Origin of the sequence: Granulicella sp. S190 (assembly GCF_009766095.1) — a bacterium.
GTDB lineage: Bacteria > Acidobacteriota > Terriglobia > Terriglobales > Acidobacteriaceae > Edaphobacter.
Window position 1 is genome coordinate 173,854 of the sequence record NZ_LMUD01000007.1, and the last position, 57,671, is coordinate 231,524.

A 57,671-nucleotide genomic window follows, 5' to 3' on the forward strand; every position below is an offset into this window, starting at 1 on the left:
TTCACGCGCCCTTTGGTGGTCGTATCAATAAAGCATGGGGCCTCGCGCTGCGCAAACGCTTCTGTCGCGGTTTCAACTTCGAACTACAAGCCGCAGCTACCGACAACGGCATCAACATCTCTCTGGCCGAGCAACACAGCTTCCCCCTTGCCGATGTTTTTCAATTCCTTACCGAGGACACCGCAAGAGAGCTACTGGAACAAGCTTCCATTGCCTCTCCAATCTTCAAAAATCGTTGGCGCTGGGCTGCTGGTCGTAGTCTGCAGCTTCTTCGGTTCTCCAAAGGAAAACGCATCGCCCCTCAGATTCAGCGAACTCGTTCGGAAGATCTGATGGCCAGCGTCTTTCCTCAAGCCGCTGCCTGTTTTGAGACCATAGTTGGAGACATTCAGATCCCTAATCATCCTCTCGTCAATGAGGTCATGCAGGATGTCCTGCACGAGGCGATGGATCTGGAAGGCCTCATGGCGCTACTTCGTGGAATAAAAGACGGCACCATTCGCTGCCTCGCTGTCGATACTCCCACGCCTTCTCAGTTCGCCCACGAACTTCTCAATGCAAATCCTTACGCATATTTAGATGAGGCCGGTCTCGAAGAGCGTCGTGCTCGCGCCACCTCTCTGAGTCGCAATCTTCCAGACGAACCCGGCAAACTCGATCCTGCCGCGATCGCCGCAGTCCGTAAAGAGATCTGGCCCGACCTGCGCGACGAGCACGAACTCCATGATCTGCTGCACTCTCTCCTAGCCTTCCCACTAACAGCCCTCGATACTCTGGAGACACGCCACTGGACTCCCTTCTACGACCGACTTATTCAAACAGGTAGAGCGCGGACAATTGCCTGCGGCGGATTCTCATGTTGGGTTACAACCGAACGTCTTCCCCAAATAGAAGCCTTATGGGAGCTCGCAGCCGATGGCACGACCTTAACTACAAAAGAAGAATCTTTGCAAAAATTAGTTCAGGGATGGTTACAAATAACCGGGCCCACAACTGCGGACAGCCTTGCCCGCACTTTGAATCTTGATCCAGCTCTCATTTTTCAAGCTCTTCTTGCTATGGAGATGCAGGGTCTCCTCGTGCGCGGTGTCTTTGAGAAGTCTGACGCAAGAGGCTTATCGGGAGAAAGAAACTCTGACTATTGCATCGAATGGTGTGAGCGCCGCATTCTCCAACGTATTCACCGCCTCACCGTCTCTACACTTCGTAAACAAATTGAGTCTGTTACACCTGCTGTGTATATGCGCTGGCTACTCCGGTGGCAGCACCTCGCTCCCCAAACCCAGCTCTCCGGTGAAGAGGGCGTCTTCGAAGTTCTACGCCAGCTTGAAGGTTTCGAAGCACCGGCAATCGAGTGGGAGCGCTCTCTCCTCCCTTCACGCGTTGCTGACTATGATCCGCGATGGCTCGATGCCCTCTGCCTCTCTGGAGCCGTAGGCTGGGGTCGCATCTCACCCCACCCAGCATGGTCAGCGGGAGATGGAGCCTCTCCTCGCCGCGTCATTCCAACGAATGCTGCGCCAGTTACGTTCTACATTCGTGAGACCGCCGAATGGCTTCCTCATGCTCTTGCCCGGCAATGTGTTGAGGAGTGTAAATTAGCGATCGCCCTCAGCGCGGAGGCTCTTCAACTGCGAACTTTGCTCCAGCAGCGCGGCGCTTGCTTTGCTAACGATATCCAGCGCATCGCGAACCTTACTCGTCAGCAGATACAGCATGCCCTTTGGGAACTCGCTACTGCTGGTCTGGCTTCTGCGGATGGGTTCGACCAACTTCGAGCCTGCATGGATCCCCGACGTAAATCCACCGTTACTGAAGCTCCCGGCAAGCGCGCCGCCCGCAGCTCTGCAGGTCGCTGGTCTCTCCTGAGCGAAGAACTCCACGCCGCGCCATCAACAATTGAACAGGCTCACCGCACCGAAGCCGCTTTGGAGAGTTTCGCTCGCCAACTTCTCAACCGCTACGGCGTCCTCTTCCGAGATATTCTTCTTCGCGAATCCAACGCTCCCCGATGGCGTGATCTTCTAAACATCCTTCGCCGCCTCGAATCCCGGGGTGAGATCCGTGGTGGGCGTTTCATCTCCGGCTTCGCTGGCGAACAATACGCGCTTCCCGAGGCGGTCCAATCCCTGCGTGCCGCACGCAATAACGAGTCGGACTCGATCGTCAGTGTTGCTGCTGCCGATCCCATGAACCTCATTGGCATCGTAGTCGCTGGTGAACGTAGTCCCAGCGTTCCCGGAAGGCAGATTCTTTATCGAAATGGCAATCTCCATGCAGAGAGAGATGTACCTGGACCGGTCGATCTATCCACTACAGTTTCATCCTCAATGCTCCCCTCTGCTCCCCTCACCGCAGACCTTGGGCTCTTCTAGGATGGTTCCGCCAATGCAAAATCCCACTCCACCCACGAAGATCAAGCCAGAAGAACAAACCCAGGAGCTTCTTCCCGAAGACTTCTATTACGAGGGTCCATATCTAGTCTTCACGGCCGCGTACCATCGCAAGCGCGGTTATTGCTGCAACTCAGATTGTCGTCACTGCCCCTATAAATCACTAGATTAGTTGTGGACCTCTGGGGGCATTGAGGGCACGCCGCCTTGTACATCGGCGATCACGATCTTCCCACTTCTCATCGCCCGTGCGTTCCGTACTAAGCTGATTACGCGTGGATCTTTGCGGTATTTTGCGAGTACCTCATCTGAACCCATTGCACTTGTTACATCAAATCCCCCTTCACTGGAGAGGGTCAGGTAGCGGAGCATATTTTCCTCATCACCGCGATGTGCGTAAAGTCGAGCGATCTCGAAGCAATAGTGGGCATGATCCGAGGGAGAGAGCATGTGAGCCGCAATGCCGCTCGATCCGTGATGTTCCATCATCTCCGGATCCAACGTTAAAGCGATGTCGAACTGCTGTCGCGCCTTCTCGAAGTTCTTTTCTTCGAAGTATGCCGTTCCCAGGTTGGAGTGATAGATAGCGGACTTCTTGTCCAGTTTGATCGCCTTGCCATAGTCAGCGATCGCAGTTCCATAGCGTCCGTCTACATATTCCGCTGCGCCAAGATTGTTCCATCCTTGCGCATTTTTCTTCTGAAGCCGGACAACTTGCTGAAAATAAACTTTTGCAACGCCTATATGCCTGAGATCGAGTTCAGTCACGCCCATTCGGATGAGTAAATCTTGTTGCGGTCCGCCGCGACGAAGAGCATAACCGTAATAGACCAGCGCGTCTTCCGGGAAACGTCGGGCGCGCAGCACGTCACCCGTAAGCTCAAGTCTTTGCGGGCTAGCAGTCGCAGGGTCGGGTAGATGCGGTTCGATTGCGAGCCAATCTGCGCTTTGGTGGCGCAAATCACGGGCAGCATCGGGCGCAGTCGCTGTTTCGAGCGTTTGCGAGGTCAAGGGAGAGTTGGCAAGCGTCAGGCCTACGATGGGAAGGATAAGAGAGAAGCGAAGATGCGGTCGCATATAAAGGACCTCACGAATTCGCCATCATCATCATCCTACGTTTAACTGCTGTCAATAGCCACTTTGCTAAGGTTTCATAGGGCCACCACCCGGCAGCTGGCCAGAAGCGGCTGCAGGAGTCACTACCGGAGCTATTTCTGGCTGTATCTTCATCGCCATCCGCGGAAAGCTAAAGCTCCCTCCGGCATCATCGATCACATTGATCTGGCACACATATGTTCCCGGTTTGAGTTGGGTCAAGGGTACATCAAACTGAAATGCCACCGCTCCACGCTCAGGAATATTGATCGCCTTTGCTTCCACTAAAGGTGTTTCATAAACTTTAGTGCCGCCACTCAGAAACTCTATGCTGGTCAGGACTCTGACCGGCCCACCCTCCCGACGTGTCAAACCGGGAGAACTTGCCGGTTCGGGAGCGCTCTTCTCCTTCGCCGGGTCATACACCTCGTACAGAAAATACAGGTGTTGGTCCTGCCGAAACACGTGTGGAACATTCGGAATCCACTCCACTCCATCCCGTACGAGCGGATTCTGACTCTTCTTCGCCGCGTTTGGTACCCGTTGACTCGACAGAACGATTGAGCTCAGCTTAAGCGGGCTTTTCTTGAGATCCGGCACTTGTAGGTCCGTCTCAAAACTTCCCATCGCTCCAGTTTGGTTCTCACGCACCACGAACTTTAGATGGTACCTTCCCGGGGCCAGCACAAACCCAGTCGAATACTGGATATTCTTTCGCTGAACTTGCTGCGCAGCATCCAGCGCCAGTTTCACCGTATCGCGTACATTCCCTACGACAAGACCCTCCGCATTCTTTACCTGCCCAATCACATCGATGTTCGCTTTATCCCGATCGCCGTTCTTTACGCTGTGAATCTGTGATCCGGGCACAATCAGAGATACTGGAACGAAGAACTTGTTATCACCCATTCTGAAGTACAGCGCCTGAAGATAGACCGCAACATCAGTTACTGGAAGATCGCTCCTTAGCTGCTCCGTCAAAGCCTGTTCTCGGTCTTCCGTCTTCTGATGCTGGAAGTCAGCAGGCGCGTAGTAGCCGGGACGATAGTCAATCTTTACATCATTACGATTCAGCTTCACCGTCAGGTGACGGTAGCTCCCATCTCTCGCCAGATTCGTCGAGTGAAATCCAACGATGTAATAAGCTTCCGTGTCATGCTGCACCTGTTGAAACGCGGGCGCAAAGTCATTTGAGTCAAAGAATGCTTTCCCTCCCGTATCGGACGAGAGAGTTGCCAGGGTCTCCTGTGAGCCAAAGTTAGCATCCAGTTGGCTCTGCATTGCCCCGCCGCTGTAAGCCGCTGTCCCGCGTAGACTTCCCGTTGAGGCATTGCCTACGGGAGGCAGAGCCTCTAGCCCGCGTGAGTCCACGCTGTAGATCGCCATATTGGCCTTTACCGCTTCGTTTGTCGCAGCGCGCATGCTGGCCTGATTTTCGATCCCCTGCCGGGTCAATCCGCCGCTAAAGTACAGCAGGCTCTTCCGCTGATCGACCCTCTCCAGACTTTTAGCAATCGTTCGGATTGCATAGAGCTCACGATCGGTATTTAGCGCGTTGTATTCACTGTCGTCGGAGGTAAAGCTTGAGGCGTCGTCCGCTGTACCGCCTGAGTTTCCGCCCTCATTCCCATTCGCAAACCCTGTACCCTCCGTCCCGTTGTACTTGCCCAAGCCCTTTAGCAGCGCTGTCTTATCCGAGGTAAAGTCCTGATCCATGCTTAGCCCTGTGGCCATACTTACCAGTGCTACCAGATCCGCAGGCTGCATCTTCTTCTTTACGTAGTCCTGCGCGGACTCCACTGCTCGATCGATATCCTCCGGTTGCATACTACTGAGATCGAAGAACATTACGATGAGCCGATGATCGCGCAGCGAGGCTGGATTGGTGGCGAACTCACCGTTTACGAGATCTGCAATCGTCGCCCTTCCGATCACTGTCGACTTCTCACGAAGCACAGCAGCTTCATCGACATTCTGATAGTCAAAGCTGGCAATCTTCTGCGGCTTTCCGTTCTCCAGGATAGTAAAGTCGTTCGCCTTAAGTCCCTTCACAACCTCGCCCGTCTTCTTGTCCCGGACCACAACGTTTGTCAAAACAATATCGGTTTGCACCTTCATCGTGAAGGTCCCGGAGGAGTCTGCCTGTTGTGCATGCCCAGCCGGAGACAAGGCAGCTATCGTACTCAAGAGCGTCGCGGCTATCATTCGTTGCAAGCCCATTGCCGAACCTCTCAAAATCGATACCGTGCCAAAACTGTTAATCGCCGCATAGCAGCTGCCGACGTCACCTGCCCAAAGGTCTGTGAGTTCAAGGTGGTATCAATCCCTGAGTACTGCACCGTGTTGAAGACGTTAGTTGCGGTCACCCTCGCTTCAAAAGATCGCGAGTCACCCATCGCCACTGTTCGCGAGAGAGAAGCGTCCGCGACCACAATTCCAGGCCCTTCGATTGATCCGCGCGAAGCGGTTCCAAATCCACTCACTGGAGCCGCGAATGCTGCTGGATTGAACCAGTTCAAGACACTTCCTTGCCCCGAAATAGGCTGCGAAAATATGCGATCCGGCCGCAAAGTGTTATTCGTACCCGTAGCTGTCTCCGCTACCGTCGAAACATAGTGAGGCGTAAAGTAAGTTCCGGTTGCAAAGGTAAAATCTCCCGAAAGCGAAAAGCCATCCAGCGCCTTCGACCAGAACCCTCCCTTAGTAAAGAAAGCTCGATTTGGACCGAACGGAAGCTCCAGCACCCAATTGCCCGTAACCTGATGTCTCACATCGAACGAACTGTTGCCCTCCTCAGCATTTAGATCTTTATCGTTCTGGGCCGGCACCACCGTCGTTCCACCGATTGAGGAAGCATTATCGATCGAATGTCCATAGTGATACGTCGCTTGCAGCGAGACGCCCTTTTGAAGCCTCTTCCGTACATTTACGCTTAGTTGTTCAAAACGTGAATACCCCAACGAGTCCTCAAAGTTGAATGGCTGAGCCCCTGAATTCAGAATGCCGGTAGCAGTTCGGTTTGGCGCGCGCACAATATCAAGGTCTCCGCCCTTCGCCCCGTTGTACCCGATGTTGGCAACGATTCCCAGGGGAAACGTTCGTTGAATGTCAACATTCCATACCTGAACGTGTCCCAGTCTGTAGTTCACATTTGCGGCATAGTTGTTCTGCACTGGAGTCGTCGAGCAGCCAAAACCACTCGCCAGAGTCAACGTTGCCGGCGTGCATCCCGTCTGCCCCACCACATTTGTTTGCGTCAACGCAAACGGCACCTGCGCCGATAAATTTCTTGCCAGCGTCGCATATTGTCCTGTGTTGAAGTTAATCCCGTACCCTCCGCGCACCACCGTCTCTTTGAACATCTTCAGCTTTGGACGATACGCAAATCCCAATCGCGGGGAGTACATATTTCTGTCTGGATTCACCAGCGATCGCGCCGTTCCTGCTCCACATGAACCTGCAATGGCCATTGGACACACCGGCGACACCACGGTGAAGTCAGCGTTGTGATCCAAGTTGACCAGCCGGTCATCCTTCTCGACATAAGGTGAAAAGTACTCATACCGCAAGCCATAGTTCAAGGTCAGATTCGACAGCACCCGCCAATCGTCCTGCCCATACCAGTCAAATACGTTTGCGCGCAGATAGGTCTTCTGTGTTGCCGCCTGAATCGCTGACTGCTGCGGCAGTCCTAATAAAAAATCTGCGAACCCATAACCGCTTGGCGAGAGCACCGGGCAGGTCACTGTCGATGATGGCGTACACGAGTTTGCTGGATTCTGCGTTGCATACCCTGTAAATGTGAACGATCCAACCACATTCGTCCCACCCACTGTATCCGCGTGCACTCGGCGAATATCGAATCCATATCGCATGTTGTGTTTTTTGTATCGATAGCTCACAAAATCAGAGAATGAGATTGTCTGATTCACCGCATCGCTTGGTAGGGATTGCGAGAGGCCGGTGAAGTTCGAGATGCTCACGCTTGGCAGGCCGTTGTAGATTCCCGGATCTCCTCCGATCAGTGGCTTCGGAATATCGATTCCTGTGCCGTCCAGCGGATCGTTTCCATTCGTAAAGTAGTTCCGCAACATGCTGTGTGATCGATTCCAGTTGATTGAGGCGTTATTGGTCAGCTTTCCGTATCCGATCGTGTACCCAGCCGTTATGCCATATCCATCGGTTTCGCTTGCCCCCCCCAGCGGCAGAAAGATATTCCTGTTGTCCATGGCCGTGTGAGAGTAGCTCCCATTGAAATTAATATTCTGCCGCAGCGTAGCGGGTCCGCTGCTTTGCTGCCTGCGTCCACCGCCGAAACCGCTGCTTTGTCCAAAGTTCCTCACATACCGCAGCGCCGCTGTGGCAGCATTATTGCCTGCGGTTGTGATCGTCTGATAGTTGTATCCTTGTCTTCCAGTAGCCGAGATGTTTGGTGCTGGATAGAAGTTCAGTAGAGCAGCAGCCTGTGGCGCCACTGGCACCTGATTATTCGCAAACGCCAGTCCCGTCGTAGGGTCATACAGTGTCACAGGTGTTGTCACTCCACCTACTGTTTGCGTCAGACCGGAAAAGTCGCCAGTTCGTTCCGCTACAGTGGGCACCGTACCGTACAGGTTCGAGGGCGTAATATTCCGCTGCCCGGTGACGTTGAGGAAGATGAACTGCTTGGTGCTTGCCTTCATCACTCCTGGGATGAAGGGAGACCCGGTGAAGCTCACCCCAAAGCGATTCGAGCTGTAAGCGGGCCTTACCACCGGTGCGCCTGTCAGGGAGAAGTTTGCCGCATCCAGCGCGCCATTGCCCCCCTGATAGAACACCGCACCATGTGGCTGTGTTGGGTTGAAACCTCGGAAGCCTCCAAAGCCGCCCCCACCACCTCCGCCTCGTCCTCCTCTCCCGCCACCACCCGCACCTCCTCCCCCCGGTCCACCAAATCCTCCTCCTGCCAATCCACCCAACAGCCCAGCTACCGAATTAGCAATGTCTCCCACAGCTCCGCCCTGCCGCTGTGCCTGCGCTATCGCATCCTGCACCCGCTCTCGAATGTCGTCTTCGCTATAGCCCGCAAGCCCATTCGTCTGCCCCACAGCACCATTTACTGCCACCGAATCGTTTGCTGCTGCGTCGCCTGCTGCCAGTCCCGAGAGAGAGGGCAATTGCGCCCCCGAACTCCCGCCACTTGTTGTGGCATCAGCGGATCCAGAAGCGTCACCCGTTACGTTCAGCGCCTGCAATCCGCGTGCAACGCCGGCACTCGCCGCCTGCCGCTCCTCTTGCTGTTGCACCCGCGAAGCTAGTTGTAGCCCAAACTCCGCAACCTGCGCAGGCTTCCCGCCATTTTCGCCCGCGGCATTAACTAAAACCTCCTTCGTCTCACTCGCAAACGCAGCCAGCTCAACCCGTACTACATATCGTCCGTTGCGCGGAATTGTCATCGCAAACGAGCCATTCACATCAGTCGTGGTGGCATACTTCTTGCCTGTCAGGGTATTGCTCGCCGTCACAGCTACTCCAGGCAGCGGAACCGCACCAGCTTTAACCGTCCCGGTGATAGTCCCGCCGCTAGCCTCGGTCACAGCCGCAGGCTGCGCAGGTGTCACTGTCGCCCCGGAAGGCGAAGTCTGTCCCCTGGCATTCCCCACCAGTGCAACGCACATAACGATCCATCGAATCGATCCCTGCACCTTACCTCGCTTCACTCCATCAACCCACAGATCGCAGCTAAACGACGACTGCCAACAAGAACTAAATCCTTACTGCTGAGGTGTCGCTGCAGGCTTTTCTGAAGTTGCTGATCCTGCTGGAGACGTCACGGCGCTGCCACCGTCCAACTCTCTCCTCCTCCGACGCCCTGTCGATGCAGCATCCGAAACGCCCAATTCTGTAGGCACGAACGCCCCATTCTTCAACGCACCTCGTCCTGCTATCGCATCTCCTACCTTGATATCTGCGAGTGTTATGCTCTCCCCGCCCGAGCCACCCCCCGAACCGGCTCCAGCGCCGGCCGCTCTTCCGATGACTGGCCCAATCTCAGTCACTGCTGCACCACTCGCAAGCACGCCCATGTTCCGGCCACCGCGCTTGAATGACGTCTGCTCGTCGACGCTAATCACTTGACTCACCCCATCAGGCCGGAGCACGGTTAGCTTCAGCGCATCCATATCGATTGCCGTCACCCTGCCGGTGATGTAAACCTTACCCATCCCTTCCCGGGCCTTCTTCACCTGCTCGGCGTCCATCACGCCAACAAATACTGCATGTATTGTCTTGGTCGCTGGATCAAGAACCCCCATTGCGCCCACGCCATCTCCAGCCTTAATGTCCACCACCTTCACTGGTTGTCTGTCCCTGCTCAACCGCGTGTTCGCTGAAACGTTGACCTGGTACACCTCGCCTGATTCTGTCTTTACCGTAAGGTGGTCTGCAGTCGAGGTCGTTACGATTCCGCGTACCACGTGACCTCCTGCAAATACTGCTCCCTCCCCATCGTCTCCTTGCTGAGCGCGCAAGGGCAGTGTCATCAAAGCCATCAGCGCTAGTGTTGGTCCCCACCGGTCTATCCAGTGCCGTCTCATGCTCCTCTATCCGCCTTACTTTTTCTAGGAATCACGTGCTCATACAGACGGTTTCCCCACGCGAAAGACTCTCGAAGGCACGCAAAAAACCTCTGTTGAACGTCCTCCCGAACTGTCGTATTTTCTGTCGGAAGGAAAAGCTACACTACACTACCGAAATGCATGAGGTAGCCCACGCGCCCCACACCCACGGCCCCCACATCGAAGGCCATTTCGAGTCCTCAGCTGCCGTTCGTGACATAGTCATCGGCCTCTCAGACGGGCTAACCGTTCCTTTTGCCCTTGCCGCGGGCCTCTCCGGTGCCGTCGCCTCGTCCCATATCGTTGTGCTTGCTGGCCTCGCAGAGATAGCCGCTGGCTCTATCGCCATGGGCCTCGGCGGCTACCTCGCCGCTCGCGGTGATGCCGAACACTACATCTCCGAGCGCTGTCGCGAAGAGCGCGAGGTTATCGAACGCACTCGCGATGAAGAAGAAGAGATTTACGAGATCTTCGAGCAGTATTCGGTGGACCGTATTAGCGCCGAGCCAGTTCTCAGCGCACTTAAAAAAAACCCTACCGCATGGGTTGATTTCATGATGCGTTTCGAGCTTGGCCTCGAAGAACCCGCGCCTAACCGCGCCCACCGCTCCGCTCTTACCATTGCGATCTCCTACATTGCCGGTGGGCTTATTCCATTGCTTCCCTACATGCTCATAGCAGACAACCTAACGGCTCTCAAGCTCTCAGTGATTATCACGCTTCTTGCACTTGCGATCTTCGGAGCGATGAAAGGAAAGCTTGTAGGCACAGGCTGGCTTCGTAGCGCTCTCCAGACCGTGATCATTGGAGGGGCCGCAGCAGCAGTCGCATACCTCCTCGCAAGGCTCCTCAACAGCCATCATGTTTAGGCATGGGATTGCCTAGCGAACCAGGAAACCCAAACACGCTACCACGACTCCCGCAGCCCCCAGCGAGAGCCCAAGAAGAAAGTAAGCGCGCTTCCGGGTAAACAGCGTAATGGAGCAGAGCACCACTGCGATCTGCAACAAAGCCTCTCCCAGATCGTAGTGGGAAGCCTTCGCCTCGGCCCGTGTCACCTCAGCTTCGAACTCTCGAGCTTTCTCCTGCTCTTCGGAGAGATCGTCCTTCCACTTTTCGATGTGGGCTTCATACTCTTTTCGCTTCGCTTCGGTAGCAGTTGCGTTGACAGTAGGCTCCATCGCAAGCAGATCCAGTGTTACTGAGAGGTTGTCCCTTCGAATCTTCTTTGCCTGGTATTCATTCCACTGATCGCCGGCGCGCGACTGCATCAGAACAGCCTCAGTGTGGGTACGGTGCCCAAGTACAGTGACCATGGCAACAAGGACGGCCAGTATCGAGATGCCGAGAGAGATGCTCTTCAGTGACTCTCCACCTGACTCCCCGGACTCTTTCATCTGATTGGCAAACTCTGAAACTTCATTGGCTTCCATAATGAAACAATTTTAGCCCCGTGCTGTGGACTCTTCCCAATCGAATAAGCAAGATCGAAGCGTAACTAGAGTAAAAGGGTAAATAATCAAACATTTATTTACCCTGTCTTCATTGGACGAAAGCGACTTTTCTACAGGAAGTACAGGTTATACACAGCCTGAGTCCTTGCAGAAGGAGGCAGTCATTGATAATCTCAGGAAGTCGCAAAGAGGCATACGGCAAGAAACGAAGTGAGAAGCGTAAAGCTTGCACGGAGACAAAAAGCTTGATACTCTAAGCAAGTCGCAAAGAGGCATACGGCGAGAAACGAAGTGAAAAGCATCAAAGCTTGCACGGACACGAAAAGCAAAGTACTCTAGGTGAGAAGTAAAGAAACACTGCTTCGCGCCTTGGCTCTAGTAGCATAAAGAGCGAGCAACAAGGTAAGTCGGAGCGCAGTCCAAGCGTTTGATATCGGTTTTTGAGCTTAAAGCCAAACCGTAAATCCAAACCCAAGCCACTGCAGTTGAATTAAGATTTTCAAGGAGCTAAGTGCTCCGCGCTCATTTTCGAGCGTCAAGATGTTTTGATATTTTGTGCTGAGTGAATGCTTGTTAGCTTGCTCATCTTTTTCGTGTAGCTTGAAAGTTCGAAAAATATGAAAATAAAAGTTGACAAACGGTCTGAAGATTGATAATCTCAGAAAGTTCGCTAAAACGTCCTACGTTACTGAAGTGCTTCTCGAAGAGCTGAAATTGAGCCGATAAAATAAGCGAGAGAGTCTCAGTAGGTAGTCAATATAGACGAAATACAGCGCATCAAGTTCGAGGACACGAATATGGCTTATGCCGATTCTGCCCTTGATCCAAAACTGCCCGCTTAGGTGGATGCAGTGTGGATCTTTGACAACATAGTTGAACGTGCCAGTCGTGAGATGATACGAAATTTGGTTTAGTCATTCTCACTAGTTATAAACCTCTGGGTGTTTTCGAGCACCGGGGGCGCTTGATCCGCACCGACCCCTGTCGTTGTGCGGCAAGCAAACCAAGATTAAACGAGAGTTTGATCCTGGCTCAGAATCAACGCTGGCGGCGTGCCTAACACATGCAAGTCGCACGAGAAAGGGTAGCAATACCTGAGTAAAGTGGCGCACGGGTGAGTAACACGTGACTAATCTACCCTCGAGTGGGGAATAACTGAGAGAAATCTCAGCTAATACCGCATAACACTTACGAGTCAAAGCAGCAATGCGCTTGGGGAGGAGGTCGCGGCCGATTAGCTAGTTGGCGGGGTAATGGCCCACCAAGGCGATGATCGGTATCCGGCCTGAGAGGGCGCACGGACACACTGGAACTGAAACACGGTCCAGACTCCTACGGGAGGCAGCAGTGGGGAATTTTGCGCAATGGGGGAAACCCTGACGCAGCAACGCCGCGTGGAGGATGAAATATCTTGGTATGTAAACTCCTTTCGATGGGGAAGATAATGACGGTACCCATAGAAGAAGCCCCGGCTAACTTCGTGCCAGCAGCCGCGGTAATACGAGGGGGGCAAGCGTTGTTCGGATTTATTGGGCGTAAAGGGTGCGTAGGCGGTCTGACAAGTCTGATGTGAAATCTATGGGCTCAACCCATAGTCTGCATTAGAAACTGTCGGGCTTGAGTATGGGAGAGGTGAGTGGAATTTCCGGTGTAGCGGTGAAATGCGTAGATATCGGAAGGAACACCTGTGGCGAAAGCGGCTCACTGGACCATAACTGACGCTGATGCACGAAAGCTAGGGGAGCAAACAGGATTAGATACCCTGGTAGTCCTAGCCCTAAACGATGATTGTTTGATGTGGCAGGTACCCAATCCTGCCGTGTCGAAGCTAACGCGATAAACAATCCGCCTGGGGAGTACGGTCGCAAGGCTGAAACTCAAAGGAATTGACGGGGGCCCGCACAAGCGGTGGAGCATGTGGTTTAATTCGACGCAACGCGAAGAACCTTACCTGGGCTCGAAATGTAGTGGAATCCGGCAGAAACGTCGGCGTCTAGCAATAGACCGCTATATAGGTGCTGCATGGCTGTCGTCAGCTCGTGTCGTGAGATGTTGGGTTAAGTCCCGCAACGAGCGCAACCCTTATCTTCAGTTGCTACCATTTAGTTGAGCACTCTGACGAAACCGCCTCGGATAACGGGGAGGAAGGTGGGGATGACGTCAAGTCCTCATGGCCTTTATGTCCAGGGCTACACACGTGCTACAATGGCCGGTACAAACCGCTGCAACCCCGCGAGGGTGAGCTAATCGGAAAAAGCCGGCCTCAGTTCGGATTGGAGTCTGCAACTCGACTCCATGAAGCTGGAATCGCTAGTAATCGTGGATCAGCATGCCACGGTGAATACGTTCCCGGGCCTTGTACACACCGCCCGTCACATCACGAAAGTGGGTTGCACTAGAAGTCGGTGCGCTAACCGCAAGGGAGCAGCCGCCCAAGGTGTAATTCATGATTGGGGTGAAGTCGTAACAAGGTAGCCGTAGGAGAACCTGCGGCTGGATCACCTCCTTTCTAAAAGAGAACGCCTCGGCGCACTTCAACATCCTGCGATTGCAGGCAATCTGGTTTTGCGATCAGATTGAGTTGGAAGTGACGTTGCCGAGAACCATCTTGATGAGCTTCGGCGAGTCTCGATGAGCCTGAACTAAACCTTCTTTTTTTCGTTATCTGTCAACACCGATGGTCAATAGCGGCGTAGCTGCTATGTACGTTCAACTGTGTCCTCGAAACCTTTCGAGAGAGCTCGATTCTTGATTCTTCGGAGTCAACAACAGAGCAGCCTGCGCGCCAAGTTTTAAGATTTGGTGCTGTAGAGTCGGGCCTGTAGCTCAGTTGGTTAGAGCGCACCCCTGATAAGGGTGAGGTCGGTAGTTCGAATCTACCCAGGCCCACCATCTTTATCAAGTTTCGGATACACTGAAACGTATGGGGCTGTAGCTCAGTTGGGAGAGCGCCTGCTTTGCAAGCAGGATGTCATCGGTTCGATCCCGGTCAGCTCCACCATACTTCTCGATTGGAATGTTCGATGTAATTCAAGCGATGTCTGCTTGAGGTTGAGTCTCTGCGAGTGCGGAGGTTGAACCTTGAGCAGGAATGCTCGAGCCGCCTAAGGGTGCGAAGTGATAACGCAGTAATGCGAATCGCTCCATGATTTTTGACAACTGAATAGATTGGGTAAATATAACTACAAGGCTGAGCAGCTAGCTTTCAGGTTGTTTCTGATTGCGACGCTGTCGTCAGTATTGAGTGTCTTTAGAATAATTTTCGTGTTACCGACCTGATTCTCGCAAATTGAGATGACGGTTGTACGACACAGGCGTGGACTATATCAAACGTAGATAGCTCTATGTTGCAGAGGTTGTCACTCTGCTGCGTGCGAGTAAATTCTATGGTCAAGCTACTAAGGGCGCACGGTGGATGCCTTGGCAGAAACAGGCGATGAAGGACGCGGCAAGCTGCGATAAGCTTCGGGGAGCGGCACACACGCGTTGATCCGGAGATTTCCGAATGGGGAAACCCACCCAGGTAAAACCTGGGTATGTCCAACTGAATTCATAGGTTGGAACAGGCGAACGGAGGGAAGTGAACCATCTCAGTACCTCCAGGAGGAGAAAGAAACCTCGATTCCGATAGTAGTGGCGAGCGAAATCGGAACAGCCCAAACCCGTACTATTTCGGTAGTTCGGGGGTTGTAGGGCCTGCAAAAGTAGAGTTACCAATCTGGTTGCTAGTCGAATCTTCTGGAAAGGAGATCCAAAGAGGGTGACAGACCCGTAGACGAAAGCGATCCAGACTCGAAGCAGGTACCTGAGTAAGGCGGGGCACGAGAAACCCTGCTTGAATCCACGGGGACCATCCCGTAAGGCTAAATACTCGTTTCTGACCGATAGTGAACCAGTACCGTGAGGGAAAGGCGAAAAGCACCCCATTGAGGGGAGTGAAAAGTACCTGAAACCGTGTGCCTACAAGCAGTGGGAGGACTATGCCCGTAAGGGAATGTCTGACCGCGTGCCTATTGCATAATGAGCCGGCTAGTTATTCTTGTCAGCAAGGTTAAGCGTGAGCGAGCCGCAGCGAAAGCGAGTCTGAATAGGGCGATAAGTTGGCAGGAATAGACGCGAAGCGGGATGATCTACCCTTGGCCAGGTTGAAGGTGAGGTAACACTCACTGGAGGACCGAACCGGTGTTTGTTGAAAAAAGCTCGGATGAGCTGAGGGTAGGGGTGAAAGGCTAATCAAATTCCGTTATAGCTCGTTCTCTCCGAAATAGCTTTAGGGCTAGCCTCGGGTGATTTGGATCGGTGGTAGAGACATGGATAGACTAGGGGGCTTTCCGGCTTACTGAATCTAATCAAACTTCGAATGCCGATCACAACCAGCCCGGGAGTCAGACTGTGGGGGCTAAGCTTCACAGTCGAGAGGAAAACAGTCCAGACCGCCTGCTAAGGTCCCAAAATTACAGTTAAGTGGGAAAGGAAGTCGGAACGCTCAGACAGCCAGGAGGTTGGCTTAGAAGCAGCCATCCTTTAAAGAAAGCGTAATAGCTCACTGGTCAAGCGGTCCGGTGCCGACAATACAACGGGGCTAAAACTGTATACCGAAGCAGCGGATGCACACCATAAGGTGTGCGTGGTAGGAGAGCATTCTGTCGTGGATGAAGCGTAACTGGGAAGATACGTGGACATTACAGAAGAGACCCTGCCGGCATAAGTAGCGATAATGAAGGTGAGAACCCTTCACGCCGAAAGTCTAAGGTTTCCTGAGGAAGGTTAATCCGCTCAGGGTTAGGCGGTCCCTAAGCTGAGGCCGAAAGGCGTAAGCGATGGAAATCCGGTTAATATTCCGGACCTCCCAATATCTCGTTATTACGATGGGGTGACGCAGAAGGATAAGCAGGACCTCCTATGGCTATGGGGTTCGATACGCGTAAGCTGGATTCTCTAGGCAAATCCGGAGAGTCTTAACAGTGAGGCGTAAAGCAGTAAGCCGTATGGCTGAAAGCTGCTGATTTCATGCTGCCAAGAAAAACCTCTAAGGAGAGGAATTGGGAACCGTACCACAAACCGACACAGGTAGACGAGGAGAATATCCAAAGGCGCTCGAGTGAAAGCTTGTTAAGGAACTCGGCAAATTAGACCCGTAACTTCGGGAGAAGGGTCGCCCTTCAGGGTGCAAGCCCAGAAGGGCCGCAGTGAAACGCGAACGGCGACTGTTTAACAAAAACACAGGTCTCTGCAAAGTCAAAAACGACGTATAGGGGCTGACTCCTGCCCGGTGCCGGAAGGTTAAAGGGAGAGGTTAGGGCGCAAGCTCGAAGCTTTGAACTGAAGCCCCGGTGAACGGCGGCCGTAACTATAACGGTCCTAAGGTAGCGAAATTCCTTGTCGGGTAAGTTCCGACCTGCACGAATGGAGTAACGATCGTTCGACTGTCTTAACGAGTTGCTCGGCGAACTTGTAGTACCGGTGAAGATGCCGGTTACCCGCAGCTAGACGAAAAGACCCCGTGCACCTTTACTATACTTTTACTATGAGTTACGGCCATTGCTGCGCAGGATAGGTGGGAGGCTTTGATACCGGACTTTTGGGTTCGGTGGAGCCAACGGTGAGATACCACCCTGCGATTGTTGTGATTCTAACCTGCTCCCATTATCTGGGAGAGGGACATAGTAAGACGGGTAGTTTGACTGGGGCGGTCGCCTCCTAAATTGTAACGGAGGCGCGCGAAGCTACACTCAGGTCGTTTGGAAATCGACCGTCGAGTGCAAAGGCATAAGTGTGGTTAACTGCGAGACCTACAAGTCGAGCAGATGCGAAAGCAGGCCTTAGTGATCCGGTGGTTCTGTATGGAAGGGCCATCGCTCAACGGATAAAAGGTACGCCGGGGATAACAGGCTGATCGAAGCCAAGAGTTCATATCGACGCTTCGGTTTGGCACCTCGATGTCGGCTCATCACATCCTGGAGCTGTAGAAGGTTCCAAGGGTTCGGCTGTTCGCCGATTAAAGTGGTACGTGAGCTGGGTTCAGAACGTCGCGAGACAGTTCGGTCTCTATCTGCTGTGGGCGTAGGAGATTTGAAGAGGGCTGTCCTTAGTACGAGAGGACCGGGATGGACGAACCTCTTGTGTTCCAGTTGTCCTGCCAAGGGCACGGCTGGGTAGCGAAGTTCGGTTGTGATAACCGCTGAATGCATATAAGCGGGAAGCACGCTCTAAGATGAGATCTCCCAACCCAAAAGGGAAATGAAGGGCCCTAGAAGACCACTAGGTTGATAGGCTGGAGGTTGAAGTGCAGTAATGCATGTAGCTTACCAGTACTAATCGCCCGTTCGGCTTGTCCATAGAATTTACTCTGCGCAGTGAAAAAGTCCACTGTTCTGGAGTCATTCAATACAAGCTTTGTAGTTATATCTTTTGGAAAATACGCAGTAAAAGCAACAAACGTCTAATCCCAATCTATTCAGTTGTGGAAGATCGCGAGAGCGAGATTTCAAAAGTTTGCCGGTGAGTTTACCGCGAGGGTCACACCCGTTCCCATCCCGAACACGGAAGTTAAGCCTCGTTGGGCCGATGGTACTGCACGCGTAAGTGTGTGGGAGATTAGGTGATCGCCGGCATAATACAGAGCCCCATCCTTTCGAGGATGGGGCTTTTTTATTCTTGAATTACTTCAATGTTGCCTATGTTTCTCTCAACCCCCTCTACTTTGGAGAGCATGAAGTCAATAGCTGAGGTCAGACCAATAGTCTGTGGATAAAACCAGTCTTAGGTGTTTGTGGTGAGTTGTGGTCGATTTCTGGTTTTATGGGTTTGCTTCAAGCCTTTAGGCATGATTCTCTTGGGTTTCCAGGATGAAGTGGACGATTTTTCTGCTGCAAAACGTGGTTGATAACGTGGTGCCTGGGTGGTGGTTGAGTGCATCTCGATGGTGATTGGCAGTTCTTTCGCCTAATTGCGGAAGGATTGCGGCGCCTTTTGGGATTCTTCGGAGGGGCCGTAGCTTCGGATAGCTCTTAGACATAGAAGCTTCGCCCTGGTTCCTTCGCCATATTGCGTCGTCGACTTGTTTCTTCGACATTGGGAAAGGGTAAGTCAGGTCGAGATGAGGATGAGGAGCAGGATCTCAGTTGCAGGGATGCTAGTCGACTGTCTCCCAGCTGCGGAGAGCGTGTTCGTAGACTTCCATGTTGACGCGCTTGCCTCGAAACTTCACGCCTTCCATGCCTAGACGAAAGCGTTGCTCGGCTGCAGCTTCGCCTTTCAGCTTGATCTCACCGCCGGCACCTACGATGCGCTGCCAGGGTAGTCCGGTAAGGGAGGCGGTGCGCAGCAGTTTGGCCACTGCCCGGTGGTAGAGGGGATAGCCGGCCGCCGCAGCGACTTTGCCGTAGGTCGAGACCTTTCCCTTGGGAATGGAACGGATGATGCGCCGAAAGGCGGCATCGCGGTCTTCATTTTTGCGAAGCGCGTCTTTCAGGATTCTTCGTTTGAGATTCTGTGGGGTGATTTGGTGTCGCATGAGCAGAACTTTACTAAAACGTGATTGTCATGACTCGCTCCGACGTCTTTATCGAGTCACGTCCTGTAGTTGAGCCCAATGGTGCTATCGGCACAGGTGCTCCGAGGGGTATTGAACTGGGGGAGTTCTGCTTGGGGTAAGGCGTAACAGTGATTGAAGCGATAAAAGCTGATAAAGACGATGACGGAAGTGGTGTCTTCTGGGAAAGATGGAGAGAAGGACGAAGCGATTCAATTCTATTTGATACTACTTTGCTCGGGAGCCAACGCCGTCGAGTGCTCTTACGGCGCAAGCAGCGGATGGCTGGATGGGTTATAGGCTCGACTTGAGTTTCGCGGGTTCATTTGATGTTTGTCAGTGGGACGGAGGCGTACTCGAGTTTTGGATACCAGTCGGTGCCGCGGCCTTCGGGACTGATGTCCAGGAAGGTCCAGAGCAGGTCGATCTCCGGGGCGCCGCGTGGATCCTGGCCGGGGTCAGCCATCTCGCCACTGATCTCGCCTCCCCAGAAGTGGCGGATGGCGCCATCGCGGCGGGTGAAGACGTTCAACCCTGGAACGTCTCCATCATCGGCACTGACGTAAGTGCGGGTGTAGTCGCCGCTCGTGTCGGAGTAGAGTTGCAGGTTCTCCCAGCCTCGATCTTTTTTGAAGTCGAGAAGCCGCTGGATGGGCGAGCGCGCGAAGACCGCGAGGGCGACGCGCTCGCGGAGGTTCCTTGCGGCTCCGTTCCACCCGGAGAGGAACGAGGTGCAGACCGGACATGGCAGATGGCGTTGTGGGCCGAACATCATGCTGTAGATGATGAGGGTCTGCTTGTCGCCAAACAGGTCGGAGAGATGGACTGACCCTTTTTCGCCCTCGAGGAGATAGTCCTCGGGCACGGTGCCGCCCAGGGGTAGTGCACGGCGCAGCTCTGCGACGCGCTCAATGTGTCGTCTGAGCTCGATCTCTTCGGCGAGGAGGGAGTTGCGCGCCTTCCGGTACTCCGGGCTCTCATTGGGGAGGTGTGACTTGTTCTTTGTAGCGAGTTCGGTGGCTGAGGTGAGAGTGGTGCTGGTGGCCATCCAGTTCTCCTTTGTACGGAGTCGAGATATCGTCCTGCGGGGCCTGAGTTGAGGTACTCGACCCCACAGTGTATCGAGGGTTTGGACGCAACTGCCGATGATTCGTTGGCTGGACGGGCGAGATGTTCTGAGTTTGAGTGAAGAAGCTTCGAGCATTGCTCGAATGTGCATGTTCGTTTCGCCGATTGGAAGAAGCTGCCTCAAAGCGGTTCGAGCTTCGCTCGAATGCCCACCTTATCGACGATAAAACCGTCGCGAAGATGGGCCCCGGTTTTATGTGGATGTGAGATTTTAGGTTAGTTGTGGTCCCATCCGCCATCGTCGGTACCCTCTGTGGAGACGTCCTGACTCTCGTCTACCAGGGTGTCGATGCTGTCGTTTTCAAGCTCGATCTTCTCTTCCCGTGCATCTGCTTCGCTGTAGGAGTCGGTCTCTTCGTCTTCAAGGGCGATCAGCTCGTCGATGGAGTCATCTTCCTCTATTGCTCCTTCGCCAGCTTCACGGGCGATGATCGCCTCGATCTCCTTATCCATTTGATCTCCTTTTGCCTGGTTACCTAATTGTGGACGCGTTACTGGGAGTGTCGCTTCCGCTCCGGCATAAGACGCCATGCTCTTCTATGATTTGCGCGCTGACCTTTTCTGCAGGCCGTGCTTCTGTATCTTCTGCTGTCGCCGATCTTTCATTTTGGCGATCGACCGCTCAGGAGAGAAGAGACGCGGAGCCGGGCTTGAGGGTTGCGCCGGTCCTATTATTGCTGATCTGGCTTGTTCGTGTCTTTTGCGTTGCGCTTGGCTTCGTCGGCTGCCTGTTTGGCTTCGCGTTTTGCCTCGTCGGCTGACTGCTTCGCTTCACGCTTGGCTTCATCGGCTTCCTGCCTGGCTTCGCGTTTGCTTTCTTCTGCTTCCTGCTTGCCCTCGCGAATGGCCTCACGCGCCTCCTGCTGAGCTTCGATCACGGCCTGGCGCGCTTCGGGCGGAATCGGAGGTATGGCGGTGATCTTGGGCATGGGGGGCAGAGGCGGAAGAGGCATGATGCTCGCCTTCTTGATGGAGATGTCGCCCTGGCTGGTGGAGATGTGAAGGAGCGGGCCGCCTTTGCCTGCGGTGCCGCTGATGGTCTTCTTCTCCAGGCCGCCGTCGGGGATTTTGATCTCGGAGAAATCGCTCTCGATGTCGCCATTGGTGGCGTCGAGCTGGTAGGCGAAGTTGGCCTGCTCGGGCAGGCTGAGATTGACGGAGCCGTTGCGGTTCTCGACCGTGACGTTGCCGAGGGGAGGAGCGCTGGTGAGGTCGACGGAGCCGTTGCGGTTGGTGACGGTGACGTCTCCGGCGACGCGGTCGAGGGTGACGTTGCGGTTGCCGGCGGTGAGGGTGAGAGGCCCGACGGCTTCGCTGGCGGTGATGTCGGAGTGGCTGATGTCGATCTCGCCGTCGAGGCGGGCGAACTGGAGGTCGGTGCGGCTGGTGTGGAACTTGATGTTGCTGCGGATGTGCTCGAAGTGGGTGGTGCCGAAGAAGTCGCCGCTCATGGCGACGGGGCCGGTGAGATCGGAGAGGGTGGTGTCGTGGCCGCGGCCCTGGATCTGGATCGGCCCGTTGACGCTGTGGGCGGAGATGTCCGAGTCGCTGTTGTTGATGTGCATATCGACGGGACCGGAGATCGCGCTGACCTCAATGTTGCCGTGGTTGGCGGTGACCTGAAGCGGGGCTTTGAGGCCGCTGACATGGACGTCGCCGTGGTTGGCGGAGACGGTAACGGGTGCGGATGCGGGGAGGGTGATGATGAGGTCGGCGCGGGTGCCGTCGATGGCGGGCACGGAGAGGACTAGGCTGTCGCCGTTTTTGTTGAGGGTTGGATTGAGGCGCTGGGCCTTGCTGTCGGCGTCGGAGTCGGAGCGGGTGTAGACCTCTTTGTGGACGGAGACGTGGATCTGGTTATCGTCGCTGGTGCCGGAGATAGAGATGTCGCCGCGCGGGTTGTCGACGGTAAAGCCGGTGCTGGCGGGGAAGGCCTGGGAGAGGGTCTGATCGCTCTCATGCTTGTCGCCGAGGAACTCGTCGATGTTGTCCTGGTTGAAGTTCCAGCCGTAGAACCATTTATCGCCGTTGCCGTGGAAGCGGGCTTCGCTGAAGACGATGCCACTGATGCCGAAGATCAGCAGGAGGGTGAAAACTCCACCACCGAGACGACGGCGGTAGCGTGGTTGGGTAGAGTCAGACTGCATGTACTGGTCGTAGGCCCACTCGAGGAGCATGATGACGCCCGCTCCGACGAAGAGAATGGGCCAGAAGCGACCGTAAAAATCCCAGAGGCGGTGGCTTGCGAGACGTCCGGTCTGCACGAGCAGGAAGAGGATGCCGACGGAGATGAGCAGCAGGGGGCCAAGGATGGAGCTGCGGCGGAGGCTGCGGACCTGGTAGCGGTAGGCGTCGCGCTGGGCACGGGCTACATCGCGCTGGGCACGGGCCTGCTCTTTGAGGACGCGGCGCTGATATTTCCAGTCCCCTCCGTAGGGAGGGCCGGGTGGTGGCGGATAAGGTGGCGGCGGATAGCTTCCCATGACCTAGCTCCCTTCCTGGTCGTGCTGGTTGGAGGGAACGATGCTGGCGGTGGTCACGGGCGGTTGAGGCGCGGCTGCGGGCGGAGCCGGGGGACCAGGGTAGGGATAGGCGACCGCTGCTGCGGAGTTGAAGGAGGTACGCTGAAAGACTGCCATGAGACCGGCGACGATGATGAAGAGCGGCCAACTGTGCGACCAGGAGAGGATGTCGAAGGAGTCGAGGAGGAACAGAACGCCGACGAGGATGACCCAGATGGAGCCGCGCAGGGCGCTGAAGAGCCGGTACTGGTAGGCGGGAGTGCCATCGTCAGCGAGACCGTTGCCGGCACCCGTCATCTTGTGGACGAAGAGCCAGACTCCCAGACCGATGAGGAAGAAGGGAACGATTCTGTGGATGGGGAAGTGGTGAAAGAAGCCGGCGTTTCCGACTAAGAAGATGCAGCCGAGGCCGATGAGCCAGAGGGCGCCTGCGGGGAAACGGTTTCGCGCGGCAGCGAGATCTTGTTCAGCGGGGTAGGTCGGTGCTCCGTAGGGTGGAATGGGTGGGGCGTAGTTTTGCCATGGGGCTCCCCAGCTTGCAGTTGGCTGCTGCTGTGGGGGGTAGCCGGAGGGCGGGGGGGGATAAGGGATCTCGCCCGTAGCGGTGTGAGCGGCGTCGGGCGCGGTGCCTTGCGGGACGAATGGGCTGGCGGGAACGAAAGGGCTCGCTGGGGCAGAGTGGCTGGTGCCGGGCCACGACTTGCCGAATCCCAGACGTTCGCCGAGATCGTTGAGGCCGAAGGGATTGGGCAGAGGGGTGCCGTCGCGTCGCGCCTTTGCGGTGTGGTGTGCTTCGATCACCTGATAACAGACCCAGCCAGCGATGAAGAGGCCGAAGATGCCATGCTCATCGGCGAGGCTGACGAGGATCGCGAAGACGATCAGGTGCACGACGCCCTTGGCGTACTGGCCGTTATACATGGCACCGACGCCGGGGATGAAGCCTAGCAGAGCTGCCAGGCCGGGGTTGGGAGCACCGGGCGGCGGAGGCGGAGGAATAGTGCCTGCGACGTTGTAGTTGATGACGCCATCGCTTCCGCTGTAGGTGTAGCCGCCTGCGGGGCCGGAGGTGTAGGTGCCCGAAGGCGGAGGAGAACCAGCGCCAGCTAGCCTGGCGGCGAGGCAGGGTTCACAGAAGACAGCAGAGCCGACGACGCGGGTGCACTCCTGGCAGAGAGGTTTGCCGCAGTTCTGGCAAAAGGCAACATGTTCACGATCAGGATGGTTTGCGCAAGTCATACCAATCCCCCTTCCAACTTATAGACACTAGGAGTAAGTACAGCAAAAGCTTTTGACGCGAAGGGGGGAGGGGCCTGGGTACGGACGGATGCCACCATCTGGATCTGGCCACCGCTAGGGGTCTCGCGGCGGCTGGAGCCGGGGTTGGGCTTCGGGCTATTCTGCTTCTGGTCGGGCTTCTGATTATTTTGCAGGCCGCCGGGCTTCTGATCCTTCGGAGTATTGGGATCGTCCGGCTGTGTGGCTGCAGGCTTACGGGTTGAGTTGTTCTGGCTTGCCGGGGTAGCTGCGCCGGAGGAGCCGTCCTCATCCGAAGAGCGCTGCAGGTCGCGGACACGGGATTCAAGCTCGTAGACCACGCGAAGGTTGTCGGAGTAGCGAACGACCTTCGCTTTGGTCTCGTAGCAGGTGCGCAGGATGCTGGAGGGCTTGAGGTCGCTGGCGTGAATCTGGCTGAGACGAATGCCGGTAAGGTTCATGGTGAGTGCGATGGAGAAGAAGGCCATGGCAGCCGTCATCGCGAGACGCGGCTGAAGCATGGTATGGCCGAAGGAACGGAGGCCTGAAGTGACGCGGGCGCGGAAGGGAAGAACCTTGGCAGAGGCGAAGGGGTTGGTTGCGAGGTTCGTTCCAACCGGGGCCGGATAGCTGAGCAGGGTGGTAGGAGTTGGTGTTCGGAGGTAGTCGGTTCTGCCGAGAACGATCGGGGCCTTGTTTTCCTTGGCGGCTCCGAGGGCTTCTTTGCCGCTGGTCTGGGCAAGGATGCGCTCAAACAGGGCGGCAGGAGGTTCGGGACGGGGAGACTTGAGCATCTCCATCCAGGCGGCTCCGCGCTGGGCATCGGCGAGCAGGGCCGAGCAGCCGGGGCAACCGATCATGTGGGTGTCGAAGGTGGCCTGGTCGGCGACAGAGAGGGTGCCGTCGAGCGCGTCTACCAGCATCGCTTCGCATTGCGCGCAGTGCTGCGGATCGCCGGGTGCGCCGGGTTTGACGCTTCCGAATTGGTTGAAGTCTGCCACTCTAAACCACCTCTCTCTCTAGCACTATGTCCACTAACTTTCTATACGTTGCAATAGCCTTGCAAGTTCCCCGCGACCGCGACTGATGCGGCTTTTTACGGTGCCTTCCGGGATGCGGAGAACCTGTGATATCTCTTTGTAATCCATATCCTCGAGATCGCGCAGGATAACGGCTTCGCGCAGCTCAGGAGAGAGCTGTTTGAGGGCGTTCTGGACGCGGGCTTTCAGCTCGAGGCCGGCGACATGATGCTCCTGCGAAGGCCGGGTATCGGCGAGACGGTCGCCCATGGTGGGGCCGTCTTCTTCGCCGTCAAAGGTGGCGTCGAGGGACTCGGAGGCGCGTTCCAGGCGGGTTCGGCGGAAGTGGTCTACCAGCAGGTTGCGGGCGAGCGTGGTGATCCAGGTCTGGAAGCTGCCCTTCTGGGTGTCGAAGCTGGCGAGATTCTTGTAGAGCTTGAGGAAGACCTCCTGGGTGAGATCTTCGGCGTCGGAGCCTGAGCCGGTGAAGCGGTAGCAGATGGCGTAGATGCGGCGATGCTGGGAGGCGACCAGCTGCTGCCAGGCCTGCGAGTCGCCTGCCATGCACTGGCGCACCAGCTTGGCAAGGGCCTCCTGCGCTGCTTCCTGTTCGGGGTTTCGCTCCAACTTCGCCTCAAGTGATTTTGTCGGTGGGAGAAGTGTACCCCGAGGAGCCGGCGTCGGATTGATTTGTTGGAGGAGAAGCGAGCTGGGAAAGGTTCGCGCGGGGGACTGGACGACGTGCGGCGCGGCCACCCTGGGCAGACGCCGCGCCGGAGGGTTATGGCCGGTGATCCGGCTCGTCGTTGGAATCGCCATGTGTAAAACGCCCATGCGTTGCTATACGCATGGGCGTTCCGGTTGGTTCAATGACGGTTCACGTGTCCTGCCGGACCGGCCGCCTGCGCGTCGGGCAGTCACTTCGTGACTTTTGTTCCCCTTCGGTGCGCGCTACCGTTGATTGCGGCTTAGGGCGTTGGGGCCGAGATGACGCCGCAGGCGATGCGGTTGCCAGAGTTGCCCGAAGGGTCGGTCTTCATGTCATCGGCCTTCTCGTGGAGGACGATGGAGGTCCCGCCGTTGGCGAGGATGCTGTTGGGGGCGGAGGGATCGAGCGAGAGGTAGTCGACCTTGAAGGTGGCCTGGCCGAGGTGGCCTTCGCCGATCACAACGTTGTTCGGCAGGTCACCCGCGTGATGGCCCATGGGGTTCTGGAAGCCATGTTGCTTGTTTTCGGGGTTGAAGTGGCCACCGGCGGTTTTGAAGTCGGGAGCGTCGCAGAGTGCTTTGGCATGGATGTGGACGCCATGCTCGCCTACGGGAAGGTTCTTGAGGTCGAGCTTGATGCGGACGCCCTTCTTTGCGCTGCTGAAGGTAGCGGTGCCGGCATCTTCGCCGGTGCTGGTCTTGATAGGAACGACGATCGCGTCTTTCGGTTTGGCGAATGCTGGAACGACGAGAAGGCTGAGAGTCATGGCGGCGAGGATGTTACGCATAAGCTGTTCTCCAAATCGAATCGTGTTACTTCCTTGAGAGTACCTAAGTATTTGTCCGGGTTGCGTTGAGTTCGCGGGTTGTATGTAAAATTTGGGTCATGATCTCAACGCAATCCCTTTCTCTCTCGAAGCTTGTGGCTTTGTTGTGTGTTCTGGCGGTGTCTTCTACGGCGATTTCTGGTTATGCGATGGCTCAGCCGCGAAAGAATTCCGATGCGCCGGAGGCACAAGCGGCGGCCCCGGATACCAAGGCAGCAGCGGATGCGAAGCCAGCAGCTACGCCGGGTCTTGCGGTGGCGCTGCCTCCTCTCCCGGCAGATGCCCATGTGGAGCAGAGCATCCAGCTTGAGGGCAAGACGCTGCACTATACCGTCACGGTGGGAACGCTGCCGGTGCGCGATAGCAAGGGCGCGTTGAGCGGCGAGGTGGTTTATACCGCCTATGTTGTGGAAGGAAAGGATCGGCCGGTAACGTTTGCGTTCAACGGCGGCCCGGGTGCGGCTTCGGTGTATCTGAACCTTGGGGCGATCGGGCCGAAGCGGGTGGCTTTTGGCGCGGAGGGGCAGAGCCCATCGGATCCGGCGACGCTGACTGATAATCCGGGAACGTGGCTGGACTTCACCGATCTTGTGTTTATCGATCCGATCGGGACGGGGTTTTCGCGGTCGCTGGTTCCGCTGGAGGAGGCGAAGAAGCAGTTCTATGGGCCTGACCAGGACATCGAGTATCTTTCGCGAAACGTCTACGACTGGCTGGTGAAGAATGGGCGGCTGCAGTCTCACAAGTACATTGTGGGCGAGAGCTATGGCGGCTACCGGGGGCCGAGGTTGACGGCTTTTCTTCAGTCGAAGATCGGGGTTGCGATGAATGGGCTGGTGCTGGTGTCGCCTGCGCTGGCTCCGGATACAGGCTCGCAGGATCTCTCTCCAATACCGTGGATGCTGACGCTGCCTTCGATCGTCGCGGCAAACTACGAGCGGCAGGGCAAGCTGACGAACGAGAACATGGCGGCGGTGATCGACTATACGCGCGGCGAGTATGCGGTGGATCTGATGAAGGGGAACAGCGATCCGGAGGCGACTCCGCGGCTGGTGAAGAAGGTGACGGAGTTGACGGGGCTTGATCCGACGTTTGTGAAGCAGTCGGGCGGGCGGCTGGAGACGCAGGCGTTTTTGCGGGAGGAGTTTCGCGAGACGGGCAAGCTGGGCAGCCGGTATGACCCGAATGTGACGGCCTACGATCCGTTTCCATATAACCCGACGCAGCAGACGAATGACCCGATTCTATTGAGCATTATTGCTCCGACGACTTCGGCGATGGTGGACTTTGTGACCCGCACTGTGGGCTGGAAGACGGACGCACGCTATAACGCCCTGTCGTTCGAGGTGAACAGCGCATGGGACCAGAGTGGGCAGAATGGCCCGTTTGCGGGATCGGCTTCGGCGACCGATCTGCGGATCGCGGTGGCTACGGATCCCAAGCTGCGCGTGGTGATTGCGCATGGATGGGCGGATCTCTCATGCCCGTTCATGGGATCGGTGCTGACGGTGAGCCAGATTCCGACAATGGGCGATCCAACGCGGGTGCAGGTGCATGAGTATCCCGGCGGCCACATGTACTACGCGCGCACGGCCAGCTCGCTGGCGCTGCGGAAGGATGTGATGGAGATGGTTTCGAAGCACTGATGCTGTCCTGCCGGACGGGCCTCCTGCGCGCCGGGCGGCCAGTTCGTGGCGGGTATGTCTTATCTCGGGTTGGGGCGAGGCAATGGGTCTCGCGTTGCTCGGGGAGGGCAGAAGGTAACGTTTGGGTGTGGTTTTTCGGTGGTGAGACCGTGGCGGACGTGGGGATAGGGCAGCGTATTTTTCTGCTTCGAAAGAGGGGGCAGATTTTGCAAAGTTTTTTTGTCCGACGCAAAAATGGTTTTGACTCTTGACCTGAGGGTTGGGACGACCGTACCATCCATCCACCGTCGAGCTTCCAGTAAAGATGAAATCTCGCAATACCACGTTTGTTGTAGCCCTACCTTCTCCCGCAACAGATTTCAGACAGGCAAACCAAATTTAACGAGGCTACTTTTATGAAGCTACGTACTCTTTGCGCCCGCACGGCGCAGTCTTTCTGTCTTACGGCAATAGGAATCTCCCTGTTGTCGACGGCTCAAGCACAGTCTGTTTCGGCCCGGTCGACGGTGACCACGCCGGTCGTCGAGAGCAAGATGATCACTCTGGTGGGCAATGTACGCCACGAGGCAAACGCGTTGAACGATCGCGGAGCCGTAAGCAGTGAACTGAAGCTGGACCACATGCTGATGCTGCTGAAGCGCCCTGCCGAGCGGGAGACGGCGCTGAACGCAAAGATCGAGTCGATGTACAAGCCAGGCAGCCCGGACTTTCATCAGTGGCTGACGGCAGAGAAGCTTGGCGAGGACTATGGGCCGAGCGCAAAGGATGTCGCAGCCGTTGAGGAGTGGCTCACGGGGCACGGGTTTCAGGTGAACGAAACCTCGAAGAGCGGCATGATGATCGATTTTTCGGGAACGGCGGCCCAGGTAAAGAGTGCGTTCCGAACCGAGATTCACACTCTGAACGTGCGTGGTGAATCTCACATTGCCAATATGCAGAATCCTCAGATTCCTGCTGCGTTGGGAGATGTGGTTGTGGGTGTCTCTTCGTTGACTGACTTCCGTCCGAAGCCGGCGAACAAGGGGATCAGCGGGGCGCGGATCGACGGGACCTCAAAGAGCGTTGTGGCGAGAGCCGCGAAGGCAGCTGGTGCGAGCCCCGACTTCACGGTGAACGCCGATACCCAACTGGTCGTGCCGGACGATCTGCACACGATCTATAACTTCAACCCGATCTACCAGAAAAACGTTACCGGTAGGGGCGAGACGATTGTGGTGATTGAAGATACCAACGTCTACTCGACCGCGGACTGGAACGTCTTCCGTAAGACATTTCTACTGACGGCGTACACGGAGGGCACGTTCACGCAGATTCATCCGGGCGACTGCAAGAATCCCGGCGATCTGGTTGGAAACGACGGCGAGGCGATTCTCGATGCTGAGTACGCGAGCGCCGCGGCTCCGAATGCAGCGATCGTTCTGGCTTCGTGTGCCGATACGGAGACGACGTTTGGCGGTCTGCTCGCGATCAATTCTCTGATCAATCAGACGCTGCCTCCGCCAGTGATCAGCATCAGCTATGGCGAGTGCGAGGCTGGGTTGGGAGCGGCCGGCAATGCGACGTACAACGCTGCTTATCAGCAGGCTGCTTCGGAGGGTGTTTCGGTGTTCGTGTCCTCGGGCGACGAAGGCGCGGCAAGCTGCGATGCGGACCAGCCAACGGCTCAGTTCGGCATTGCGGTAAGCGGATTTGCTTCGACGCCGTACAACGTTTCGGTAGGTGGAACGGACTTTGGAGACTCGTACGCGGGAACCAACTCGCAGTACTGGAAGCCGAGCAACTACAACACCGTGCGTTTTGGTTCGGCGAAGTCTTATATCCCAGAGATTCCGTGGAATGACTCCTGCGCGAGCACTCTGATTACGAACGTCGTTGGGTTCAACGTTCCGTATGGTGCGAATGGCTTCTGCAACTCGGCAGAGGGAGAACAGTTCTTCCTGACGACAGCGAGCGGCAGCGGCGGACCGAGCAACTGCGCCTACGGAAATACCTCTCCGCTGGACGGGACAGCGGCTAACAGCGGAACCTGCAAGGGCTACGCAAAACCGAACTATCAAAAGGGGTTGGTTGGAGTTCCAAGCGACGGCGTTCGGGATCTTCCGGATGTGTCGTTGTTCGCCGCCAACGGAGTATGGGGACACTACTATGTGTTCTGCTACAGCCAGCCGGCGAATCTTCCGGATGGGACACCGTCTGGCGGCGCGCCATGCATAGGCGATCCGGCAAACTGGTCGGGTGCAGGCGGCACTTCGTTCGCAGCGCCGATCGTGGCAGGTATCCAGGCGTTGGCAGATCAAGCGATTGGAGCGCCGCAGGGCAATCCTAACTACGTGTACTACGCACTGGCCAAGCAGGAGTATGGCGGGAAGGGAAATAACTCTTGCAACTCGACGCTGGGCAGCGCGGTCGATGGCTCTTGCACCTTCTACGACGTGACGCAGGGCGATATGGACGTCAACTGCCTGGGACCGTTCAATTGCTATACCCCTTCGGGAACGAACGGTGTTCTCTCCGTCTCAAGCAAAGCCTATGAGAAGGCTTATAACAGCAACACGGGATGGGATTTTGCTACAGGTATCGGAACCTTGAATGTAACCAATTTGATCACGAATTGGAACAAGGCCTTCCAGTAGACTCCATCCGTCTGATATAGCGAGGTGATAAAGGCCGGCACTCTGACGAGTGCCGGTCTTTGTTTTTTGTGTGAGGTAGGAACTGGTGAATTGGAAGTATCTGATAACCCGCTTTGCCGAAATTGGCTAGCCGTGACGGCGCTTGTAGGTAGTACCAATTAGCAAATCTCGGCAGCTTCGCCAGATTTCATGTGATTGTCTATCATTCCTCACATGAGCGCTTTCGATACTTCTCGCTGCTGGAGTCTGCTATTCGCTTTAGCGGCCTCATTCAGCTTCTTGCCCGGTGTACCAGCAAGATCGCAGACCGCAGGTGAAATACCAGCAATCGGGCAGATTAACTTCTTCGGCTATGGCGGCATCAATATCAAGCCAATCGAGGCGGCTTTACCGATTCAGATCGGTACGGTGCTTAGTGTCGAAACCTTGGAAAGTACCCAAGGTCTACTTGAGCAGCGGATTAGAACAGTGCTCGGTCACGAACCCACAAACATCGACTTCGTGTGTTGCGACGAGAACCATCACCTGCTTGTCTATATCGGGCTCGGTGGAACCACATCACAAAATCCGTCCTTCCACCCTATCCCAAAGGGGACCGATTCCTTACAACCAGCCGCGTTAAGGCTCTATAAGGACGAGATGGACGCACTCATGCTGGCGACGAAGCGAGGCTCATCCGCCGAGGATGACTCCAAAGGATATGCCCTCGCCACGGACCCTGCATTGCGTAAGATTCAGACTGCCATGAGAGCCTACGCCCGTGATAGAGCTCCAGAATTTGAACGCGTTCTTAAAAACGCAGCAGATTTCCAGCAGCGGCTGGTATCTGCCGCTTTGCTCGGTTACTCCCAACGCTCCTCCTCTCAAGTTCAGGGATTGACCGATGCTGTTCTCGATTCTGAACCCGAGGTTCGCAATAATGCCGTCCGGGCACTAATGGTTCTCGCTTCCGTCAAGCAGACTGACTTACACCAGCTGACTGTGGAGCCCGTAGAGGCACTTCTCCTCTCAGGTGTATGGTCTGATCGCAATAAGGCGAGTCTGCTGCTCAACCAGCTAACGGCGTCGCGCGATCCGGCTATGCTTCGGGAACTCCACACTACGGCACTCGATGCGATCATCGAAGGCGCTAGCTGGCACGGCGATCCAGGGCATGCAGGCGCTTTTGTCATCTTGCTCGGACGCATCGCCAAACTTCCAGAAGAACGCTTTTTCCCAACCCCGGATGCAGAGGCTATCGCAGACATAATCAAGCAGGCACGCGCTGCATATTGAGGTCTGATAACCGTCCTCGACTGTTTTCTAGAGTTTTAGAGGGCTCGCGAAACGATTGTCAGTGTGTTCTGAAGCTAGTCTGCGTCAGCGTAGAGGGATTCTTCCGGGGCAGTGGTGGGGCTTTCGAAGTCTAATTTGTAACCGTCGGGGTCCGTGAGGATGGTGACCCACATGGCGTTGCCGACGAAGGGGCGTTGGGGTTCAAGTCCACGCGAGAGGGCTGAGCGATAGATGGCAACGGCGTCGGCGCACTGGAAGCAGAGGGAGACGCCTTCGCCTAGTTTACCCGAGGGGTGCTGGCCGGGGCCGTACTCTTGGAGCATGAGGGCTGCGCCTTCGAGTTGGAGCCAGCACCAGCGAAGTTTGCCGCTGTCGATCCACTCCCTCGTCTTCTCGAAGCCGAGGCCTTCGAGGTAGAAGCGGAGGGAGGCTTCGAGGTTCGAGACCCAGAGGAAGGGGACTACCTGCTGAATGTTGGGCGCTAGTTTTTCTTCTTTGAGTTGAAGAGTCTGCATGCGATCTTCCTTTGCGGAGAGGAGCTAGTCGGCGAGTGGTTGCCAGAGTTCGACGCGGTTGCCTTCGGGGTCGGTGATCCAGGCGAAGTGGCCGAAGTCGGCGCTTTCGCGGTTGGGGTCGATGGGAACGTTGGCGGCAGCGAGCTGGGTGAGGAGCCCGTCGAGATCGTCGACGCGGTAGTTGACCATGGCCTGCTGCGGACCTTTTTCGTTGCCCTTGCCGAAGTGCTTGGTGTCCTCGGCGAAGAGAGACCAGGTGGTCATGCCGGTGGTGGCGGGGATCTCGTCGGACCAGAGGAAGGTGGCGCCGCCGTAGTCGGAGAGGGTGATGCCGAGGTGCTGGACGTACCAGGCGCTGAGGGCTTTGGGGTCGCGTGCGCGAAGGAAGATGCCGCCGATGCCGGTGACTCGGGCCATGTTTGCTCCTTGGTCATTCTTTTTGTTGATTAGACTTTATATCTGTTTTCGCGGTATCTCTTTGAAGATTATTGAAAGATTTTGTCTTGCCGGACGGACTCCCTGCGCGGGAGGCGGTCACTTCGTGACTTGTGTTTCCTTTCCGTCGACTTCAGGATTTTTCTACTACTACGGCGGTGCCGTAGGCGAGGACTTCGGTGACCCCCTTCATGAGCTCGTTGGCGTCGTAGCGGAAGGAGATGACGGCGTTGGCGCCGAGCTGGGCGGCGTGGAGGGTCATCATGGCGTAGGAGTCCTGGCGGGTCTTTTCGCAGAGCTCGGTGAAGATGGTGATGTCGCCGCCTACGATGGTTTGGAGGCCAGCGCCGATGGTGCCGAGGATGTTGCGCGAGCGAACGACGATGCCGCGGACGATGCCGACGTTCTGGACGATGCGGTAGCCGGGCAGCTCCAAGGCTGAGGTGACGAAGGCGGGATGGATGGAGTTCGCGGGGGGCGGGTAGGTCGACATGGCGGAGCAGGCTCCTGAGTTGCTGGAGAGGATACGGATCGAGCGGGGATTTGGTTCCGGCGAGTCGGGCTGGATCGTTAGTCGAGGTGGAAGACTTCGTCGATGGGGGACATGAGCTGGTCGGGATCTTTGCCGTTGGTTTCGACAAAGAAGTCCTTCATCTCGGCCTGCCAGAGGGCGTTGATAGGCTCGTCGCGCATCTTTCTTTGGGCGAGCTGGAAGTCTTCGGTTTCGAGGTAGCCGATGAGCTCGCCGCGCGGAGTGAGGAAGAGGGAGTAGTTGTGCCAACCGGTGCGTGCGAGGGCTGCGATCATGTCGGGCCAGACGGCGGCGTGGCGACGGCGGTACTCGTCGAGGCGGTCGGGCTTGACCTGGAGCATGAAACAGATGCGCTGTCTGCCGGGCATTGTGATCCTTGCGATTACGGTTTCAGGCCGAGGCTGGCGATGAGGGCGGTGACGGCTCCGGAGTCGATTGTTTTGGCGGCGAGTACGATGCCGGTAGGGAGGTCGAGGGCCAGGTCGGCGGCGACCAGGACGGCGGCGGCGTTGAGCAGGACGATCTCGCGGCGGGGGCCGGATTCGCCGGAGAAGATGGCGCTAAAGATGGCCGCGTTGGCCTGCGCGTTTCCGCCCTGAAGGGCTTCGATCGGGGAGCGCTGGAGGCCGAGGTCTTCGGGCGTAATGGTGGTGAGGGTGATGACGCCGTTGAGGACTTCGGCGAGCTGGCTGGGGCCGCTGATGGAGATCTCGTCAAGACCTTTTTCGCGGAAGGTGTTGCCGTGGACGACAAAGGCGTGGCGGGTGCCGAGGAGGCACATGGCTTCGGCGACGATGGGAACGAGGTGCGTGGCGTAGACGCCCATGACCTGCGCGGAGGCTCCGGCGGGGTTGGTGAGCGGGCCGAGGATGTTGAAGATGGTGCGGACTCCGAGGGCGCGGCGGACGGGCATGACGGCCTTCATCGCGGGATGGAGGCTGGGCGCGTGGAGGAAGGCGAAGCGGTGGGTGCGGAGTGCAGTCGCGGCCTGATCGGGAGTGAGGTCGACGGGGATGCCGAGGGCTTCGAGGACGTCGGCAGAGCCGGTCTGCGAGGTGACGGCGCGGTTGCCATGCTTGGCGACCATCAGGGGAGCGCCAGCGGTGGCCCCGGTGGCTGCGGCGACGAGGGCGGCTGCGGTGGAGATGTTGAAGGTGCCGCTGGCGTCTCCGCCGGTGCCGCAGGTGTCGACAAGGGCGGTGCGCTCGGCGTCGGTGAGTGGGATGGGGGTGACGGCGGAGCGCATGACATCGACGAAGCCGGCGATCTCTGAGGCGGTCTCGCCACGGGCGGCGAGGGCTCCGAGGAGGGCGGCGATCTCGAGGTCGGAGAGCTGGCCGGCGAGGATCTGCTGCATGAGGTCGCGGGCTTGCTCGCGGTTGAGGGGAGTGCGGGCTTCGAGGATCTGCTGGAGGTGGGGCTGGGGCGGCATCGATTTAAAGCGTAGCAGGTCAGCGAGTCAGCGATAGGTGCCTCGACCTGTCTGGTCAGGCTGGCCTCTCCGTTAGGACGACAAACCTTGATAGGGGAGGAAGAGTTGGAAGATGGTTCCGCTGCGGGGGGTCGATGGGTCGCTTGAAGTGCCACGTGGCGTGCTGCGCACCATGAGGCGTCCGCGGTGACGCTCGACGATCTCGCTGCTGATCCAGAGGCCGAGGCCGGTGCCGCCGATGCCCTTGGTGGTGTAGAAGGCCTTATAGATGCTCTTCATGGCTTCAGGGTTGATGCCGGTTCCGGTGTCGGCGATGGTGATGACGATGCCGGTGGCTCCGGTGTGCCAGTCGGTGGCCTCGCGGCTGCGCACCAGGAGGCGGCCTCCACTGCGCATGGAGTCGATTGCGTTACTGACGAGGTTGTTGAGGACCTGGCGAATCTCGCTCTCCATGCAGACGATGGATTGGGTGGAGCGTTCGCGCCGCTCGACGGTCACGTGGTGGTTGACGAGACGTGACTGATACAGGTCGATGACGGAGCCGATGACGTCTTGGCAGAGGATCGCCTGGGGCTTGGTGGACTGCTTGTAGAAGCGGAGCGACTGCGAGGTGATGAGTTTGACGCGCTGCAACTCCTGGTCGGCAGTGACGAGATACTCTTTGGTTTCGGCGAGATTCGACGAGTGCTGAGCGAGGTAGATGAGGTTCATCATCGACTCGAGCGGATTGTTGATCTCGTGAGCTATGGTGGAGGCGAGACGACCTACTGCCGCGAGCTTTTCGCTCTCGCGCAGAGCGGCTTCGAACTCCATGCGGGCGGTGACGTCCTGCTGGATCCCGACCATGTGGGTTACGTTGCCTTCGCGGTTACGAATGGGCGAGAGGTAGAGCTCGTTCCAGAAGGGAGTGCCGTCTTTGCGGAAGTTTTTGAGGACGGTTACGATCTCGCGGTGATCTTTGAGAGCTTCGCGTACCAGGGTGAGACCGGGCTGGTCGGTCTCTTTGCCTTGCAGAAAGCGGCAGTTCCTTCCGTGTACCTCTTCGAGACTGTAGCCCGTCATGACCTCGAAGGCGGGGTTGACATAGACGAGCGGCAGGTCGGGTTGCGTGGTGCTGGCGACGGAGATTCCGCTGGTGACGGAGCGGAAGATTCTGCGATTGAGTTGAAGCTCTTCGAGCGCGGAGTGAAAGCGGCGGGCGAAGGCGCGGTGGGCGTAGAGGGTGACGCTGAGCTGAGCCACTATCTGGGCAGGAGCCATGGGGAGATTGAGAAAGCCATCCACGGTGTGCTCGGGTTCGTCGAGGGAGAGCGGCGTATCCATCTCGCGTTGACGCACGGCGATGATGGCGGGGTTTACGCCTTCGCCCGTGGCTTCGCGTGCGGCCAGGATGGAACGAATACGCTGGGCGATGTCTTCTTCTGCGACGATCAGTTCGTAGGCGGCGAGCGGATAGGACTCAAGAGCGTTTTCGCTCAGCAGGATAGGAGAGAGTTCGAGTTGGACCGCAGCGGCCTCGATGAGACGTTGATGGACAGGATTGTGAACGAGGATCGCCACGCCAGGTCCATCGCCCAATCGCGTTGCCGCTTTAGCGTCAGCGGTCTTTAGACTGTCTTCGAGTTCCAATAAAGAATATGCCTGCATCGGCCCACGATACACCTTTCCTGAAAGTTGCCTCTTTCAAGTGAGATGCAGGGTTTTACAGGAGAATCACCCAGGTTTTCCGGAAAACCTGGGTTCGCAGCTTTCCTTCTAAAATCACGGCTCCGAGATGATGGGAAACGGAGAGGGTGATGGCTGCGGGCCGAGAAAGGCAGGGCGGCGCAGGTTGGGGGAGGCGAAGGCGAGATCCCAGGCGGGAGAGCGGAGTTCCGGCATGGGCTTTGCGGCGAAGAGCTTGCGGCACTGGCGGGCGGTCCAGCGAGCCCACGTTTTTGATTTCTTGCGGCGGGCCGAGTCGGTGGAGATGCCGGTGCCGGCGTACATCTGGCGGTAGAGCTTGGAGAGGAACATGAAGGCGACGCGGGCGCGGAGGGTTGGGGTGCAGGCCGAGCGCTGCCAGATGGAAGACCAGTCGTAGAAGCGGTCCCAGACCTTTTGCGTGCGCTGGCTGATCTCCACGGAGCTCATGGTTGGGTGCGGGGTGAACATCTTGGGACGGATGGCGGTGGGAATAAGCCAGTAGCGGGTGATGGGGATGTCGCCGGTTGGGGTCGCGACGACTTCGGGGGCCTTGGCTTGCTCCTTCTCCCAGCGGTTGAAGTCGACGGTGCCGGGAAAGGGCGTCATCATGACGAACTGGGCGAAGGTGACGCCAGCTTTGAGGGCCATCTCGACGGTGGCGTCGAAGGTGGCGGGCTTGTCGGTCGGCAGGCCGAAGATGAAGGAGCCGAGGACGTGGACGCCGTGCTTCTTGAACGTCTGAAGCTGGCGGGCGAGGGCTTCGCCGGAGTAGTTGAAGTCTTTGAAGACGGCCTTGAGGCCTTCGGGGGTGACGGCTTCGACGCCAACGAGTGCGCCCTTGATGTTGGCCTTGCGCATGGCGTCAAGGTACTCGCCGTCTTCGCCGGCTTCCATGGTGATCTGGGTGAAGAAGACCATGTCCTTGGGGAGCTTGGCGAGCTCGGCCATGAGGAGGAAGCGTTCGGCGCGAATGGCGGTCAGCTCTGCGAGTTTGGCTTCGTTGTTTTGCTCGCGTGCCAGACGGAGGTCGGTGAGGGTGACGGGGTAAAAATTGTCGTCGGCGAGGGCGATGAAGCGGAAGCCGATCTGGCGGAGGTTGACGATCTCGTCGATGACGGACTGATGGGCGCGCTGACGAGGCTGCTGGCCGTCGGTGCGCCAGACGCTGCAGAAGGAGCAATGCTTAGGGCAGCCGCGAATGGTCTGGACGGAGGCCCACATGTACTTGTCGCGGGGCATGAGGTCCCAGCGGGCTGCGAGGAACTCTGTGCCGCCGATGCGTCCGCCGTCGTAGATCTGCTGGGTGGGTGCGCCGGCGAAGATCTCGGTAACGACCTGGCCCCAGGCGATGTCTCCGTCACCTTTGACGACGGCGTGGGCGTGGCCGCGTTCGAAGGCTTCCTCGGGAAAGAGGGTAGCGTGGATGCCGCCATAGACGACCCAGGCACCGCGTTCGCGGGCGATGCGGCCGACTTCGTAGCCGCGGAGAGCATTGCCGGTGTGGACGCTGATACCGACGATGTCTCCTGGCTGGATGGATTCGGGGACGATTTGCTCGATGGATTCGTCGATGAGGAGTGGGTCGCCTGCGAGGGAAGGAGTAGCTGCGGCGAGAACGAAGAGCCAACGTGGGGTGATGACGGCGGTCCCAAAAGAGTTGTCGCTGGGATTTACGAGATGAACACTCAAGAATCCGACCTTTGCCTGGAGCAAGTGCGGTGGGTTCACAGAGTGTTTGAGAGTGGAACGAATCAGACCCAGCTGCGGCTGGGGGCCGAGTGCCGACCGGGAATATTCCCGTCGGACTATGTCGCCTATCATACATATCGCATGTGCAGGCTGACTAGACATTTACAGTGTAAGGCCAGCGCGATAAACGCACATTTGTGCGAGTTACGATTGCGAGGCGTTATGGCAGTCCGCTACACTTCTCGCGCGAGCGTAATTCCAAAGGCATTCATGAAAATTCACGAGTATCAGGCTAAAGAGATTCTGCGGAAGTACAGTGTGCCGGTTCCGGGCGGCGAGATGGCGACAACCCTGGAGCAGGCCGATGTCGCGGCGAAGAGCCTGTTTGGCGCGGGCAACAAGGTCGTGGTGGTGAAGGCGCAGATCCATGCCGGTGGCCGAGGCAAAGGCGGCGGCGTGAAGCTGGCGAGGACGCTGGAAGAGGCGAATGCGGCTTCGAAGGCGATTCTGGGGATGCAGCTGGTGACGCACCAGACGGGACCTACCGGGCAGAAGGTGCAGAGGCTGCTGATCGAAGAGGGTTCGGCGATCGATCGCGAGCTTTACCTTGGGCTGGTGCTTGACCGGGCTTCGGCGAAGGTGGTGTTTATGGCCTCGCAGTCGGGCGGGATGGAGATTGAAGAAGTCGCGCGTGCGACACCGGAGCTGATCTACAAGGAGTACATCGATCCTGCGGTGGGATTTGCGCCGTATCAGGCGAGGAAGCTGGCGTTCAAGCTGGGGTTGAAGACGACGCAGATCAACGATGCTGTGAAGTTCATGACGGGCTTATACAAAGCGTTTGTCGATACGGACTCGACGCTGATGGAGATCAATCCTTTCATTACGACGAAGGATGACAAGCTGCTGGCGCTCGATTGCAAGATCAACTTTGACGACAACGCGATGTTTCGGCATAAGGATCTGAAGGAGCTTCGCGATCTGGCGGAGGAAGATCCGCTGGAGGTTGAGGCTTCGAAGTTTGCGCTCAACTACATCAAACTGGATGGCACGATCGCCTGCATGGTGAACGGCGCCGGGCTTGCGATGGCAACGATGGACATCATCCAGTACGCCGGTGGAAGCGCCGCTAACTTCCTTGATGTAGGTGGTGGTGCGAACCAGGAGCAGATTGAGAATGCGTTTGGGATTCTGCTGAGCGATCCGAATGTGAAGGCGATCTTCATCAACATCTTCGGCGGAATCTTGCGCGTGGATGTGCTGGCTCAAGGCGTGGTGAACGCCGCCAAGAAGCTGGGTGTGAAGATACCGATCATTCTGCGGTTGGAGGGCACGAACGTGGAAGAGGGCCGGAAGATTCTGGCTGATTCAGGATTGAACTTTCAGGTGGGCCAGACGATGAAGGAAGCCGCGGATCTTGCTGTGGCTGCTGCGAAAGGTGGCAAGTAATGGCAGTACTGGTTGATAAGAATACGCGGCTGATTGTGCAGGGGATTACGGGGCGTGAAGGGACTTTTCACGCGAAGGGCTGCGCGGAATATGGCACGAACGTTGTGGGCGGAGTGACGCCGGGTAAGGGTGGGACCACGCATGAGGGTTGGCCCGTGTTCAACACCGTGGAAGAAGCGGTGAAGGAGACGGGCGCGAATGTGTCGGTGATCTTTGTGCCGCCGCCGTTTGCCGCGGATGGGATTCTGGAGGCTTCGGCTGCGGGAGTTCCGCTGGTGATCTGCATCACCGAGGGGATTCCTGTGCTCGACATGGTGAAGGTATGGGAGTTTGTGAAAGGAACGAAGACGCGGCTGATCGGGCCTAACTGTCCGGGGGTCATTTCGCCGGGCAAGGCGAAGGTCGGGATCATGCCGGGGCGGATTCATAAGGAAGGCTCGGTGGGGATTGTATCGAAGTCAGGGACGCTAACTTACGAGGCCGTGTACCAGTTGACGACGCGTGGAATTGGTCAGTCGACGGCGATTGGGATTGGGGGCGATCCGATTATCGGGACGACTCATATCGATGCGCTGAAGCTGCTGAATGAGGATCCGGAGACCGAGGCGATCATCATGATCGGCGAGATCGGGGGCTCGGCGGAAGAGGCTGCGGCGAAGTACATCAAGGAGCATGTGAAGAAGCCGGTGGTTGGTTTTATCGCCGGGCAGACGGCTCCTCCGGGACGTCGGATGGGCCATGCCGGGGCGATCATCTCTGGCGGTGAAGGAACGGCTGCGGAGAAGATGAAGGCGATGACCGAGGCTGGGATTACGGTGGTGAAGTCTCCGTCGGAGATTGGCGAGGCGATGGCACGGGTGCTGGGGAAGGCTTAGAGCTGTGGCTTGCATGGAATAACAACAAGAAGCAAAAGAAAGAGGCCGCAGAGTAATTGCTCTGCGCCTCTTTCTTTGTTTGGGTGAAGTTTATTTGACGGGATTGCCGGTGGTATCGCGGTACTCGATAGGCCCGAGGTTGAGCTCCTTCAGGCCTGGCTCGATCTTGGCGCGGTCGCCTACAGCCATCACGATCAGTTGGTCGGGGTGGATGTCGGTTTGGGCGGCCTTCGAGACCTCTGCCGGTGTGACGGCTTCGTACTGAGCAGGGAGTTTGGCGAAGTAGTCGAGCGGCAGACCATAGATGAACAGTTGACGGAGGCCGCCGATGGAGGCCTTCGTGGTCTCGAAGTCTCCGGGGAGAGAGTGGAGGAGCGAGTCTTTCGCGAGCTTGAGTTCTGTCTCGGTGGGAGGCTCGGTGCGGATGCGGTTGAGCTCGAGCATAAGCTGTTTGGCGGCGGGAGCGGTGACGTCGGTACGGACCTGGGCGCCGCTGTAGAAGGGGCCTCCGGTGCGGTAGTAGAAGAAGCCTGAGGTGGCTCCGTAGGTGTAGCCGTGCTCCTCGCGGAGGTTCATGTTGATGCGGCTGGCGAAGAGGCCGCCGAGGACGTTGTTCAGGATCTGGACCGCAGGGTAGTCCGGCGTGGTGCGGGGAAGGCCGAGACCGAAGGCGAAGAGGGCGGTCTGAGGAGCGCCGGGCTTATCTACGATGACGATCTTGAGTGTGGGTGGCGCGGGCGCGGGCGGAACCGAGACGGTTGTGGCCGCGGCTCCGGTCCAGCCTTTGAAGTACTTCTCGGCGAGGTGTTTCACCTCAGACTCGTTGACGTCGCCGGCGAGGATGAGAGCTGAGTCCTTCGGTCCGTAGTGCGACTGCCAGAAGTTGGTGATGTCGTCACGGGTGATGGCTTTGGTGCCGTCGGTGTTGCCGATGGTGCGGATGCCGTAGGGGTGGTCGCCGTAGAGGGTGCGGAAGCCTACACGCAGGACGGAGGCAACCGGTTGATCGCCCTCCTGCAGGATGGCTACCAGGCGTTGTTTGCGGATACGCTCGACCTCTTCGGGGGCGAAGGCGGGATGCTCGACGACGTCGGAGATGAGATCAAGACCAGCTTCGGTGTTGTTGCTGAGAGCGTTGACGCTGGTGTGGGCGCTGTCGACTTCTGCGGTGGAGGTAAGGGTGGTGCCGATCTGTTCGGCGTCGTCTGCGAGGACGGTGGCGGAGCGCTGCTTTGTTCCTTCGGTGAGCAGGCGGGCGGTAAAGCCGGCGAGGCCAGCTTTGGCAACGGTGTCGGACTCGCTGCCTGCGCGAGACACGACTGCAGCACTGTAGACAGGCAGAGAGTGATCCTCAAGCAGATAGACCTGAAGGCCGTTAGCGAGGGTGAAGGTCTTGGGAACGGGGAGATGGAAGGCGGTGGTTGGGCCGGCTGCGGGTATGGTCTTACGCCAGTTCTGCTGCTCTTCAAACTGCGGGGCGTAAGGCGGAGTCAGCTTCGCATCGGCGTCGGTGTTGTCGGGGCTGCGGGGAACATCGTCAACGACCTTCTTACCTTGGATGCAGCTAACGACGACGCTCTGATCTTTGCCGAGGTACTGGCTGGCCGTCTGCTTGACGGAGGCGATGGTGGCGGCCTGATAGCGGGCGATGTCCTTGGGCAGGTAGCCGGGATCGCCGAGGAACTGGTTGTAACGGTCGAGGGTGTCGGCGACACCGCCGAAGCCGCCGAGACGCTGCAGGCCGGTGATCTTGGCGGTGACGTCGACGGTGCGAGCGCGATCGAGCTCCGCTTGGGTAGGGCCGTCGGTCTGGAGACTGGCTACTTCTTTCCAGAGTGCTGCTTCGAGCGTGTCGAGAGAGACGCCGGGTTTGGCGGTGAGATCGCACTGGGCGATGGAGCGTAGCTTCAGGGTGTTGAGATTGCAGGTGACGGTCTGGGCGACCTGCTGTTCGTAGACGAGCTTGCGGTAGAGGCGGCTCGCCTTGCCGCCGCCGAGGATGTGAGCGAGGAGGTCGGTCTCAGCATCGCCCGGTGTGAAGACAGAAGGAGTGAGCCATGCGACGGAGAGACGCGGAAGTTGAACGGTGTCGGTGACAGTGGCGCGTTTTTGCACGGTGATGGGTGGGGTCGTAACGGAGACCGGTTCGACGGCTGGGCCCTCTGGAATAGGGCCGAAGTATTTGGTGAGTAGAGCTTTCAGTTTTGCGGGATCGAAGTCTCCGGCGATAGCAATGCTGGCGTTGTTGGGGGTGTAGAAGTGCTGGTGGAAGTCGCGGATGTCGTTGATGCGTGCGGCTTCGATATCGGCGTGGGAGCCGATGACAGAGGCGTAGTAAGGATGCTCTTTGGGGAAGAGCATATGGTAGATCTGCTCGTCGCCGAGAGCGTAGGGCGTGCCTTCGCCCTGACGGCGCTCGTTGCGGACGACGTCACGCTGGTTGGTCAGCTTGGTGCGGTCGAGGCCTTCGAGGAGAAAGCCCATGCGATCACTCTCAAGCCAGAGCCCGAGCTCAAGCTGGTTGCTGGGCAGGGTCTCGAAGTAGTTGGTGCGGTCGAAGTCGGTGGTGCCGTTGATATCGGTGGCACCCGCGCCCTCGAGATATTTGAAGTGGGCTTTTTCGCCGACGTGCTCGGAGCCTTCGAACATCATGTGCTCGAAGAGGTGGGCGAAGCCGGTGCGGCCGGCGCGCTCGTTGAGCGGACCGACGTGATACCAGAGGTCGATGGCGACGAGAGGGAGACGATGGTCTTCGTGGGTGAGGACGACGAGGCCGTTGGGCAGGGTGTACTTTTCGTACTTCAACTCGGGAAGCTTGAGCGGCTTGGCGGCCGGAAGATCGTCCGCGACAACTACCATCGGAGCAGTAGTGAGTCCGCATAGAAGAGCTGCGGCGGCAAACTTTTTAAAGGAAAACAGCGAAGCTTTCATCTTTTCTCCACGGAGGCCCGGCCAGGTCTTGAGAGAGTGCCTGCATACTCGAATAAAAACGGTGAGAGGATGATACCAACGTGGCGGGTGGAGTGGCCTGAGGATGTTTGCGGTTTCTTGAGACGCAGGTTTGTATACTGCCCCCATGCGTCCCTTTTCGTTCTCCTGTGTCCTAACGTTGGCTGCGGCCTGTGTGATCGTTCTGCATGCCGAGGCTGGAAGCGCTCAAACTGGTGTCCAGACCGGTGTTCAGGCAGTCTCGGTGTCCTTTCCTGCTGCGCGGTCGGCGAAGCCATTGGATGGACGGCTGTTGCTTCTGCTTTCGAACGACCCTTCGGAGGAGCCGCGTATGCAGATCGACGATACGCCGCGGAGCCAGATTGTCTTCGGCGTGACAGTCGATGGGCTGAAGCCGGGGCAGAGCGTTGCGGTGGATGAGAAGGCTGCGGGATATCCGGTGAGGAGTTTGAAGGAGGTTCCTGCTGGCGACTATACGGTGCAGGCAGTGCTCGATGTGTATGAGACCTTCCATCGTGCGGACGGTAAGACGATCAAGCTGTCGCCGGACCGTGGCGAAGGGAAGCATTGGAATCTGGCGCCGGGCAATCTGTACAGCAAACCGGTGAAGGCCCATGTTGGGCCGAGCGGCGCGCCGATCGTGATCTCGCTGGACCAGGTGATCCCTCCAATTGTGCCTGAAGCAGATACAAAATATGTTCGGCATATCAAGATTCAGAGCGCGCTGCTGACGAAGTTCTGGGGGACGCCTACGTTTTTGAGTGCGGTGGTGCTGGTGCCGGAGGGGTTTGACGAGCATACGGAGGCGCACTACCCACTGATGATCTTTCACGATCATTTCGTGACGGGATTCGATGACTTTAGGACCACGCCGCCTGATCCGAATCTGAAGCCGAACTACTCGGAGCGATTTCATCTTGAAGGGTACAACCGGATTCAGCAGGAGGAGGCGTACAAGGAGTACCAGCAATGGAGCGGGCCGAAGTTTCCGCGCGTGCTGGTGATGAAGATTCAACATGCGAATCCTTACTACGACGACTCGTATGCGGTGAACTCCGCGAACCTGGGGCCGTATGGCGATGCAATCGAGACGGAGCTGGTTCCGGCGGTGGAGAAGCAGTTTCGCGGGATCGGGCAGAGCTGGGCGCGGTTTATGTATGGCGGATCGACGGGCGGATGGGAGTCGCTGGCGGTGCAGATCTTCTATCCCGATCACTACAACGGCGCTTATGTCGCGTGTCCGGATCCGGTGGATTTTCACGCTTACATGTCGCGGGATCTCTACAAGGACGACAACATGTTCTATCTGCAGGGGGCGAACAAGCGGGTGGAGCAGCCCGCGATGCGGAACTACCTGGGGCAGACTCTGATCTCGATGCGGGACAATATTGCATACGAGGCGGCGCTGGGGGACCACGGGCGGTCGGGCGATCAGTTCGACATCTGGCAGGCGGTTTACTCCCCGCAGGGAAAAGATGGATATCCGGAGCCGATCTTCGACAAGGAGACCGGGGAGATCGATCATAAAGTGGCGGAGTATTGGAAGGAGCACTACGACCTGAACGCGAAGCTGCAACGGGACTGGGCGACGCTGGGACCAAAGCTGCAGGGCAAGATCCATCTCTATGTGGGCAGCGACGACACGTATTTTTTGAACGATGCCGTCTACCTGATGGAGGATTTTCTGAAGACCACGGGAACCGCAGGGCATGGCGTGCCGTATGACGGCGAGGTGTTGTATGGGCCGCGCGCGGAGCACTGCTGGAATGGGGATCCGACGCTGCCCAATGCTTACTCGCGGCTGCACTACAACACGATGTACCTGCCGAAGATCATGGATCGTATTGCGAAGACCGCGCCTGCCGGGGCGGATGTGACGAGCTGGCGGTACTAGAATCGATAAGTAGTGAGAAGGCGGTGGAGTGGAAGGTCGCGGATCGGCGGCCTTGCGGAACCAATACAGGAGGTTGGAGTTTTTTGGATTCAAGGAAAGAAGTAGGTCTTTCTTTGTCTGAAATCAACTTTTTGCCGCGAAAAATTGAATTGCGAACAAATAAGTCGAAACAGAAACCTCCAGGATGCATCCAATCCAAACGACGGTGAGAGACACTCTTTGAGGCACGCCGTAGGTAGCGACTATTAAACTTCAGGGGACCAGACGTGCCATCTATTACCTTTGCTCCAGACGCACCGATTACAAGTACCTCCGATGCGATCGCTCAGGAGGCGCGAGCCGGTCTTAACGCTACGCCTAAGACTCTTTCGCCGTGGCTCTTTTACGACGAGGCGGGTTCGCATCTTTTCGAGCAGATAACCGAGCTGCCCGAGTACTACCTTACTCGGACAGAGCGTGGAATCTTCGCCGCAAATGCTGAGGGGATTCTGCGAGAGGCGGCGCTGGGGCAGGGGCCGAGTGGCAAGCTCACGCTCATCGAGCTGGGCGCAGGCACGGCGACCAAGACGGGCATTCTGCTAACGGAGGCGGTCCGGCAGCAGGGAAGCGTGGTGTATCAGCCCGTCGATGTCTCCGAGACCGCTCTTGATGAGGCGACGGAAAATATTCTGGCGAACATCCCCGGCGTAACGGTCCGCTCCCAGGTTGCGGACTACACCCGCGAAGCTCTTCCTCTCAATCGGCTTGTCGAGACGCGCACGCTGGCGCTCTACATCGGCTCCAGTATCGGGAACTTCACGCCGGAAGATGCGAGAGATGTTCTGCGAAATCTTCGCGCTCAGTTGCTTCCCGGCGATGCGCTTCTCCTGGGCACGGACCTTGCGCCCGGCAACGGCTCCAGCAAAACTATAGCTGCGTTGCTTGCTGCCTATGACGACGCTGCAGGAGTGACTGCTGCCTTCAACCTGAACGTACTGACGCGGCTCAACCGGGATCTTGGCGCCGACTTCTCGCCCGCGAACTTTCGCCACCGGGCTTGCTGGAATCCGACACAGTCCCGCATTGAGATGCATCTGGAGTCGCTGCTTGCGCAGCGCGTTCATATCCCCGCCAATGCAAGCGGTGGAGCGCTCACGATCCACTTCGAGGCGGGCGAGAGTATTCACACCGAAAACAGTTACAAATTTACTTCGACTGCAGTGGAAGCTCTTCTTGCGTCCGCCGGGTTCAAGAAGACGAGATCCTGGCAGGATTCGCAGCATCTCTTCGCGGTGACGCTGGCGACTGCGGTTTGAGTTAGAAGCCCTCGCGCCGATAGTCGCCGCTTTTGCCGCCGCTCTTTCGGAGGAGCACGACTTCGCGGATCCGGATCCCCTTGTCGAGTGCCTTGGTCATGTCGTAGACCGTCAGCGCTGCGATCGATGCCGCCACCATCGCTTCCATCTCTACTCCCGTTCCTGCGATGGTTGACGCGGTAGCCTCGATCGCGACGCCGCCCTCGACGATCGTTGCGCTCACGTCGACATAGCTGAGCGCGAGCTGATGGCACATGGGAATCAGGGTGGATGTCTGCTTCGCCGCTTGAATTCCCGCGAATCTGGCGACCTCCAGCGGATTGCCCTTGGGGTTTTGCGGCAGCGCCTGAAGTACGGAGTCACTCAGCTCAACGAAGGCTGCAGCGACTGCCTCGCGTCGCGTCGAGGGCTTCTCGCTGACATCGACCATGTGGGCTTCGCCGGACTCATTGTAGTGCGAAAGGCGCACAGGCAGAACAACAGTCTGTGTCTGCGGGTCAGGTGGGAAGTCTGCGTCATTGCCCAGCTGCTCGGGGGCGTCGTCCATGATCTGTTCCGAGGTGTAGTCCACATCATCCATAACACAAGCCTATCGCAGCAGAATGGTAATGACATCCCCGGCTGTAAATCGCTCTCTATCGGGTGGGAGTACAGCGTAACAGTTGGCGCGGGCATTGGCTGCGAGGTCGCCCGATCCCTGCCATCCGACCACGCGCACCTCGGGGCGAACCCTGTCTGGTGTCCACCGGGCAGGCAGCACGCGCATGAGGCCCGCCTTGCCGGAGACGTCTTCGGCGAGCGTCGCCTGAAGGAAGCGCGGCGGCTGTGCTCCGGTGCCACTGCTTGCGCGCAGCATCGGCTCGACGAAACAGTGGAACGTTACCTGCGTCGATATGGGATTTCCGGGCAGCCCAAAGAAGTACTGTGCGGGGAACTCGCCGCTCGCCGGCAGCCGCCCGAAGACCAGCGGCTTGCCCGGCTGCATCCACACGCCGGTAATGAAGAACTCCGCGCCGAGCGACTGCAGCACCTCCTCGACGAGGTCGTACTTGCCCATGGAGACGCCGCCGGAGAGCAGCATCAAATCACAGCTGCGGGCCGCGCGAATGGTGGCCTCGAGCTCGGGCCGTCGATCCTGCGCGATGGCAAGCTGTACGGGCTCGCCCCCTGCGTGTGCAATGAGCGCCGCCAGGCCATAGCTGTTGGAGTTTCGAATCTGTTGCGGGCCGGGTGTGTCGGCGAGGTCCACCAACTCGTCGCCGGTTGCGATGACCGCGACCTTCGGGCGACGAAAGACCTCAAGGTTGGTACAGCCGCAGGAGGCTGCAAGAGCAATCTCGGCACCCTCGATGGTGGTTCTACTCGGCAGGACGGTTTGGCCTGCTCTGGCCTCGCTTCCTTGCGGCACGATGTTCTGTTCGCGCCGAATCTCGCGGCCCTCGATTAAGCGGACGGTATCGCCATCGCGTTCGACGTGCTCGATCATCACGACGGCGTCAGCACCGGCTGGAACTGGCGCTCCGGTCATGATCTCAATCGCAGCATTGGTCTCCAGGCCGCTGCCCTCCCACTGCTCTCCTGCTCTCACCAATCCCACGACCTTCAATGGAGAGGCGGCATCGCCAGCCCGCAGGGCAAAGCCGTCGCGGGTCGAACGGTCGAACGGCGGCTGATCTCGATCGGCGAATACGGCAGCGGCCAATACGCGGCCTCTACAGGCGAGCAAGGGGATGGTCTCACTCTGCTGCGGCGTGAGGCTCGCTGCATGTTCCAGCACGATCTTCAACGCGCTATCGAAGTCGAAGACTCCATCCGCAGCCTGCATGTCTTCTCCCGCCAACCATATTGAAAAAGTAAGGAACAACTATGGAGCAGACAAAAGGCCCCGAGCATGCTCGCCCGGGGCCTTCTCTCTGGTTTAGAGACTACTTCTTTCCGGCTTTGAAGCTCGACTTCACCGGTGCTCCGATGCCCTCGAGAATACCCTTCACGTCGGCAGCGTGCGACCCATCGGGAGAGAGTTCAAGGTACGCCTGATAAGCCTCGACGCATCCTGGGGGAGCCACGATCTTCTGTGTCTTCGGATCGACCGTCGCCTGCGGAATCAGCGCCTGTCCCTTGATGTAGTAAGCATCAGCCTTCTTCGGATCGGCTGCAATCGCCTTGTCGGCTGCTGCGCCCGCTTCAACAAGCTTGCCTGAGTTGTAAAGGGTTGCGGCTTCGTTGAAGTAGTACATGCCGGCCTTCTCCGGCTGCGCTTTGGCAGCCTGCTCGTAGGCGTCGGAGGAGGCTTTGGCGTCTCCAAGCTTTGCCTCAGCCTGGCCCAGCTGGTTGTAGGCAACGCCGGCAGTCTCCGGATTCGGCTTCTTGGAGGCTGCGTTCAGGTCGGCAGCTTTCTTGTAAGAGGTTGCGGCATCGGTGTACTTCTGCACGATGGCCGGGTCGTTCACGGAGGTACCCGCTGCCTTGGCAGCCTTGGCTGCTGCGTCTCCGCTGCCGAGCTGTCCATCGCCCAGCGTCACCCACAGGATGCCTTCGTCCCCCTTGATCTCTGTCGCCTGCTTCATCGCGGTGATCGCGGAGTCGTAGTTGCCCGCCTTGTTATCCGCGCGCGCCTGGGTCAGCAGCGCATTCAGGTTCGAGACCTTTGCGTTGGCTGCGCTGACCTCGGAGTTCTTCTTCTTGTACTCTTCGATCTGCTTCCGCTCCTCGGGTGTCATCTTGCTGAGGTATTCGGGGCGAGACATGTCGAAGTTCACGAGCTTGTCTTCTTCTTTGGCGATGGGAACGTTTTCGTTGAAGTCGAGGCTCTTGTCATCCTGGAAGACGAACACGATGTAGTTGTTCGCTGCGATCCCGGTGCCCTTGTAGTCTCCGTTTGCGTCAATCGGGAAGGTGTAGAGGTACTTTCTATCCTTCGCTTCCGAGGTTCGATCCGTCGACAGGCGAACTTCGCCCTTGGTAAGGGGGAAGCCTGCAGGATTCAGGACGTGTCCGTGAATGCTGGCGGTTCCGGCGGGGGGTGCTGCCTGTGCTTTCAGGCGGGCAGGCTGCGCCAGCGCCAGAACTACCAGCAGAGCGGCTGCCAGGGTGCTTATCTTCCATCCGATACGTTTCATGCTCTTATCTTCTCCTGGCCCATTAGCGCGGGCGTAAGTGTTCGTTGCAAAGCGAATTGTACTTCCTCAAAATTGGATGCAAAATGCAGCGGTCATGCGACCGCATACGGGATGGGATCGACCGCTCCGGCCTCGCGAAATGCCCGCAGCCTCAGAACGCAGCTCTCGCATACGCCGCAGGCCTCAGTCTGACCGGAATAGCATGACCAACTTACATGGAACGGTGCACCCAGTTCAACTCCCAGCCGGACGATCTCGCTCTTGCGCATCCGGATCAGCGGTGTCACGACCTGGATCTTTCCTTCTTTCGTGCCCGTCCGGATGAGCTGATTGAAGGCGTCGTAGTAGGCCGGACGGCAGTCTGGATACCCCGAACTATCTTGTTCGACCGCCCCGATGAAGACGGTTTCGGCGCCCAGAACCTCCGCCCAGCTTACCGCCGCGGAGAGAAAGTGCGCGTTTCGAAAGGGAACGTAGGTGACCGGAACTTCGTCGCCGATGGAGGCCTCGTCTCCTGCCACCGGCACCGCGATGGAGGCATCGGTAAGCGCAGACCCGCCGATCCGTCGAAAGAGGTCGATCTTTAGATGCAGCAGCTCTTTGGCTCCTACGATGCGGGCCACCTCCTGGGCGGAGTGCAGCTCGCGATCCTCGGTTCTCTGGCCGTAGCTGAAGTGGACAGCGTAGACGTCGTAGTCCCGCGCCGCCAGCGCAGCGCATACGGAGGAGTCCATTCCACCCGACAGGCAGAGCACGGCGCGCAGACGGTTCGACTCAGGCGTCGCCATCACCCGCCTCCAACTCGCGCTCTTCGGCGGAGGTCAGCTCGTCTCCGGTCAGTTCACCGACGGCCTCGGCGAGAATCTCCCGCGCCGTCTCTTCATCCTGCTTGTGGACCAGCAGCCGCGCCCGAAAAGCTAACGCCAGCAAACTGTTGGCATTCTCACCCTGAAGGAAGCATTCGATGCCTGCAGACTCGAGCATGCCCTTAGCCATCTGCGCGTTGACGGGCTCGAGAAACTTGCCCACGGTTACGAACTTGTCGGGATCCTGCGCTTCGGGATCCAACGCTGCATCCTGAGTCTCATCTGTCATCAAAGAGCCGTCTTTCTTCTTATTTCGGTTCGTACGACTGCAGGTGGAAGGTGATCGTTCCCCAGAACAGCCGAGCCTGAATCTGTACCGGCATGTGCCTCGCGTCGTCGGTGTACCAGACCCAGATGTGGCCGCGGTTCTTCACGATGCCCTCATCCGCGGTCGGCTCGACCTTGAGCGTCTGGAAGGTTCCTGCCGGAGTCTTGATCTCTTCTTTGCCCTCCACCTTCATAGCCACGGTCACGGTGCGCATGGAGTCCGCCAGCGGAAAGCGGATGCTCTGACCGACCACCATCGGCTGCGAGGCGGCATAGAAGATCGCGGAGAGAGAGTCGGTGACGCAGGCCGGGATCGAGGCGGTCTGATCCTTGGAGGTGCCTTTTACCAGGTTCTTCTCGACCTGCTTCTGCTTGCCCTGCGCGTAGTCGAAAGAGAGCTCGCTCGAGATCTTGCGGCGACCCTCCTGCAGTTGCTTGCTGAAGCCGGTGGAGCATCCGGTCTTGGTGTCGAACCCGGCCTGAAATTTATCGATCACGGGGAAGAGCATGGTCACCGCGCCTGTGGTGTCGGCGGTGGCTGTAATCTTCTGCACCGTTCCTTGCTGCTCCAGTTGGAAGACCGCTGTGCCGGCGGTAAAGACGCGCCAGTCCACGGTAAAGCTCAGGGTCTGCTTCTCCGGGAAGGCAAAGCCAGGTTGCGGAGGCTGCAAGGTCGGGATCACGACCGGTTGCGGCGCGGGCTTCGGCCCAAGTCCCAAAAGCTGCGCTCTCGCCGTCAGCGAGATCGTGGAACACAGCATCAGGAGGATAAACGCAAGAAAAGACAGTTCCGGCTTCAGCAAAGGGGCAGCACTCTCACGAGTTGAAGTTTGTGGGCGATTCGCCCCAGCCTCCACGCCTTCAGTCACCGACGGTGATGGAGAAGAAGCCGGACCGCCAGCGCGAGATAGATCGCGCCAGCACCCATAAGAGCATTGTACTCGCGGTGGTGCTGCCACTGCTGCCAGGAGAACTTGCCCCCGCTCGCATTCTCATCGACCGGGAACCGAGCCGCCGTCAGTCGTGGCAGCAGCCTGGGCACCTTCGCGGCGTACTCGCTGAAGTCGGCAAAGTGCTCTCGCAGGTAGGCTTCCTCACTCTGAATCGTCGGGATATAGATCGCCGCAAACAGAGCCGTCAACGCAATCAGGATCACCCAGCTATCCGCCGCAGCGGCAAATCCAAATGCGATCAGCATCGACCCCAGGTAGAGCGGATTGCGCGTGTAGGCATAGGGGCCGGTAAAGGTCAGCTCAGCGTTCTTGCGAACGTACCCGGCTGCGTAGGCTCGCAGCCACACCCCGGGAACTACCAGCAGAAGGCTCAGCAGCATGGTCTTGCCGGTGGGCCGCGCCAGCCATAGAAATACCGCGGCAAAGACAAATCCCAACGGCACCCGGATACGCCGCGCGATTCTCTGCCATGTCGTTCGTTCGCTCACCTCTTCACCTTATCCTGTCCAACCAGCAGCAGAGCAAGCGCAGCCTCCACCACCTTGTCCGTCGTGATCTGCATCAACCCCACCTCTGTCTCGGTGCGCCGCGTGTGATCCAGGGTGCTGGACTCATGCCGCAACACCCGCGCCTCGGTCCCGAACGGTCCATTTCTGGCAGGGTTCGTCGGCCCATACAGCCCAACCACCGGCCTCTGCAGCGCCGCCGCGAGATGTAATGGCCCCGTATCTCCTGCAATCACGACTCCGGCCCGTCGCACCAAGGCGATCATCTGACCAATAGAGCAGGGAACCAGAGTCGCATAACCTTCGCTTGAGGCAATCACTTTATCCGCCGTTCGATCTCCCAGCGTCTCATTCACCAGCGTGCAGTACCCTGCGCGGCCCAACGCCGCCGCGACCGCTCCATAACGCTCGGCAGGCCACTGCTTCGCACCCCAGCCAGCGGTCGGCGCAACAAACGCAAACTGCTCCCCCTGCGCCAGAGTTTGAGCCAGCAGACCGTCGCACCATGCCTCCGCCTCTGAATCGATGGGAAGCGTAACCTTTGCTGGGCTTAGCTTCTCTCCTACTGCCGCTCCCAGCAACTCACACCCTTGCTCGATCACATGACGCGCGGTCGTCAACACTCGTTGCTTGTAAAACCAACGGGCCTGCCTCTCTCGCGGCTCAGCCTGTCCGGCAAACACTCGCGCTCCGGCCATCCGCCCCACAATCGCCGACTTAAGCGATCCCTGCATATCGACACAAACGTCGTACTCCCACATCCGCAGCTCGCGTCGCGCAGCATTGATATCGCTCAGCGTCGATGGGGAAAACGGCCGCTCCTTCCAGGCCTTTGCCGGCACCTGATGCCACTGATCGACCAACGGCATCCTGTCGCTGCGACCAGCCCCGCAGGATGCGCGGTCAAAATCCGCCGAAGTCTGCAGCAACTCACTCCACCTCGGTTCGATCGCCCATCCGATAAACCAATCCGGATGCGACTCGCGCAGCGCGGCGACAGCGGGCATCGCGTGGAGCACATCTCCCATCGCTCCGATGCGAACAATCAGGACGCGCCGCGGTCGATCTGCCACGTGAGATGCCAGCCTGTCCGGCGAGGAGAGTGTGCTTTCGTGGTCCAAGCCATGATTTTCTCATGCGGAGCGCACGATTTCGCGGCGCTAGCGTCTGCGACGATCCAGCCTGCCCACGGTAGTTACCAGCTGTTCCAGAACCTGCTTCTCATTCACCAGCTCCACGCAGAGACGAGCCACGACGACCGGCCCGATGGTCTCCAGACGGTCTCGCATCACGGGTGTCAGCTTCACCGCGTCCTTCTCGGTGGTGACGAATCCATTTGCTTCAACCGCGCGCGCCGCCTGGAGCAGATGTGCGATGTCTGCTTCGCTGTAGGCATGATGATCTTCAAACGACACGGCCTTTGCCGGCTCGTACCCTTGAGCTTTAAGCATGCTGATGAAGTTATTGGGCCGGGCGATTCCGCAGAACGCCAAAGGTATCGTGGGCAGTGCCACTTCGCCTCCCTCGCCGAGGCTGAGCCGCCTCCGAATTAACCAGAGCGCAGGTTTGCCTGTGGCTCCGCTCAGTCCGTTGACGACACCTCTTAGCGAGTCCGCTTCTTCTTCGCGCAGGATCACCACATCCGCTTGCCCGATGACTTCGAGAGGCTCGCGCAGATTTCCCGCCGGCAGCAGCGCGTCGTCCACATCCTCCTGAGTAAGCAAAACGATATCGATGTCGCGAGCCAGCCTGCGATGTTGAAAGCCATCGTCCAGCAGATGCACCACGAGCTTCTCAGAGGGCTCTGCCTGCTCCGCCATTACGCCGGCCTGATAGCGGTCGGCACCGACATAGACGGGCACGCCCGACCGTTGCGCCAGCAGCACAGGCTCATCTCCATGCCAGCGCGCATCGTCGAAGGGGTCGACCCTGGAGATCGCATCGGACTGGCGTTTGTATCCGCGCGTCAGGATGCGGACCGCATAGCCTCGATGGCGCAGAATGCTCGCCAGCATCAGGACGACCGGAGTCTTTCCCGCGCCACCTGCGGAGACGCTTCCCACGCTGATGACCGTGCTCTCCAGGTGGCTGCGCTTCAACCAGCCCCAGGCGAACATCTGTTTTTTGAAGGCCAGCGCAGCGCCGTACAGCGGAGCCAGCGGCAGCAACCATGGTCTTCGCACGCTCATCTTCCCGCCACCACGGTCCTCTCCAGCAGCGCGACCAGAGCGTTCGCCGTTCGCGCTGTGGCTCCAGCCTGCGACTCGAAGACGGCCTGTCCGCGCAGCCCAAGCGCGCGCGCAGCATCCTTCGCCTGCATCATCTCGATCATGGTTGCAGCCAATCTTTCTGGTGCGACGATGCGAATCGCGTCAGCCCGCTGCATGGTCTCCACGATCTCACGAAAGTTCTCAAAGGAGGGCCCGATGATGACGGGTACGCCGAACTGAGCGGGTTCAAGCGGATTGTGCCCACCCTTCTGCACGAGGCTTCCTCCTACAAACGCTACTGTAGCAAGGGAATAGACGGAGGCCAGATCTCCGATCGTATCCAGCAAAAGAATCGTTCCTATGCTCACTGGCTGGGTCCCTTGAGCCAGCTGGCTGCATCGTAGAAACGGAATCCCGCTGCTTCGAATCAGATGCATCACTTCGTCGAAACGGTCAGTGTGTCGTGGCGCTATCAACAGGAATGCCTCAGGAACTGCGTGAAGGATCGCGGGCCATGCCGCCAGCAGCGCCTCCTCTTCCCCTGCAAGTGTGCTTCCAGCGACGATTAGCTCACTGCCCGGTAGCATGGAGGCGATCCTCTGAGTCATCCCGTTGCCGCTCGCGGAGAGCACGTCGTACTTCAAATTGCCTGTCACTTGTACCCGCGCCTGCGGAGCGCCAATCTTGATCAGCCTCTCTGCGGTCTCTTCACTCTGCGCGAGAAACAGGGAGATCCTCTCCAGAAGTGGCCGCCACAGACGGCGCAGCCGCATATATCGAGGAAACGAACGATCCGAGATGCGTGCGTTGACTACCGCCACGGGGATGCCTTCTTTACTGCACTCTTCGATCAGCCGTGGCCAGAGCTCACTCTCCATCAACACGACAATCTGCGGCCGCAGCACGCGCAGATACCGGCGGACGGAGAACCTGAAATCGAGCGGAAGATAAAACACCGGCGATCCGGAGAGCCGATCCTTTGCCAGCCTTTGCCCAGTCTCCGTCGTCGTTGACACTGCGACAACCCATCCCGGCAGCATTCCCTTCAGCTCGCGGATAAGCTGCGTCGCGGCCATCACCTCGCCTACGCTCACCGCATGAACCCAGGCCACCTTCTGCCCGGCGACGGCGGCCTTCAGCTCCTCTGGCACCGCGCCCAGCCGTCCCCACAACCCGGCGCGATACCGCCCGCTGGTCGCCATGCGTACCAGCCAGTACGGCGCACCCACCACGAGCACGGCCAGCAGCAACGAGCTATAGACCAACATCATGACTGGTGCCGAACCCTCGCTTTACCTTGTACGCCAGCGAAGATGATAATCAAACTGGCTATGAAGTCCCACCGGTTCCCCACTCTCCCGATCCTACTAGGTACTAGTCTCTGCCTCTTCGCAAGCGACGCCCACGCCGCCGATAAGAAGGCTCCTCTGGTAAAACCAGCCGGCCAGTATGCCGCCTTCGAGACTCACCCGAACGAGAAGGTTACGGTCGCCGCCGAACCCTGCGACGATCCCAAGGACTGCGACTTCTTCCGCCTGCCCTATATTCAGCATGGTTTTGTCGCGGTGCGCGTCATCTTTACCAACGACAGCGATACGCCGCTCTCCCTCGACGACGCTCGCATCCAGTTCATCTCCATCGACAACGACAAGATTCCTGCTGCAACCGACGACGACATCCAGCGCCGCCTCTTCTCGACCAAAGGCACGGCTGGCAAAAAGATTCCTCTGCCGCTTCCTCTGCCGCCCATCACGATGCACGACAAGCCCGTGGACAAGCAGATCACCAAGGACGACAACGACTTCGGATTCAACGGCACCACGGTCAAGCCGCACAGCACACTCGCTGGCTACCTGTTCTACGACGTTCGTCAGCTACCCGACCAGCCGCTCAAAGGTGCGGAGCTCTACGTGAAGATGGTTCACAGCCTGGATGGCAAGGTGCAGCTCTTCGACTTCAATATCCCGTTTGACAAGTGGCTGGCCGCACAGCCGGGCGCGAAGCCCGACGCGAAGGCGACTCCATAATCTCCCACCCAATGCCGGGCCGGTAGCCTCGCCGATCCGCATCCGCTACTCTTTCAGAAGCAATGGAATCCCTCAATCTACGCCCCGCCACGCCCGCCGATGTCCCGCAGATCCTGCAGTTCATCCGTGACCTCGCCACCTATGAGCGCGAACCCGACGCAGTCCTCGCCACCGAAGCCGATCTCCTGCGCGACGGCTTCGGCGAGACCAAACGCTTCGTCTGCATCCTCGCCGAGCTGACCGACGCGAGCACCATCACCCCCGCAGGCTTCGCACTCTACTTCTACAACTACTCCACCTGGCGTGGCCATGCGGGCATCTACCTGGAAGACCTGTACGTCAGCCCAGAGCATCGCGGGAAGGGAATCGGCAAAGCTCTTCTGACTCGCGTCGCAGCCATCGCCGTGGCGGAGGGCTGCCCGCGCTACGAGTGGAGCGTCCTCGACTGGAACCAGCCGTCCATCGACTTCTACCAGCAGCTCGGCGCGGTCATGAAGTCGGAGTGGAAGGGCATGCAGGTCTCGGGGGAAGCTCTCGCTGCTCTCGCCGCACAATCGAAGTGATGCGGGAGAGCGACGGAGCAACTTCCTCTATGCTTGAAGGAGCATGAAGAAGATTAAGATCATCGGCGGTGGCCTCGCCGGTCCCGAAGCAGCACTCCAGGCAGCTAAACGCGGCTGCGAGGTTGACCTTTACGAGATGCGCCCCACGCGCTCCACCGAAGCCCACCAGACCTCCGACTTCGCCGAACTTGTCTGCTCCAACTCGCTCAAATCCGAGTCAGAGAACACCGCGCCCTGGCTGCTCAAGCAGGAGATGCGCCGCGCAGGCTCCATGCTCCTCGCCGAAGCCGATGCCACCGCCGTTCCTGCTGGCCACGCGCTG

43 protein-coding genes, 2 tRNA genes, 3 rRNA genes and 1 pseudogene (1 of these 49 running past the window's edge) are annotated in these 57,671 nt (G+C 58.1%); 18 read left to right on the forward strand and 31 right to left on the reverse strand.

Annotation, left to right across the window (positions count from 1 at the left end; translation table 11 throughout):
• Positions 1-2,375, forward strand: a pseudogene (locus GSQ94_RS02755) (DEAD/DEAH box helicase); the annotation flags it as partial.
• Positions 2,376-2,388: 13 nt separating this feature from the next.
• Positions 2,389-2,565, forward strand: a complete 177-nt coding sequence (locus GSQ94_RS02760) for a DUF5522 domain-containing protein (RefSeq protein ID WP_158941780.1) — start codon at positions 2,389-2,391, stop codon at positions 2,563-2,565.
• On the opposite strand, the gene GSQ94_RS02765 is transcribed toward GSQ94_RS02760, so the two are convergent.
• From GSQ94_RS02765 to GSQ94_RS02780, 4 genes are all read right to left on the reverse strand, one after another.
• Positions 2,562-3,404, reverse strand: a complete 843-nt coding sequence (locus tag GSQ94_RS02765) for a tetratricopeptide repeat protein (protein ID WP_254063575.1) — start codon at positions 3,402-3,404, stop codon at positions 2,562-2,564. The two genes, GSQ94_RS02760 and GSQ94_RS02765, sit on opposite strands and share 4 nt — an antisense overlap.
• 132 nt (positions 3,405-3,536) lie before the next feature.
• A complete protein-coding gene (locus GSQ94_RS02770) occupies positions 3,537-5,675 on the reverse strand; it encodes a VWA domain-containing protein (protein ID WP_371417424.1) in 2,139 nt (712 codons plus the stop codon).
• A 44-nt stretch (positions 5,676-5,719) separates the two neighbouring features.
• Complete coding sequence (locus GSQ94_RS02775) at positions 5,720-9,172, reverse strand: TonB-dependent receptor (protein ID WP_254063577.1); 3,453 nt, start codon at positions 9,170-9,172, stop codon at positions 5,720-5,722.
• A 69-nt stretch (positions 9,173-9,241) separates the two neighbouring features.
• Positions 9,242-9,943 carry a hypothetical protein gene (locus GSQ94_RS02780; RefSeq protein WP_216843001.1) on the reverse strand — a complete coding sequence of 234 codons (702 nt, stop codon included), beginning with the start codon at positions 9,941-9,943 and terminating at the stop codon, positions 9,242-9,244.
• 278 nt (positions 9,944-10,221) lie between these two features.
• Here GSQ94_RS02780 and GSQ94_RS02785 point away from each other — a divergent pair, with 278 nt between their 5' ends.
• A complete protein-coding gene (locus GSQ94_RS02785; protein ID WP_158941784.1) occupies positions 10,222-10,953 on the forward strand; it encodes a VIT1/CCC1 transporter family protein in 732 nt (243 codons plus the stop codon).
• 12 nt (positions 10,954-10,965) lie between these two features.
• On the opposite strand, the gene GSQ94_RS02790 is transcribed toward GSQ94_RS02785, so the two are convergent.
• Complete coding sequence (locus GSQ94_RS02790; protein WP_158941785.1) at positions 10,966-11,517, reverse strand: DUF4337 domain-containing protein; 552 nt, start codon at positions 11,515-11,517, stop codon at positions 10,966-10,968.
• Between the two features lie 1,030 nt (positions 11,518-12,547).
• Between GSQ94_RS02790 and GSQ94_RS02795 the strand changes: the two genes are divergently transcribed.
• The 5 genes from GSQ94_RS02795 to rrf all read left to right on the forward strand — a co-directional run bounded on the left by GSQ94_RS02795 (position 12,548) and on the right by rrf (position 18,152).
• Positions 12,548-14,047: ribosomal RNA gene (locus GSQ94_RS02795) — 16S ribosomal RNA — on the forward strand.
• A 306-nt stretch (positions 14,048-14,353) separates the two neighbouring features.
• Positions 14,354-14,430: transfer RNA gene (locus GSQ94_RS02800), tRNA-Ile, on the forward strand.
• Positions 14,431-14,463: 33 nt separating this feature from the next.
• Positions 14,464-14,539, forward strand: a tRNA-Ala gene (locus GSQ94_RS02805).
• A gap of 387 nt (positions 14,540-14,926) precedes the next feature.
• Positions 14,927-17,877 (forward strand): 23S ribosomal RNA (locus GSQ94_RS02810).
• Between the two features lie 158 nt (positions 17,878-18,035).
• A 5S ribosomal RNA gene (gene rrf / locus GSQ94_RS02815) occupies positions 18,036-18,152 on the forward strand.
• The 16S, 23S and 5S rRNA genes sit together here with 2 tRNA genes alongside, the layout of an rRNA operon.
• A 521-nt stretch (positions 18,153-18,673) precedes the next feature.
• Here rrf and GSQ94_RS02820 read toward each other — a convergent pair.
• From GSQ94_RS02820 to GSQ94_RS02855, 8 genes are all read right to left on the reverse strand, one after another.
• Positions 18,674-19,054, reverse strand: coding sequence for an MGMT family protein (locus GSQ94_RS02820; protein WP_174240871.1), 381 nt, complete (start codon positions 19,052-19,054; stop codon positions 18,674-18,676).
• Between the two features lie 340 nt (positions 19,055-19,394).
• Entirely contained in the window at positions 19,395-20,120 is a 726-nt protein-coding gene (locus tag GSQ94_RS02825; RefSeq protein ID WP_158941786.1) for a DUF899 family protein, read from the reverse strand.
• A 296-nt stretch (positions 20,121-20,416) separates the two neighbouring features.
• Positions 20,417-20,653, reverse strand: a complete 237-nt coding sequence (locus GSQ94_RS02830; protein WP_158941787.1) for a hypothetical protein — start codon at positions 20,651-20,653, stop codon at positions 20,417-20,419.
• 218 nt (positions 20,654-20,871) lie between these two features.
• Positions 20,872-22,683: a DUF4097 family beta strand repeat-containing protein gene (locus tag GSQ94_RS02835; protein WP_158941788.1), complete on the reverse strand. Its 1,812-nt coding sequence runs from the start codon at positions 22,681-22,683 to the stop codon at positions 20,872-20,874.
• 3 nt (positions 22,684-22,686) lie between these two features.
• On the reverse strand, positions 22,687-23,961 hold the full coding sequence (locus tag GSQ94_RS02840; RefSeq protein ID WP_158941789.1) for a LiaI-LiaF-like domain-containing protein: 1,275 nt from the start codon (positions 23,959-23,961) through the stop codon (positions 22,687-22,689).
• Positions 23,958-24,980: an anti-sigma factor gene (locus GSQ94_RS02845; protein WP_158941790.1), complete on the reverse strand. Its 1,023-nt coding sequence runs from the start codon at positions 24,978-24,980 to the stop codon at positions 23,958-23,960. Before GSQ94_RS02845 ends, GSQ94_RS02840 begins: the two co-directional genes overlap by 4 nt.
• 33 nt (positions 24,981-25,013) lie before the next feature.
• Positions 25,014-25,832: an RNA polymerase sigma factor gene (locus GSQ94_RS02850; protein ID WP_158941791.1), complete on the reverse strand. Its 819-nt coding sequence runs from the start codon at positions 25,830-25,832 to the stop codon at positions 25,014-25,016.
• Positions 25,833-25,966: 134 nt separating this feature from the next.
• Positions 25,967-26,494 (reverse strand): superoxide dismutase family protein, encoded by a 528-nt coding sequence (locus GSQ94_RS02855; RefSeq protein ID WP_158941792.1) that lies wholly within the window; start codon positions 26,492-26,494, stop codon positions 25,967-25,969.
• Between the two features lie 188 nt (positions 26,495-26,682).
• On the opposite strand from GSQ94_RS02855, the gene GSQ94_RS02860 reads away from it, so the two are divergent.
• The 3 genes from GSQ94_RS02860 to GSQ94_RS02870 all read left to right on the forward strand — a co-directional run bounded on the left by GSQ94_RS02860 (position 26,683) and on the right by GSQ94_RS02870 (position 32,087).
• Positions 26,683-28,179, forward strand: a complete 1,497-nt coding sequence (locus GSQ94_RS02860) for a S10 family peptidase (protein ID WP_158941850.1) — start codon at positions 26,683-26,685, stop codon at positions 28,177-28,179.
• Positions 28,180-28,574: 395 nt separating this feature from the next.
• Positions 28,575-30,812 carry a protease pro-enzyme activation domain-containing protein gene (locus tag GSQ94_RS02865; RefSeq protein WP_158941793.1) on the forward strand — a complete coding sequence of 746 codons (2,238 nt, stop codon included), beginning with the start codon at positions 28,575-28,577 and terminating at the stop codon, positions 30,810-30,812.
• Between the two features lie 213 nt (positions 30,813-31,025).
• A complete protein-coding gene (locus GSQ94_RS02870; RefSeq protein ID WP_158941794.1) occupies positions 31,026-32,087 on the forward strand; it encodes a hypothetical protein in 1,062 nt (353 codons plus the stop codon).
• A gap of 74 nt (positions 32,088-32,161) precedes the next feature.
• On the opposite strand, the gene GSQ94_RS02875 is transcribed toward GSQ94_RS02870, so the two are convergent.
• The 7 genes from GSQ94_RS02875 to GSQ94_RS02905 all read right to left on the reverse strand — a co-directional run bounded on the left by GSQ94_RS02875 (position 32,162) and on the right by GSQ94_RS02905 (position 38,376).
• Complete coding sequence (locus GSQ94_RS02875) at positions 32,162-32,602, reverse strand: glyoxalase/bleomycin resistance/extradiol dioxygenase family protein (protein ID WP_158941795.1); 441 nt, start codon at positions 32,600-32,602, stop codon at positions 32,162-32,164.
• A gap of 24 nt (positions 32,603-32,626) precedes the next feature.
• A complete protein-coding gene (locus GSQ94_RS02880) occupies positions 32,627-33,019 on the reverse strand; it encodes a VOC family protein (RefSeq protein WP_158941796.1) in 393 nt (130 codons plus the stop codon).
• 151 nt (positions 33,020-33,170) lie between these two features.
• A complete protein-coding gene (locus tag GSQ94_RS02885; protein WP_158941797.1) occupies positions 33,171-33,530 on the reverse strand; it encodes a YbjQ family protein in 360 nt (119 codons plus the stop codon).
• 77 nt (positions 33,531-33,607) lie between these two features.
• Entirely contained in the window at positions 33,608-33,937 is a 330-nt protein-coding gene (locus GSQ94_RS02890; RefSeq protein ID WP_158941798.1) for an L-rhamnose mutarotase, read from the reverse strand.
• Positions 33,938-33,951: 14 nt separating this feature from the next.
• Positions 33,952-35,001, reverse strand: a complete 1,050-nt coding sequence (trpD, locus tag GSQ94_RS02895) for an anthranilate phosphoribosyltransferase (RefSeq protein ID WP_158941799.1) — start codon at positions 34,999-35,001, stop codon at positions 33,952-33,954.
• A 72-nt stretch (positions 35,002-35,073) separates the two neighbouring features.
• Positions 35,074-36,663: an ATP-binding protein gene (locus GSQ94_RS02900; protein ID WP_254063578.1), complete on the reverse strand. Its 1,590-nt coding sequence runs from the start codon at positions 36,661-36,663 to the stop codon at positions 35,074-35,076.
• A gap of 99 nt (positions 36,664-36,762) precedes the next feature.
• Positions 36,763-38,376, reverse strand: a complete 1,614-nt coding sequence (locus tag GSQ94_RS02905; RefSeq protein ID WP_158941800.1) for a radical SAM protein — start codon at positions 38,374-38,376, stop codon at positions 36,763-36,765.
• Positions 38,377-38,646: 270 nt separating this feature from the next.
• Between GSQ94_RS02905 and sucC the strand changes: the two genes are divergently transcribed.
• Together sucC and sucD are read left to right on the forward strand one after the other, a co-directional pair.
• Positions 38,647-39,825 carry an ADP-forming succinate--CoA ligase subunit beta gene (gene sucC, locus GSQ94_RS02910; protein ID WP_158941801.1) on the forward strand — a complete coding sequence of 393 codons (1,179 nt, stop codon included), beginning with the start codon at positions 38,647-38,649 and terminating at the stop codon, positions 39,823-39,825.
• On the forward strand, positions 39,825-40,700 hold the full coding sequence (gene sucD / locus GSQ94_RS02915; RefSeq protein ID WP_158941802.1) for a succinate--CoA ligase subunit alpha: 876 nt from the start codon (positions 39,825-39,827) through the stop codon (positions 40,698-40,700). Before sucC ends, sucD begins: the two co-directional genes overlap by 1 nt.
• 90 nt (positions 40,701-40,790) lie before the next feature.
• Here the strand turns inward: sucD and GSQ94_RS02920 are convergent, their stop codons facing one another.
• Positions 40,791-43,631, reverse strand: a complete 2,841-nt coding sequence (locus GSQ94_RS02920) for a pitrilysin family protein (protein WP_158941803.1) — start codon at positions 43,629-43,631, stop codon at positions 40,791-40,793.
• A 145-nt stretch (positions 43,632-43,776) separates the two neighbouring features.
• Here GSQ94_RS02920 and GSQ94_RS02925 point away from each other — a divergent pair, with 145 nt between their 5' ends.
• The gene (locus GSQ94_RS02925) at positions 43,777-45,543 is read left to right on the forward strand and encodes a hypothetical protein (RefSeq protein WP_158941804.1); all 1,767 of its coding nucleotides are present in this window, start codon (positions 43,777-43,779) and stop codon (positions 45,541-45,543) included.
• 266 nt (positions 45,544-45,809) lie between these two features.
• The gene (gene egtD / locus GSQ94_RS02930) at positions 45,810-46,838 is read left to right on the forward strand and encodes an L-histidine N(alpha)-methyltransferase (RefSeq protein ID WP_371417426.1); all 1,029 of its coding nucleotides are present in this window, start codon (positions 45,810-45,812) and stop codon (positions 46,836-46,838) included.
• A gap of 1 nt (position 46,839) precedes the next feature.
• On the opposite strand, the gene moaC is transcribed toward egtD, so the two are convergent.
• The 10 genes from moaC to GSQ94_RS02980 form a co-directional block, all read right to left on the reverse strand.
• Complete coding sequence (gene moaC, locus GSQ94_RS02935; RefSeq protein ID WP_371417427.1) at positions 46,840-47,418, reverse strand: cyclic pyranopterin monophosphate synthase MoaC; 579 nt, start codon at positions 47,416-47,418, stop codon at positions 46,840-46,842.
• Between the two features lie 9 nt (positions 47,419-47,427).
• Complete coding sequence (glp, locus tag GSQ94_RS02940) at positions 47,428-48,663, reverse strand: gephyrin-like molybdotransferase Glp (RefSeq protein ID WP_158941805.1); 1,236 nt, start codon at positions 48,661-48,663, stop codon at positions 47,428-47,430.
• A gap of 100 nt (positions 48,664-48,763) precedes the next feature.
• Positions 48,764-49,957 (reverse strand): tetratricopeptide repeat protein, encoded by a 1,194-nt coding sequence (locus GSQ94_RS02945; protein ID WP_158941806.1) that lies wholly within the window; start codon positions 49,955-49,957, stop codon positions 48,764-48,766.
• 92 nt (positions 49,958-50,049) lie between these two features.
• The gene (queC, locus tag GSQ94_RS02950) at positions 50,050-50,745 is read right to left on the reverse strand and encodes a 7-cyano-7-deazaguanine synthase QueC (RefSeq protein WP_158941807.1); all 696 of its coding nucleotides are present in this window, start codon (positions 50,743-50,745) and stop codon (positions 50,050-50,052) included.
• Positions 50,732-51,052 (reverse strand): DUF2007 domain-containing protein, encoded by a 321-nt coding sequence (locus GSQ94_RS02955; RefSeq protein ID WP_158941808.1) that lies wholly within the window; start codon positions 51,050-51,052, stop codon positions 50,732-50,734. Before GSQ94_RS02955 ends, queC begins: the two co-directional genes overlap by 14 nt.
• Positions 51,053-51,071: 19 nt before the next feature.
• A complete protein-coding gene (locus GSQ94_RS02960) occupies positions 51,072-51,851 on the reverse strand; it encodes a DUF3108 domain-containing protein (RefSeq protein WP_158941854.1) in 780 nt (259 codons plus the stop codon).
• Positions 51,852-51,955: 104 nt separating this feature from the next.
• Positions 51,956-52,531 carry an isoprenylcysteine carboxylmethyltransferase family protein gene (locus GSQ94_RS02965; RefSeq protein WP_158941809.1) on the reverse strand — a complete coding sequence of 192 codons (576 nt, stop codon included), beginning with the start codon at positions 52,529-52,531 and terminating at the stop codon, positions 51,956-51,958.
• A complete protein-coding gene (locus tag GSQ94_RS02970) occupies positions 52,528-53,622 on the reverse strand; it encodes a glycosyltransferase family 9 protein (RefSeq protein ID WP_254063582.1) in 1,095 nt (364 codons plus the stop codon). Before GSQ94_RS02970 ends, GSQ94_RS02965 begins: the two co-directional genes overlap by 4 nt.
• Positions 53,623-53,709: 87 nt before the next feature.
• Positions 53,710-54,738 carry a tetraacyldisaccharide 4'-kinase gene (gene lpxK / locus GSQ94_RS02975; protein ID WP_158941810.1) on the reverse strand — a complete coding sequence of 343 codons (1,029 nt, stop codon included), beginning with the start codon at positions 54,736-54,738 and terminating at the stop codon, positions 53,710-53,712.
• Positions 54,735-56,030, reverse strand: coding sequence for a 3-deoxy-D-manno-octulosonic acid transferase (locus tag GSQ94_RS02980; RefSeq protein WP_254063583.1), 1,296 nt, complete (start codon positions 56,028-56,030; stop codon positions 54,735-54,737). The genes lpxK and GSQ94_RS02980 overlap by 4 nt, the downstream gene beginning before the upstream one ends.
• Positions 56,031-56,090: 60 nt before the next feature.
• Between GSQ94_RS02980 and GSQ94_RS02985 the strand changes: the two genes are divergently transcribed.
• From GSQ94_RS02985 to trmFO, 3 genes are all read left to right on the forward strand, one after another.
• Entirely contained in the window at positions 56,091-56,786 is a 696-nt protein-coding gene (locus GSQ94_RS02985; RefSeq protein WP_254063585.1) for a hypothetical protein, read from the forward strand.
• 62 nt (positions 56,787-56,848) lie between these two features.
• Entirely contained in the window at positions 56,849-57,349 is a 501-nt protein-coding gene (locus GSQ94_RS02990; protein ID WP_158941812.1) for a GNAT family N-acetyltransferase, read from the forward strand.
• Positions 57,350-57,392: 43 nt separating this feature from the next.
• A protein-coding gene (gene trmFO / locus GSQ94_RS02995; protein WP_158941813.1) for a methylenetetrahydrofolate--tRNA-(uracil(54)-C(5))-methyltransferase (FADH(2)-oxidizing) TrmFO crosses the window boundary here: on the forward strand, positions 57,393-57,671 show its 5' portion. 1,077 nt of this gene lie beyond the right edge of the window; the window shows 279 of its 1,356 coding nt (coding positions 1-279); it begins with the start codon at positions 57,393-57,395; its stop codon lies off the right edge, out of view.

Bases quoted from the DNA above. Each gene is read 5' to 3' on its own strand.
- GSQ94_RS02760 (WP_158941780.1), top strand. From the start codon at position 2,389: ATGCAAAATCCCACTCCACCCACGAAGATCAAGCCAGAAGAACAAACC.
- GSQ94_RS02785 (WP_158941784.1), top strand. From the start codon at position 10,222: ATGCATGAGGTAGCCCACGCGCCCCACACCCACGGCCCCCACATCGAA.
- GSQ94_RS02790 (WP_158941785.1), bottom strand. From the start codon at position 11,517: ATGGAAGCCAATGAAGTTTCAGAGTTTGCCAATCAGATGAAAGAGTCC.
- GSQ94_RS02820 (WP_174240871.1), bottom strand. From the start codon at position 19,054: ATGCGACACCAAATCACCCCACAGAATCTCAAACGAAGAATCCTGAAA.
- GSQ94_RS02825 (WP_158941786.1), bottom strand. From the start codon at position 20,120: ATGGCCACCAGCACCACTCTCACCTCAGCCACCGAACTCGCTACAAAG.
- GSQ94_RS02830 (WP_158941787.1), bottom strand. From the start codon at position 20,653: ATGGATAAGGAGATCGAGGCGATCATCGCCCGTGAAGCTGGCGAAGGA.
- GSQ94_RS02835 (WP_158941788.1), bottom strand. From the start codon at position 22,683: ATGGGAAGCTATCCGCCGCCACCTTATCCGCCACCACCCGGCCCTCCC.
- GSQ94_RS02840 (WP_158941789.1), bottom strand. From the start codon at position 23,961: ATGACTTGCGCAAACCATCCTGATCGTGAACATGTTGCCTTTTGCCAG.
- GSQ94_RS02850 (WP_158941791.1), bottom strand. From the start codon at position 25,832: ATGGGCGTTTTACACATGGCGATTCCAACGACGAGCCGGATCACCGGC.
- GSQ94_RS02855 (WP_158941792.1), bottom strand. From the start codon at position 26,494: ATGCGTAACATCCTCGCCGCCATGACTCTCAGCCTTCTCGTCGTTCCA.
- GSQ94_RS02860 (WP_158941850.1), top strand. From the start codon at position 26,683: ATGGCTCAGCCGCGAAAGAATTCCGATGCGCCGGAGGCACAAGCGGCG.
- GSQ94_RS02865 (WP_158941793.1), top strand. From the start codon at position 28,575: ATGAAGCTACGTACTCTTTGCGCCCGCACGGCGCAGTCTTTCTGTCTT.
- GSQ94_RS02870 (WP_158941794.1), top strand. From the start codon at position 31,026: ATGAGCGCTTTCGATACTTCTCGCTGCTGGAGTCTGCTATTCGCTTTA.
- GSQ94_RS02875 (WP_158941795.1), bottom strand. From the start codon at position 32,602: ATGCAGACTCTTCAACTCAAAGAAGAAAAACTAGCGCCCAACATTCAG.
- GSQ94_RS02880 (WP_158941796.1), bottom strand. From the start codon at position 33,019: ATGGCCCGAGTCACCGGCATCGGCGGCATCTTCCTTCGCGCACGCGAC.
- GSQ94_RS02885 (WP_158941797.1), bottom strand. From the start codon at position 33,530: ATGTCGACCTACCCGCCCCCCGCGAACTCCATCCATCCCGCCTTCGTC.
- GSQ94_RS02890 (WP_158941798.1), bottom strand. From the start codon at position 33,937: ATGCCCGGCAGACAGCGCATCTGTTTCATGCTCCAGGTCAAGCCCGAC.
- trpD (WP_158941799.1), bottom strand. From the start codon at position 35,001: ATGCCGCCCCAGCCCCACCTCCAGCAGATCCTCGAAGCCCGCACTCCC.
- sucC (WP_158941801.1), top strand. From the start codon at position 38,647: ATGAAAATTCACGAGTATCAGGCTAAAGAGATTCTGCGGAAGTACAGT.
- sucD (WP_158941802.1), top strand. From the start codon at position 39,825: ATGGCAGTACTGGTTGATAAGAATACGCGGCTGATTGTGCAGGGGATT.
- GSQ94_RS02920 (WP_158941803.1), bottom strand. From the start codon at position 43,631: ATGAAAGCTTCGCTGTTTTCCTTTAAAAAGTTTGCCGCCGCAGCTCTT.
- GSQ94_RS02925 (WP_158941804.1), top strand. From the start codon at position 43,777: ATGCGTCCCTTTTCGTTCTCCTGTGTCCTAACGTTGGCTGCGGCCTGT.
- moaC (WP_371417427.1), bottom strand. From the start codon at position 47,418: ATGGATGATGTGGACTACACCTCGGAACAGATCATGGACGACGCCCCC.
- glp (WP_158941805.1), bottom strand. From the start codon at position 48,663: ATGCAGGCTGCGGATGGAGTCTTCGACTTCGATAGCGCGTTGAAGATC.
- GSQ94_RS02945 (WP_158941806.1), bottom strand. From the start codon at position 49,957: ATGAAACGTATCGGATGGAAGATAAGCACCCTGGCAGCCGCTCTGCTG.
- queC (WP_158941807.1), bottom strand. From the start codon at position 50,745: ATGGCGACGCCTGAGTCGAACCGTCTGCGCGCCGTGCTCTGCCTGTCG.
- GSQ94_RS02955 (WP_158941808.1), bottom strand. From the start codon at position 51,052: ATGACAGATGAGACTCAGGATGCAGCGTTGGATCCCGAAGCGCAGGAT.
- GSQ94_RS02960 (WP_158941854.1), bottom strand. From the start codon at position 51,851: ATGCTGTGTTCCACGATCTCGCTGACGGCGAGAGCGCAGCTTTTGGGA.
- lpxK (WP_158941810.1), bottom strand. From the start codon at position 54,738: ATGAGCGTGCGAAGACCATGGTTGCTGCCGCTGGCTCCGCTGTACGGC.
- GSQ94_RS02980 (WP_254063583.1), bottom strand. From the start codon at position 56,030: ATGATGTTGGTCTATAGCTCGTTGCTGCTGGCCGTGCTCGTGGTGGGT.
- GSQ94_RS02985 (WP_254063585.1), top strand. From the start codon at position 56,091: ATGAAGTCCCACCGGTTCCCCACTCTCCCGATCCTACTAGGTACTAGT.
- GSQ94_RS02990 (WP_158941812.1), top strand. From the start codon at position 56,849: ATGGAATCCCTCAATCTACGCCCCGCCACGCCCGCCGATGTCCCGCAG.